Below are 52,400 nucleotides of genomic sequence, written 5' to 3'. Positions count from 1 at the left end.
AATTTCCATAGGGTAACTCACTCTCGTTGCCAAAGAAAAAACACCTCCAGGTTACTTCCATATCTTACGACATGGTTGCATTCTCTTGAAGGTGTTTTGATTTGTCTCACGTTATGGGGTCAGTCCCCCCTTTGGATCGAAGGTTCTTTTTTCATACTCGCAGTGAGAGGCTACGGTAGCTTTATAAATTTTTTCCACCCGCTTGTCACCGATTCTCCACCCTTTATGTGAGCCGCATCACATCGAATAGAACGGCTGATTTTTATAATCAACTCATAAAGAGTAAAAGAGAAAAGGAGAGATCGTGATGTTCTGTTACCAATGCGAACAAACCCCGAGCGGTGGGTGTAAGGTGATCGGTGTCTGTGGGAAAACAGAGGAATTGGCTAGCATTCAAGACACGATCGTTTTTGCGTTAAAAGGGATTGCAGCGTATGCAACCCATGCTCGCCAACTGGGTTATATCGACTCTGAAGTGGATGGCATCACTCAGGAAGCGCTATATTTTACTTTGACTAACGTTAACTTTAATCTGGATGATCATCTAAAAATGGCGATGAAGGTAGGTCAAGCCGCGATCAAGGTGATGGAGCTACTGGACAAAGCACATACCGAGCACTTCGGCATTCCGCAGCCTGTGACCGTATCGCAAAATAAAATTGAAGGCAAATGCATTGTGGTTACTGGACATAATCTATTTGCACTAGAGGAATTGTTGAAACAGACAGAGGGAAAGGGCATAAACATCTTCACTCATTCCGAGATGCTACCTGCTCACGGATATCCTGCCTTGAAAAAATACCCGCATTTAAAAGGAAACATCGGCAAAGCATGGTACGACCAACGACGGCTGTTTGAAGAGTTTCCAGGGGCGATTCTTGCGACTACAAACTGCGTTATGCCGATAAAAGGCAGTTACGCTGACCGGTTTTATTCCTACGATGTCGCTGGATTGGAGGGAGTGACTAAGATTGAAAACGACGATTTTGCTCCACTGATCGAAAAAGCACTCTCCCTGCCAGAAGCAAATATCCAATCAGATCACACTTTAACTACTGGATACCATCATGAAACGGTATTAGGGATTGCACCAGAGATTATTGATGCTGTGAAAGCAGGCAAGATCAAACGCTTCTTCGTAATCGCAGGTTGTGACGCACCGGGGAAAGGCGGCGAGTACTACCGGGAATTGGCCACTTCTTTACCAAAGGAAACAGTTATTCTTACCACGTCCTGTGGAAAGTTCCGTTTTAATGATGTGGACTATGGAACAGTGCCAGGAACCGATATTCCTCGCTACATTGATTTAGGGCAGTGCAATAACTCTGTATCTACAATTAAGATTGCAGCCGCTTTAGCAGACGCATTTGGTTGCGAGGTCAACGATTTGCCGGTTAGTATTGTGCTTTCCTGGTTTGAACAAAAAGCAGTGGCTATCCTGCTCGGGTTGTTCAGCTTGGGAATCCAGGATATTCGAATTGGTCCAAAGCTGCCTGAATTTATTCAGCCAGGCGTGCTAACCGTTTTGCAGGATTTGTTTAATGTTAAACTGATCGGACATGCGCAGGAGGACATGAAACAAATGATGGGGATGACACAATAAAAAGCTTTTTCTATAACTGTAAAGACAGTTCGAAACTTACTTTAAAAAGTTTTGGACTGTCTTTGTTGTTTGATAAAAGGCTAATTATATGACTATCATTGGATATTAGTACCTGATTTTTATAAGAACAGCTAGGATTATCTATAACTTAATCCAATTCTATCTCGATCTTTCAAAAATTCCTTCCAAAGCACTAAATAAGACAAAATAAATCAATCTATCTATTATTAATTCTTCAAGAATTTTTGTGATTTTTGCGATTGATAAATGATTACTTCGCTGTTTGTGAGAAATTTTTATATTAAAAGAAATGTCATTTTCTTCTTTTAATCATTTATAAATGGAATTCTTATTCTTTATGGTTATTCTAGTGGAGAGAGTCTTACTATAAATCGTGAAGTTGAATTAGAAAAGATTGCTCCAGCGGCTGCAACCTTAACATTTACCCATGTAGCACCTGCGGGTTCTGTTATCAGTAGACTAAGACTAAATGTTGAAAATGATAGATATTATTCATCGGCTAGTTTGTTTAGTGCGGTTTCATTATTACTTATTTGCTCACATCCATTTAGCAATATTATTGAAAGGGATAATAAGCATAAAAATAAGATAATTTTTAGTCTCTTCATGTTAGAACCACCTAACTATCGTTTTTTCCATATTATTACTGATGACATTACGATATCACTATTGAAGAATAAGATAAATATATATATTTTAAAAAAGCAATATTTTCTTATTAATGAGTATTCTTTAAGGGTTATTTGCTTATTTGTTACTCTCATTTTCTTCCTTGTACTGTAAACGAAAAAAAGCTTACGTGTATTGGTCATGCAAAATAATAAGCCGCCATTTCTCACCTTAAAAAGAAATGGCGGCTTACTACGTTTTCTCTTACAAAATTAAAAATCAAAGTTGTCCGGATCGGGACCGACTCGATGATTTTGATTCAAAGCATCAATGCGCTCCATCTCTTCTTGTGTTAACTCGAAATCAAACACGGATGCATTTTCAACAATTCGATGCTCTTTAGTGGACTTCGGAATGGTGACAACACCATGCTGGAGGTCCCAACGAAGGATGACCTGAGCAACTGTTTTACCGTGCTTATCAGCAAGTTCTTGTAATACCGGGTTATCTAACAATTGGCCCTGCATTAATGGGGACCATGCTTCCATTTGAATATCATGCGCCCGGCAGAAGGTAATCAATTCCTTTTGCGTCAGATATGGATGAAATTCCACTTGGTTTATCATGGGTTTTATTTCAGCTTCCCCCATCAGGTCTTCAAGATGATGGATTTGAAAATTACTGACCCCGATTGCTTTTACACGTCCATCTTTATAGAGCTTCTCTAACGCTCGCCAAGCTTCCTTATATTTACCTTTCACAGGCCAATGAATGAGATACAAATCGAGGTATTCTAAGCCGAGTTTAGTTAGACTTGTTTCGAAGGCAGCCAGGGTGGCTTCGTATCCCAGATCGGCATTCCAAACCTTTGAGGTCACAAAGAGGTCTTCTCTGGAGATGTTTGCTTCTTGAATGCCTTCGTGGATCGCCTGTCCCACACTTGTTTCATTTCCATATATAGCAGCCGTATCAATACTACGGTAACCATGCTTAATAGCTGATTTGACGGCTGCTACTAGTTCAGAGCCTTCTTCTACTTTAAATACGCCAATTCCAAACCAAGGCATTTTAATACCGTTGTGTAGTGCTGTTGTATCTTGTAAATTTTTTGCCATATGAATAGCCTCCTATGTCATTTTTTACATAATGATGTACTGGAAAAACGCGGTACAAATGATCAGTAACAAAAATATCGCCAAGAGAGTCCCTTCCTTTTAATCAAAAGCGATCATGAAAACATAGACTTTTACAGGCGAGCAAGCTCATTCTTGTTGGTAGTCTTATCTTTTCTTTCCAAGGCGCGAGCCAAACCTGTTAAAAGTACGGCTCCTAAAACCATCAATGCTCCTACCCAGGGGGTATGAATCAGTCCAAGCTTGTCAGTAACGAGTCCGCCTAGGTATGCTCCGATTGCGATACCTGCGTTGAAAGCGGCGATATTCATAGCCGAAGCTACATCTACTGCTTTCGGTGCATAACGTTCAGCTAACATGACGACATAGACCTGCAATCCGGGCACGTTCATAAAAGCTAACAAGCCCATGAGCAGGATTGTTAGTAATCCGACAGCTTTAAACGGGGCGGTGAACGTTAAGACGAAGAGTATGATGGATTGTATAGTAAACATATAAAATAAGGCGGAAATAGGTTTGCGGTTGGCTGCCTTTCCACCAATGATGTTTCCAATCGCAATAGCAATTCCATAGCCAAGAAGAATAATGGCAACGGTCGTTTCCTTAAAGCCAGTTATTTCATGAAGTAATGGTGATAAATACGTAAAGACGACAAAAGTGCCACCATATCCAATAGCGGTAATGAGAAAGGCAAGAAGCAATCTTCCATTAGTAATCAGTGTAAGCTGTTCTCGCAGTGGTGTTTTGGTCCCTTTACGCAAATCGGAAGGAATTAAAATGATATTGGCTAGGAAAGCTAAGATGCCAACTGCGACGATTCCAATAAAAGCAGCACGCCAACCTAATTGCTGTCCGATAAATGTGCCTAAAGGAACTCCAGTGACGGTCGCTACTGTAAGTCCTGAAAACATAAAGGCGATTGCACTAGCCCTGCGATTTTCTGGTACCAGATCAGCAGCGATAGTGGAGCCGATTGACATAAATACACCATGGGACAACGCGGAAATCATTCTTGCTATCAGCAATACGACAATTCCATTCGCAGTGGCGGCAAGAGTATTTCCTACAATAAACACGAGCATGATCCACAATAATAAGGCTTTGCGTGGGACGCCAGAGGTTAGAGAGGTTAAAATCGGTGCTCCAAAGGTAACTCCTAATGCATATAAAGTAACGGTTAAAGCGGATGTTGAGACAGATATATTTAAATCATCAGCGATAAGCGGAAGTAGTCCCACACTGATGAATTCTGTTGTTCCAATTGCAAATGCACTAATCGCTAACGCAAGGAGCGCCAACGTGCTTCTTTTTTGATCTAATAACATTCACTCCACTCCTACAGTATGGTATGACCGGCCGGTACATGCTATTATGATGTAAGATAATGAAAATGAATAGTACGCACTATAAAGTAATATACAAACAATAAAGTTACATACTTACTAAAAAGTAATATAGGTACCAAAAAGTTCCCATGGGTGTGTTTAGGAGGAATAAGCTGTGATTAAGAAAAAATATAATATCACTGTCGAAGCTACCTTAGAGGTTATAGGTGGAAAATGGAAATGTGTAATCCTTTGTCATTTAACACATGGGAAAAAACGCACAAGCGAATTAAAACGGGTTATGCCTGGCATTACACAAAAAATGTTAACGCAACAGCTTAGAGAATTAGAGCAGGATGGTATTGTAAATCGAATTATTTATAATCAGGTTCCTCCAAAGGTGGAGTATGAACTAAGTGAGTACGGGTGGAGCTTAAAGCCGATATTAGATTCCTTATGTGTGTGGGGAGAGAAGCATATTATCAAGGAATATGGAGATAAGTTCGCTGTGCTGGAGGATAACATTTTAAATCAAAAGGATAAAGAAATGTAAGGCGTATCTATGATAAACGCACGGCAAAAAGTCTACGAGTGAGTCCTCGTAGACTTTTTTAATAACCTTAGATTACGATTCAACGGTCTTCATTTTTCTCCCGAGCGCTTCATTTTTAGAATCTCTAAATGACTCTACCTTCACAAATATCTAATTTAGCAAAGAAAAGTCTTTTGACTAGTACAAGTTGCGAACGACAACATAGTATATAGTAAGTCAGACGAAGGAGGTGAGACACATGAGTAGATGTCATCATCATCATCATCACCATCACCATCCTAAGAAGAAGAAGAAGGTAGAGTTGGTTTGTAAATGCTTTGTTAAGAAAAAAAGAAGAAGACCAGTTAGAAAACCACATCATCCTAGCTGTTGGTAATTAGTATGTAAGGGCAACAAGAACGTAGTTTTGGGTGTAAAATCTGATAGGTATTTGTGCGCTTCCAAATGAGAATCATGTGTTAAGTAACGTCTCACGTTTTAAACTACTGATTGATTCAGGATGAGCAGGGTGTTTACCTTGACGAAGTGAGTTGAGGTAAACACCACATCACAATCTAGTAGGTCTTCATGGATATCTAACCAATTACAAAGCCTGTGATCTCTAGAATAGATAGGGATCATGGGTTTTTTTTCTGGAATAATGAGGCTAGATGAGCCATTAGTCGTTACCACTAGCAAATCGTAATATAGGCACGAAATAGCCAGTTATTCATCTGGCTATTTTTTTTACCAAAAACGCTTGTATGTACCCTAAAGCTAAATAAATCTACCTATGTTCAATACGTGAGATCAACCCAATAAATTCTAATTTTACCTTTAAAATACGAATGATAAAGCTGATTTTTTATTTAAAATATATCAAAACACGAACTATTTAAAGTTTTGGTTTGATATTGATCGTCTTTTATGATATTTTACAGGTGTGACATTCATTTCATATAACAGAAGGAGAAAGTCAGAAATGGAATGGAAAGATATTATCGCGGCACTTAGCGTCGTACTCAACGGATTACCGCAGGGTCTACTAGCACTATCTCTGGGTTTTGCTTCCGTACCTACAGCTTTGGCGTTCTTAATTGGTGCGATTGGAAACACCATTACTGGCTCCGTAGCGGTTGTATCTTATCAGGTCGAGACGATTGCATTAGCTGGAACTTTGGGAAAAACGATGAGGGATAGGTTATCTATGATTTTTGTTGGCGGAGCAATTATGGCCACGATCGGTCTATTCGGCTTCTTAGAGAAAATCGTAAGCTTCATCGGACCTGTCATTACAAGTGGAATGATGGCTGGCGTTGGTATTATGCTAGCGCGTGTTTCTTGGGATATGGCTCGCAATAATATGCCTGTTGGAATCGTTTCGATGAGTACAGGGTTACTCACCTATTTTGTAACAAGAGATCTGGTCTATACCGTTACGATTTCCGTTCTTATTTCTAGTCTTATTTCGCTGCTTCTTAAACAGGGTAATACCATCAAACCGCTGGAAAATGACCGCTTTGCTTTTCAAAAACCAAGGTTTTCAGCAGGTATTTTACGAGGCGCTATGGCGATGGTTTGTCTCAATATTGGCGCAAATATTGCTTTTGGCCAAATTAATGGTGAAATTGCCAAGACGGATGTGAACATTGACACGCTTAGCGTAATTAGCAGTGTAGCGGACATGGTGTCTGCTCTATTTGGCGGGGCTCCTGTCGAAGCGATCATTTCTGCTACAGCGGGCGCTCCACATCCTGTTGCCTCAGGTGTCCTGATGATGGTAGTAATGGCGGGAATTCTTCTAGCTGGCTTGTTGCCGAAAATCGGTCGTTATATTCCTAGTGAATCTATCTCTGGATTTCTGTTTGTATTAGGTGCAATTGTAACTGTACCCACCAACGCTATATCTGCATTGACTGGCGGCGAGGCTTCCTCTAGCCTAATTGGTGGTGTAACCATGGTGGTTACCTCGATTTCTGATCCATTCTTTGGGATGCTAGCAGGCTTATTAATGAGAGCATTAATCAGCTTATTTGGGATGTAGGAGGGAGTTTCATGGAAAAGACTTATATGTTAGAGGTAGCAGGGATTACTCGGCATTTACCAATTATTCCGATAACAGAAAAACTCAGCATTGCCAGCTTTGTCATTCTTGGGGATACAGAGCTGGTAACAGCAGTAGCCCCACTTCTTGCGGCAAAGCTTCCTGAAGTAGATGTAGTTATTACAGCAGAAGCCAAGGGGATTCCTCTCATTCATGAGGTATCGCGCGTGCTTAAAATGAAGAAGTACTATGTTGCTCGAAAAAGCACAAAGCCTTATATGCAAACGCCCTTAATTAATGAAGTAGAATCAATCACTACTCAGAAAAAGCAAGTTCTTTGCTTAGACGGAGCGGACGCCAGTGAAATCGCAGGAAAACGTGTTGCCATCATTGATGATGTAATTAGTACCGGTAAGTCGTTGCAGGCTATTGAGGATTTGGTCATTCAAGCTGGCGGCATTGTGGTAGCTAGAGCGGCAATTCTTGCTGAGGGAGAGGCAGCCGAGCGGAGTGATATTGTATTTTTACAAGAGCTTCCGTTGTTTTCTCATGAAATAGAGTAGCAACAACATCAGGTGCATGTTTAAGCAAGTATCCCCTTCTATCGCTGGACAGAGGGGTTTTTTACATGAGGTAGGAAGAATCATCGGTAAAAGCTAAATTATATAGTATATTGTAGGTAGATAAAAATAAAAGCGAAGTTATCTTATTATTTATGTGAATATTCAAAATAGGTAGGTGGATCAGAAGAAACGCAAACAAAGAAACCTGTTAGTAGGACTGATAGTAGGCAGTTTACTTATCACAGGCACGGCATATTCTAAAACCATTACTCAAAATATTGCTGTACGCTTTGCTCAGATTCAATTATTTGCAAATGGAGAACCAGTAAAAACAGCCGCGGAGCCATTTATTTATAAAAACAATGTGTATGCACCTATGGAAACCGTGGCAAAAGCAATGGGTATCCAGTATGAGTGGGATAACAGAACACCTGCGCTTCGTTTTAGTAATCATTTACAGGTTCCAAAGAAATTGTGGGAAGAAGCCCCTAGAGACAATTATCCAGTTACGTACGATCCAACTGACCCAAAAAGTATTCCACCTAAGCTTCAATTATTAAACGATACCTATATTAATTTATCGGGTAAAAGCAAAACCGAGTTTTTAGTCATGTATTCGTATACCAGTTTTGAAGACGTAACCTCTGCTACATATGTTTCTTTATTTCAAAACGATAAAGGGAAGGCAAGGAGAATTAGCACCCTTAAATTGTTTGATGCAAAAGACATAAAAGAGCTTTGGCGTGAGCAGGATGTTGTCTACAATGACAAGACGCAAAAGGAAGGCGAATCAATTATAATTTTACATAAATTGGTAAAGAATAAATGAGGAGCCTGCTACTACACGTCATTACACTCCCTGCAAAAATAGCTGAATAATTGGATAACTGATAGGGATAGTAGCTACGATGAGAGGGTATTAACTCAACATTTGTTCCATTTTTATTCAGATATTGATACATAGCAGCTTGCTAGAAGAAATTATCTTCGCAAATCTGTGCCTTTTACAGTGATCTCGATCACACAAGGTGACATTTCTCACTCTATATACTGAGGTCATACCACGCAAAATGAAAGTGAGGTAATCAAGATGCTAAGTGAAAAGACTATTCAAACCATTAAATCTACGGTACCCGTATTAGAAAAACATGGAGTCGATATTACAAAACGTTTTTATCAATTATTGTTTACAAAACATCCAGAGCTATTAAATATTTTTAATCATGCTAATCAGAAGCAAGGGAGACAACAGACGGCATTAGCCAATGCAGTGTATGCTGCCGCCCAATATATAGACAAATTAGAAACGATTATTCCTGTTGTAAAGCAGATTGGTCATAAGCATCGTAGTCTTGGAGTTAAGGCAGAGCACTACCCGATTGTTGGAGAAAATCTGCTTGCTGCGATTAAGGATGTACTTGGAGATCTGGCGACAGACGAGATTTTGCAGGCATGGGCAGAGGCCTATGGTGTAATTGCAGAGGCCTTTATTGGTGTAGAAGCTGAGTTTTATAAGCAAGCTGAACAACAGCAGGGTGGCTGGGAAGGTTTTAGAGCATTTAAGTTGGACAGAAAGGTAAAAGAGAGTGATGTTATTACCTCCTTCTATCTTGTTCCACAGGATGAAAAAGCTATCGCTGGATTTGAACCAGGCCAATACATTAGTGTGAAAGTGGACATTCCTGGTGAAAAAAATACCCATATTCGTCAATATAGCTTATCTGATGCGCCAGGCAAGTCTTACTATCGCATCTCTGTTAAACGAGAGGATGGCAATCAGGATCAGCCTCCAGGTAAGGTATCTGTCTATCTACATGAACAGGTTAACCCAGGAGATATTTTATTTCTTTCGGCACCAGCAGGGGATTTTGTTTTGGATCAAAAAGATGCTCGTCCTGTCGTCCTGATCAGCGGTGGGGTTGGATTAACACCTTTAGTTAGTATGCTTAACACACTTGTAGAGACGAATCCGAACCGCCAAGTAACCTTCATTCATGCGGCTCAAAGTGGGCAGGTGCACGCGATGAAAGAGCATGTAGAAGAGCTAGCTCGCCAGCACTCACAACTATCTGTTCATTGGTGTTATGACAAACCAACTGACTATGATAGAGCAACAAACGCTTTTCATAAAGAAGGCTATGTAGATATCTCTACATTAGAGCACATGGTTCCATCTAAAGATGCCAGCTTCTATTTCTGTGGTCCGACTCCCTTCATGAAGGCGGTGAACCATACCCTGAAGGAATACGGAATTGCGGAAGCAGACATTCATTTTGAGTTTTTTGGCCCTGCTGATAGCCTGTAGGACTATGAATCCGGTTTCGAGGCAGATTGAGCACGCAATAATCTGTTTACAGTCTCACGGCGCAGTCCGATAAATTGCCCGATCTCATCCTGTGTAAGCACTTCGGTCAAAGTGGTGGGAGCAATATAGAACTCAAACCAAGCTTGGAGCTTTCGCAATTTATCGGCGGCCGATACTTCTGTTAATTGATCGATCCGATGCTGCATCATACGGAGCTTTTCCTGAAGCTGTAAGGCAATGGTTCGGCATCTGTCCGGGTTGTTCTGTAGCTGTTGATACCACTCCCGCGCATTAAGAACCTCGATCTCACAAGTGATAAGTGCGATAGCCGTACCGAAATAAGGATTTGGACTAATAAGAGAATGGTGTGGGATGATTTCATTAGGCACAATGATATTTACTAGAGTTGTCGTTCCATCCTCATGAATCCGAATTACTTTTAACAGGCCGCTTTTCAGATGGTACAGCGGGCCGGTTTCTCCTTGACGAAATAGAGTTTCACCCCTATGCAATCTCATAGTAACCTCCATAAGAAAAGCGAAAGTCGGAACCCTCTGACTTTCGCTTTATTGTTTATTACTAGAGATTATAGCAGGATTAGCAGGTTTATGAAAAACCAATGTTACAAAAAACGTATTTAACCTTCAATTTTTTTTGCAATACGCTAGATACAGCTACTATTTTACCCGGAAACCACAATGATACATAAGATAAGTACAATAACAGCTCGAAGTGACGTGATTGGTTTATGCTTCGCTCTAATGATATGGGCGTACAGAGCGGCAATCATAATGACAATAAAAATAGAAGCCGAAAACTTCAAGGCCGCCGGTATCCAAAAGGAAGCGATTACTCCAATAAATCCGATTAATTCGCAAGTGGCTGTGACGTACATGAGCCATATTGGATAGCCATAGTCATTCCAATGCTGAACCATTGTCTTTGAACTTGTGAATTTGTTGAAAATCGAAACGGAAAACAAACCAATACATACAATTTGGAAAAGTAAAATAGTGAAATGCATGATGGTGCCCTCCTCTGATAAGATAGGTAAGATGGGATGTCTTTGTAGGAGAGTATACTCAGGTTTTGATGAAAAAGATGTAGTCTAGACTACATTGACAAATTCTGGGGGTATTGTATGGAGAAAATAAAATATTTATCAAGAATACAGTTATTTAGTGAGCTTGAGGTAGAAGAATTAGAAAAAATCGAACCCGTTGCCCCGATTACAATTATGAAAAAAGGAACACTGATTACAACCCCGCATCAATCTCAAAAATTCCTGTATCTAATCAAATCGGGAAAGGTTCGCTTATATCAGATAACGTCAGAAGGCAGTGAACTAACTCTTGATGTATTAGGTGTCGGACATATATTTGGGGAAGTGGGTACGTTTACAACAGGGTCTGAAAATCTATATGCCCAAACATGGGAGGACTCCTTGATCTGTACGATTGATAAAACTGAGTTTGAGAACTTTTTGCAAAAAAAGCCTGATATTGCGTTAAAGTTTATTGAAATTTTGTCCAAACGTTTACAGGAGGTAGAGGAGCTGCTTGAATATATGGCATATGGAAGTGTTCGAAAACGGCTTCTATTTTTATTAAATAAACTATCGGATAAATTCGGGGTTAAAATATATAAGGGAGAGGGCTTGCATCAAGAAGAAGATTGGATTCAGCTTGATATAGCTGTTACGCATCAAGAATTAGCAACAATGATGGGCAGTATTCGTGAGACTGTGACGGGATTATTACAGGATTTCACAGCAGAAGGTATTATTCGGAAAGAAGGGCAGCGTAAACCTTTCCAAATCCATTACTCTCGATTAAAACAGGCAATAGCAAAAGATAGATGAGGCAATTAACTAATAAAGGGTAATTTTCCTTTAATTTTCATTAATAAATTACTTATTTAACAATAATTTATCCACTAATCTTTATTTATATTTACAATAATATACAATTAAACTAGAATTATAGAGGAGTAATGAATGGAACCGAATACCGTTGTCGAATATTGTCCTGAGAAATTATGTCCTAAGGTGGGAATATGATGGAAGGAAATGAAGCAGTACTTTACTCCTCTCTAGGTGAATTAATAAAAAATAAAAGACAACAAGCAAATTTGAGTTTATCAGAATTGGGAAGGCTGTCAGGGGTTAGTAAGGGCGTACTCTCTAAAATTGAATCATGTGAAACCAAGAGACCAGAGCTTCGAACCATTAAGGCAATCACTACTGTACTAGTATTGCCATATGAAGAGATAATAGCGAATTATATCGAAATACAACAGCGTGTAGAAATTTTATATGAGCTTCTTTTAGAAATGATTGAACTATCTAATATAACGCTAATTAGTAAGGTTGCACAAAAAATTCTTGAAAATCCCCAAGAAGATACATATACAGCTTTAGAACGTCTTTATGACCTATGCAATAGCATCACTAGCGACGAGATTAAACTTATTCTCTATAGCGCTATCATTAAGTATGCTAGAGTACATGGAATCCCAAATTATATAGCCAAACCATCCCTACAAAAATACCTAATAGAGAGACAGGATTTCAAAAATTTAGAGGAGTCTTTTAAAATCGGGGAAGAAATTATTCATTATGCAGACTTTTTGTCCGAGGAAGAAAAAATTACTTTCTATTTTAGGATGGGTCTGCACGCATTTGCTATCAAAAAATATCAGCAATGTATTGAATTAACAAAAATGGGGCTTTTGCGAGATCACACCATAAATGAATTAAAGGTTAGAGCCTATCTCGCTATGATTAATGCTCTCTTATTATCAGGCAAATATGAAGAAGTCGAAAAACATCTTTCTACCTATAAAACATTTACATTCCATTTTGTGCATGAATCCGCGGCATTAACTGGTGCAATCGTAAAGGCAAAAAAGAAAGACTATGAAGCAGCCATTCCATTATTGCTGGATTGCTTACAAAATACGAGTGAGGATTCAAGAATTCATGCCGTAAATGAGTTAATTGAGTTGTATCTGCAAATGGAAAAATTCGATGCCATTGCAGAATTAGTGGCCGGGGAAGATACCTTTTTGAAGGTTGAATCGAAAACACCGTATAAATATTATTCAATAGGATTGTACTACCAAAATAAGGCAAACTATCAAATCTTAATTAAATCCTATCAAGAAGGATTGGATAGTTATCTTACTAGCATGGAGATCTATGGCAAGATAAATGCTTATCAAGAAATTAATGACTGTATGAAGAGTATTCTCTCCTTTTATTTCTCTATGGAAAAATCTATAGATTTACAAATGGTACAGAAGCTTCAAGATGTATATAATAGGATTATACAGAATAAAGAAAATTAATTAGCGTAGGAGGGATTGAGATGAAAAAGGCAATTATAACGATTTTCATGACTTTAGCATTGGTAACTTCTATTGGTTCTATTGATTCTTTCTCTCATGTCGCAGAAGCTAGTAAACCTCATGCTATTCAGTATGTATATGATCCAGGATTTTAATTGTATCTCTCCTTAGAACGCTCTTAGGAGCGTTCTTTTTTATGGAAACACATTGGCCTATGAAACCAAACTCATCCATCTAACTATTTTTACACATAAATTACAATATCAATGATATGATTATAGTGATTTATACAACTAGATTAGATTGGATGGTTTTGTCATGCAAAATTATAGAATGATTGTCCTCGATTTAGACGATACATTGCTTCAAGATGATCACACCATTTCAACACGTACAAAAATTGCACTAATGAAGGCCCAAGAAGCTGGAGTAAAGGTAGTTCTTGCATCAGGTCGTCCTACGTACGCCATGACGCATATTGCTGAAGAATTGGAGCTAGCAAAATACGGTAGCTTTATTTTGTCATTCAATGGTGCAAAAATTATAAACTGGAAAACAAAAGAAGAGTTATTTAGTAGCACACTGCCAGTACAAACCGTACATGAGCTATACGATATCAGTAAAAAAGAACAGGTTGGGATTCTCTCCTATGATGGGGATGATATCGTAGCTGAAACAGTTACTGCGTACACCCAAAAAGAGTCTGAGATTACGGGAATGAACATTAAAGAGGTAGAAAGCTTTAAGCAAGCCATCACACGACCAGTAGTAAAAGTGCTAATGGTAGACGATCCTACTAAGCTAGCAATTGTGGAAAAGAAACTGCAAAAACAGCTAGAGGGTCAATTGAGTGTGATGCGGTCGAAGCCGTTTTTCTTGGAGTTTACAGAAGCGGGTGTTGATAAAGGAACCAGCTTACATCAGCTCATTCATAAATTAGGAATTGAACAAGCAGAGGTTATTGCGATTGGTGATAGCTACAATGATCTTGCCATGATTAATTTTGCAGGGCTTGGTGTCGCAATGGGCAATGCACCAGATGACATTAAGGAAATAGCGGACTATGTAACAGATACAAATATGAATCATGGTGTGGCAAAGGTTGTTGAGACCTTTATTTTAAATAAAATCCCACAAGCTTAGAAATCGTACTACTGATTTCTTTCCTATACTTATATGAAAGAAGCGTCAGTGAACATTTTTGTTCCTTTGACGCTTCTTTTTGTTGGTAACGTTTCTGACAAAGTTATTTTTTAGTACAGTGTTGATAGTAATGCATAGCAAACAAAGATTTATGTAAGTAAGCCATTGTCTCCTGACGAAGCAACGACTGTTGAGAAAGGAATTTTTCGAATCATGATGATTCACCTAAGTGTCTGAATCATCAATTACTTTATTAAGAAAAGAATACATAGATTGCATCAATTGTCCAATTACGGTTTAACTCAGTGAAAGTAAGGGAAAAAATTTCTCGCTTTGAAATGAACCAAAATACGAGAACTGGTGAATAAGGAGTGACAGGGAAAACGAGGAGGTTTTTTATGTGGAGGAAAATCATTATTCTCCAATAACTGGAGAAGGAGGTCCAGTGGGTTTTGAAGCACTTGTTCAACCTCACTTACCTACGGCATTTCGAGTCGCTTTTTTAATCGTTCATGATTACCATTTCGCTCAGGATGCTGTTCAAGAAGCACTATGGGAGGCGTATCAATCACTTTATCGCTACGATGAACGAAAAGGGACATCGTTTCGAGCTTGGTTTATGAAAATTGTGACACATCGGGCGCTTAATATGGTGCGTAGAAAGAAAAAAACGGAAGCATACGCAGACTCCATTGATCCTGACCAAAATCCATTGGAGAGTATTCTGCAAAAGGAGCAAGAGCAGCAGATTTGGCGAGCGATCCAGTCAATGACGCCGAAGCATCGCTCTGCTGTTATTCTTTACTATTATGAAGAGTTTAGTGTAGCTGAAATTGCAAAAATCCTTGGTGTGTTTGAGGGAACGGTAAAATCAAGGCTGCATAAGGCCAGAAAGCTAATCGCTGAGAAAATACAGGCTGAAAAAGAAACACAGGTAATGACCGAGATAGGAGTGATCATGCATGACTAATCTAGATAAACAGATTGCACAGACTCTAAAAAAGGTAGCTGGAGAGTTGGATCAGCCTACTTTTGTAATGCCTGACCGGGCTGTGGCCTATAAAAGAAAAAGGTCGCGTCTGCTAGGCCCTTTGGTTTTGCCAGTCTCAATTAGCTGCGCCCTGCTTTTAACGGTCTCGGTGGGTTCATATGTATCGCCCACATTTGCAGCCTATGTGAAATCGTTATTTGAAGGAAGTTCTAATAAAGAGCTGCAAAATGCAGCAGAGGAGGGCTTTTCACAGAAGGTAAACGCCTCTGTAACGGATCAAGGCTATACTCTTGAAATAAAGGAGATATTGGCCGATCCAATGAGAATTGTGGCCGTATATTCGGTCAAGGATCAGCAGAATAACGTTATTCATCCGGATAAGATAGATCTAGGGAATGTAGAAGTAACTGATTTGAAAGGGAATCCATTTAAGAGGGTATCTAGCGAATTATATACATTAGGATATGACGATGATAGTCAATACGGCTATATCACTCTGAAAAATCCAGTGGGGGAAAAACAACAGAAGCTTTTACTGCAAGTCAAGGGTAGTGAGATTGCCTCTGTTAAAGGGGATTGGTCCTTACAGATTCCTTTTGATTTAGAAAAATCAATTACGGCTTCAAAGGTGCTGCCAATGAATGGGACGTATACAACACCGCAGGGATTGCAAATCCATTTGAACAGCGTGATGTATTCACCGACTGCTGCACGTGTCGAATATGAAACAAAATGGACGGAAGAGGCAAAGAAAAGATTAGTGCAGGAAAGCAAACAAGTGAAAGGAAAAATAGCTTCAGCTCCCCCTTATGTTCGCTATGATGATTATAAGCTGAATTTTCATGTTGAAAATGAAAAGGGAGAGAAAATAAAGGACCTAAATAGGGAGATTGCTACTCCTCGCAAGTATCTAGATAAATATGGTCATTCTATCCGGAAGTATGGATTTGCTCCTCTGTCTCCTGATCATCAATATACACTGGTATTGGACTCCTTAGTAAAAACAGAACCGTATAAGCTGGACATATCATTTGAGCCGAAGCAGCTTGGCGATAAACCTGTAAGAGTAGATCAGGATGGCAAAACGCTTGAGATTAAGTCAGTAACCTTTGACAAACCTCAAAATGAAGCATCTCCCAAGGATGAGAAGCATGCTACGATTACACTAGAGGCTTATGTAAAGGATATTGTTCAAATACCAACTACAATTTTAGTGGATGATGATACCGATAAAATTATTAATCACTTTGATTGGACGATAAAAGATGAGAAGGGCAAAACATACAATGTAACAGGTGGAGATTTTAAAATGTTAGGAAAGGACGAACAAGGCAGAAACCATATCCGAATAAAATTGCAAAGTTATGAAATGAAAGAACTTCCGCAAAAGATCAGCCTTACATCCGAACTGGCAGAAAAGAGCTATGACCTGGATTGGAGAGTACCATTGCCAATGCCAAAAGAAGATAAATGAGAAATAATGATTGCCAGAAAAATAATGGAGGCAAGAAAAATAATAGTGAGCTGTGTATAAGCAGGAAAATGGACAGGAAAAATAGCCTGTCCATTTTTTTGATTGAATCTTACAAAGTGATATTTCGATTACACAGAAAGTGGGTAATCCACCTTATCGACGTTTTAAAAAAATGTTACGAATTGAGATGAAGCTCAGTCCGAGAAAAAGCGTATTACCTGTTACCTTAGAATTGGTTATTAAAGGGTAGGAAAATTCTGTATTATTGATATAATGACAGTAAGAATTGAACAATTATGTATTCTCCCTAAGGAAGACATCAAGGTTCAAGATTTTATGATTATGAAATAGGCAATATTATCGCGAAAACCGTTAAGCTTTTAACATGAGTCCTTTTACAGAATGGTTCAACATATTGTGGATTGTGAATATAGGAAGGGAGCAAAGCGCATGGGAACAATGCCACTTTGGTTTTGGATTCTTTATTATCTATTCATTTTAATGACTATCATTCTTACAATTGTTTGCATAATTAAGAAAAAGCATACACTTTTTTCAGCCGTTACGCTTATTTTCTCCGTTCTAGCACCAATTGTATTCTTTTTACATGCATTGACAAGGGGATATGGCAATGAGATTGAATTTTTCTTTAGAAAGCTTTGTTCAGGGGAAATTTGGGCAATCTTTGTAGCAATTGCATTAGTTGAGACTGTTTATTGGTACTTTTTCCTACTTAAAGATTACAGGATAAACCGTAGGCATTCATGAAAATATGCGAACATACCCACAAATGGATAAATACTGACGAGCGCTCTCTAATTTAATGATAACAAGACAGACAATTTAGATAAGAATGATAGATAGTAGGCCTAATAGCAAAAAAGCTATTAGGTTTACATGCATTATGTCTATATATAAATCTCAATCAGTAAGGAAGTGTTGGATAGAATAAATGTTTCGTATAAAAAGTTCGATAATAAAAAGAGAAGGGTTGGGCAGTATTCCAATTTTAATATGGAACAGAGGTGTCTTATTATATGTCTAATCTTAATATTTCGATAAAAAATATATTTATCGACATAATTTGATTTTTTTCGACAAAATCCAACATTTTTTTCAAAATAAGTATCGTTTTCAGCTTGGAGCATTATATAATTAAATTAGAAAATTCTACAAGTAAGGAGACCCCCATGCGGATATTTCAAAACTTAAAAATAAGAACGAAATTATTACTCATCATTCTCACGTCTATCTTATCTTTTGTAGCTTTATCGTCATTAGGGTACAGCGGACTAAAAAAAGGGGACGAAGCTGCCTTAAGCATGTATGAGGATTGTTTACTTCCTATTCAGTGGTTAGGAGATTTAGAATCGAATTTTTTTAGGGTTCATATGAATGTTGTGGAATATATGATTACCACTGATGAAAAAAGGAACAACGAACTTGATAAAATCATCAAGGAATTACGCGTAGAGAATGATGATTTAATCAAAAAATTGGAAAGCACTCGTATTCCAGTGGAAGAAAAGGAATTATACGAAGGATTTAGCACTAGCTTTAACAATCTGCGTGAACTTACAAGCAAAGCGATTTCATTGGCTAGTCAAAATAAAAATGCAGAAGCGTATACGTATTACCTAGCCGAGCTTCAGCCTTCTCGAACAGATGCCATTGTTTCTCTTCAAAAATTACTGACCTACTTGCAAGAAAAAGCAGATAAAATCCAAACTGAAAATTATCAGGAGGCCAATTTTACTATACTTATGTTTGGTATTGTAGCCTTACTAGTTGTTATCTTTATTAGTATGATAGGCTATATTATCAGCAAATCGATTAAGCATCCTATTGATCTACTAGAAGCAGATATGAAACAAGTAGCTCAAGGAGATTTAACCATTCGCACCTCCTATGAATCAAAAGATGAGATGGGAAGCATCGTCTCCTCTTTCAATAAAATGCTAGAAAATCTTCAGCAGTTGATGGGAAAAGTTCAAGCAGCAACAAACACCGTAATGGTTTCAACAGACAATATGCTACACGAAACACAAAATGTTTCTGCTATCTCTAGTAACGCTGTAGTTACCATTGATGAAATGAACCAACAAGTCCAAGGACAAATGTTAAGTATTCAGGAAAGTGCTAAGGCCATGGATGAAATGTCGACCGGAGTACAGCGAGTGGCCGAATCTTCTTCTACAGTTGCTGAATTAGCAATCACTACAGTGGAACAGGCGAGAGAGGGCAGTCAGGTAGTGCAGCAATTCATTACACAAATGGATACGATTCATAATTCTGTAGAGGAAACATCGGCAGTTATAAGCCGTTTGCTGGAAAATACACAGCAAATTGATAAAGCTTTGTTGTCTATTACCGATATTGCTGAACAGACAAATCTATTGGCGCTAAATGCGGCGATTGAGGCGGCCCGTGCCGGTGAATTTGGAAGAGGCTTCTCTGTAGTTGCAGACGAGGTGAGAAAGCTAGCTGAGGAATCCAAGCAATCGGCAAGTGAAATCAATCATTTGATTACCTATATCCAGCAGGATTCGAAGGATGCTGTTCATGTCATGGAGAAAGGACAGCAAGAGGCAAAACAAGGAATTATTACAGCCAATGAGGCAGGAAAAGCCTTCAATACTATTGTGGAAGAAATAAATGAAATCACGTATCAAATTCAAGAGGTATCTGCAACAACCGAAGAAATGTCAGCAGGAACCGAAGAAATAAATGCGTCGTTAGCAGAAATATCTTCTACCGCTACCCAGGTAGCTGGGTCTACAAATGAAACGGTACAATCAATTCAAGACCAATCGGCTTCTACAAATGAAATGGCTAATCATTCTATGAAAATGAATGAGACAGTTAAGGAACTTGAGAAGCTATTATCTCAATTTAAAATTCAAAACTAATAACCTTATCTATAAAGGTAGGAACAAAAAAGGTAGATACAAAAACAAGCTGGCGGAATCTTAGTTCTGCCAGCTTGTTTGTTATTAAGCTTTAATTTGCTTTGTTGTCTATGGGTACTCGCTTACGGTGAAGGGTCAGAACGAACCCACCCGGAATTTCCATTAAATGAGATTTGGTACCAACCGTTTTGATCAGCTATGCCCTCAATCGGGCTACCCTTTTTGATCTGGCCAATTACACCATATTCTTCACCTGGACCCGCATAAACCTTGATGGAATTCTCGGACGCGCCATTTCCCCTCTCGTCATTTTTGGAAGGAGAGGCTGGTTCATTATCGTGTGGGGAGGTTTCTTCTGCTCCCGACGCGGCTTTCTCATCTGTTACCGTATCTGAATCTACATCAGGCTCAGTTTCGGGGGTCGGTGATAGATAATCCCTTATCTTTTCCTCATAGACAAGACCATTATCCTCTAGTTTAAAGGCTGCTATTTCCTTTTCCCCTTTGCCCTCGGCATTTTCTAGAATGACGGAGCCTGTGCCTTCCACTGTAAATCCATCTGCCTCTACCTCAAATAGCTTCACCCAATCTTTTTTGGATAAATCGGGAACAAATCCATAGTATGTAGAGAGACGGTTTTTACCCGTTGTTTCCACAATAAGGATGGGGGTTTCTTTACTAATTAATGTATCTGAGATATTGAGATTTTTGAGCTTTGTGTCCGTATGAAAAGACCCCTCTAAGTACAGAACAGAATGATTATCTGGCATTTTTGCTGCCAAATGAAGATGTTGATCTTCCTCTGAAATACCGGCTGTATAAACGACAGACCCCCAACGCTTCTCTCCTGTGAGGACGAATCCAAACGATTTATCTGGATATTTTTCTTTCAATAGGCGAATTGGATCATGCTTGATCCAGCGGTCTTCTAATTCTGTTACGAGCTGGGATGTATCCTGAAGATCGCTTAGCTTTTGATACAGGTCACGTGCCTTTTCAAACTGGTTTGCTTTTGTGTAACGCTCCGCTTGCTTTAGCTGAGAGGCGAGATGTTGATTAAGAAGGCTGATGGACTCCGAATCAGCAGGCAGCACGTCACTAATCTGACGGTAAGCCTTTGCCTGCATGATAAATGTGTCCAGGTCCTTATTGCGAATCGAGCGTTTGATCTGGGAGCTAGCATATTTTTCTAGTAAAGCAAGTAACCAATCACCTTGTATATCTACTTGCTTATAGGCACGTAAGCTTCTGGAGGCTGATTGGATTACCTGGTCGAAGGTACTTCTGTTTGTTACATCCCTATACTTTTTTTGATCATAGGAACGAAAAAGGGCAATGAGCTCCTGCTTCTTCTGTTTTTCCCCACCAAAAAATTCATCTGGAATAGCGACCAAAGAATGAACAAAGCGTTCATCACGATAATTTTGCTGGGTCAGGTTTTCCTGCATAGATGTAGTATAGGTCTTTTTCATTGCAAGAAAGTAATTTTTTAAAGTAGCTTCGATTTTATGCTCTTCAGAAACTTGTGTGAAAAAATCGACGAATAGCTGTTCTTCTTGCTGGGCGTGCTGTTTAAAGGTGTGGTAGGTTGTATACAGCTCTAGCATATCTCCTACCTGATTCTCTCCTGCGGCAGCATGAATCTGCTCAGAGATGGATTCTAGCTGTTGGCGAATGGAACGCAATGCAGATAATGGCTTATTCCATGCCTCATCACCATAGCTGATAGTAGTAATGGCTTGTGCTTTCGCGAAGCTTTCTTCGGCCGCAAGCAGATTTCTTTCCTGATAGTGATTTTTGGCTTCTTCATATAAATTGATTTTTTTCAGGCTATATCTAATTTTGACACCCATGGCTATTAAAGCCAACAGGAATAAAATTAGTAGGATATTTCGTATCCAAAGTGATCGTTGATAGGCAGGGAGTAGTTTGCTAATAAATTTCTTCATAGCAATCCTTTCAGTTCGGGATCAAACGAGTAGTGCTGATCCACGTGTCTCTTGGTAGCTTCATATAATTTGGCCCACTGATTTTGATGGGCACTAACCATTTTAGCTAAACGAATCAAACGCTCCTTAGGTAAATATTCTATGAACTCAATAATAAAATCCTGATAGTGATCTATATGAGCTCGTACTCGTAAAGATGCCCCTGCCACCTGACCGAGGATTTGCGTACCATTACTTTCCTGAAGAATATACGATTTATTTGAAATAACATAATCTACAACAGTTTGTTTTACTAACCATGGTTGGACTTTTAGTACCTCATGAAGATAGGCAATAAAATGATAATTGTAATCAGATGGGATCAGCGTATCTAACTCCAATTCCATGTCCTTACGAAGTACAAAGTGATTGAGATATTTGACCTTGAGGATTTTTACCAAATCAGAGTCGATAAAGTAGCCAACTTCCCTGATTTTTTCATAGGCATCTTTATATTTTTTTGCCTTAACATCAGCATCAATATCCTCTAGCTGTTGATAGAGAGCATTTTTAATATTTTCCTGCTCTGTTTTGATGAATTGTTCAAAATGAACCTTTTGTTCGTAGGAGCCATACCGCTTCTGTATGAGCCAAAAGAGCAAAAAGAGAAGAACGCCTCCACTACACGCAAGTACCAAATTCATTGTCGTATCAGCAAAAATAGCTGCGAGACAGACAAAGAGACCGATCCAAAGAAAGCGAATTTGAACGTGTCGTCTGGTAGTGGCTGCTGAGACAGCACGGATAGGTAGGAGTGTTACGTTTTTTTCGCAAAAGGGGCATTCCGTATCCCACAGAACAGAATAGGAATGACATTTTGGACAATATTTTAAACGTTCAAAGGCATGAGTTGTTTTGACAGTCTTTCTGAATTGAACACCAGTTTTTGTCTTCATTTTTGCTCACCTTCGTTATTTAACAGCGCATGAAGATACTGATCCATCTCAGCTTCTGTTTTACTTTTTCGTTTAAATAGCCATAGTTGAGTGAAACGATAGCCCAGTAGTACCAAAGAAATAGCTAAAAAGATATAAGTTATCATCTATCATTCTCCAAATATCAATGTCGAAATATGTAACATAATAGTACATACGTCCGTATAACGTTATATGGATGTTACATGGCTTTTCTCTTTTTAATTGTAAAATATAGTGGTAATCTTGTCATATAGTCACATTCTTTGCAATAGTTGTTCAAAAATATGGATATTTTTAACAAAAAAATTAAGTAGCGGAGGTTCAATAGCATGCTTCAATGTAAGAGGTTTTTTCAGCATATATTGTGCGTGGGACTTCTGTTGATTTCTCTAACCACAGGTGCCACGTTTGGTTTTGCACAGACCGGTGGAGATAAAATGGACGCTGTGTTGGTTGTAGACGTCAGCAATTCCATGACCCAAAGTGATAAAAACAAAGTAAGTAACGAAGCAATGAAAATGTTTGTGGATATGACCTCTATTCAGGGGAATAAGATCGGGGTCATCGCATATACGGATAAAATTGAGCGCGAAAAGGCACTGATTGAGGTTAAATCCGATCAAGATAAACAGCAAATCAAAGCTTTTATTGATAGCTTACAAAAAGGTGCTTACACAGATATTTCTGTAGGGGTCGATGAAGCAGTAAAAATTTTAGATGCAGGACATGACCCGACGCATTCTCCTATCGTTGTGCTGTTAGCAGATGGAAACAACTTTTTAAATAAGGACTCCAATCGCACACAGCAGATGTCTGATCAAAAATTGCAGGATGCGGTACAAATGGCCAAAAGCAAAGGGTACCCTATCTATACGATAGGACTTAATGCTGATGGACAATTGAACAGAACAACTTTGCAACAGATCGCGACAGAAACGAATGGCAAGTTCTTTGAAACAAGTACGGCTGACAAGTTACCCCAAATTCTAAGCGAGATTTTTGCTAATCATCTGAAGCTGAAGGTTGTTCCTGTGAAAAGCATGACTTCAAACGGAGCCTTTCAGGACGTAACAATCTCGATACCTAACACCAATGTATTAGAAGCAAATATTTCGATCATGTCGAAGAATGCCGTACAGGTAAAGCTGTTTGATCCATCTGGCAAGGCAGTACCAGTTCCGTCTAATCAGGTTCATTTCTCGAAATCAAATGCATATTCCATGATTAAAATGCTAAAACCCCAGCAGGGAGATTGGAAGCTACAGGTCAAAGGAGCAGCCAAGGATAAGATTGATATCAACATGATCTTTAACTATGACGTGCAGCTCGCAATGGAACCGATCCCTGCTAAGACATATAAAGCTGGCGATGATATCCAAATTAAAGCAGAACTAGTTAGTAATGGACAAAAAATGACTAGCACTGATCTTTACAAAAGCATGAAGGCAAAGCTGCTCGTTAACGATGTAACAGACAACAAAACAAGTGAAATGGAACTAACGAATACAGGTAGTGGATTTACAGGAACCTTTACTATCCCAGCTTCCCATCAATACGAGATTAAGGTGAAAGCGGAGGATAGCAGTTTTTATCGAGAAACACAGCCTGTTCCTGTGAATGCAGCAAATGCAGGGGCAACGGGGTCACAGCAACCTCCAACCGCCCCAACAGGAGAAGAAAAGTCTTTTCCGTGGGTCATGACGATTGGTGGTACTTCGGGTCTGATTTTACTTATTGCGATTGGGTTATATGTACTGTCCATGTGGAAAAAGGTAAACAAAGGATTTATGGGACAAATGGCTATCGAAATTATCAATGAGGATACAGGCGAAAAGTCGAGTCCACAGTATAAAAAACTAAATGCCTTTAAAGGAAAGGTTAAATTGCATCAATTGTTGCAGCTTGCCCCAGAGTTTCAGGAGACAGACAAAATCATTTTTCTACCAGGCAAAAATGACACGCTTATCATTCAAAACAAATCTGATTGTCAGATTGAAAAGGCTGGAAGAGTACTAGATGCAAGTAAAGGAAGGGAATTAAAAAAGAACGATCGAATCAAGGTATCCCTTTCTGGTGTAAACAAATCAGTCTTTATTGACTACATCATCTAGGAGAGGATCGATTATATGAGAGCAGTTGTGAGAGAACATATTCAGCAGTTGGATGTATCTTTAGGCGGGGGAATCGTTAGTGAGAAGATTCGTGTAGATACGATTGATAACCCGATGCTTGTTATTGGTTTAGGTGGAACGGGGATTGATGCGTTGCTCCGTTTAAAATATCAGGTAAACAGACGTTTCAAGCTACCGGTGGATTCTTTATCGAAAAAACGGAAGGAAAAACCGGATAATATTGAGTTTGTCGCCTTTGAAACAAATGAGCATGATCGCAACAAACGTTACAAGGGTATTGGGCTTGATCCTATTTCGGAATTTGTGTTGCTTTCTAATCCGGAGATTGGCGGAGTATTGCAGAATAGAAGCATTTTAGAACCATACATTACGGATTGGCTTTCACCTGAGCTGACGATCACAGATGGAATCAGTGGAGCATCAGGAGTTAGACAGGCGGGGCGGTTGCTGTTATTTACTAAAATTACGCAGGTCGTCCAAACCCTTGAAAAAAAGATTAAGATGCTTACCGAGGGCACCAATAAGAAGCTGATCGTATTTATCTTAACGGGTATCTCAGGCGGAACCGGTAGTGGCTGCTTCATGGATATTGCCTATATTGTTCGCGGTATTTTAGAACGAGAATTTGGCAGTGCAGGAGTCGATAAGGTTAACTCGCTTGGCTATCTGTTTACACCAGATGTTAACTTGTCGAATAAAAGCCTCAGCTCGCATACGCGCGATTACATCATGAAAAATGGTTATGCTGCGTTAAAAGAGCTCGATTATTGGATGAATGCAGACGAACGTATGGATCGCTTTAAGCAGCAATATGGCAACGCCTTACATGTCTCTTCCCCAATGCCTCCATTCAATTTGTGCCACCTTATTTCGGCAACAAATCTTGAGGGTAAAGCATTAGAAAATGCCTACGATTACTGCATGAATGTTACGGCTGAGAATATTACCAACTTCATGGCTAGTGAAGAAAAACGGTCGGGCGAAGAGTTTGCGATTCATGATTATATTAGTAATATTCGTACCAACATTAATCAGATGCCAAAAGCATATGCGGCTAACTACCAATATAACGTCATAGGTGCTTCGTCTGCGGTACTGCCGATTGAAGAGATGACTACATATTTGGCATACCGATTGTTTAAAAAGATGGAGAATATGTTTATCGCCGCTCCTACACAGGAGGATGTAGAAAAATTTGCTCACAAATTAGGCATCGATATCGACTCGATTTCCAAGAGATTTGAGGAGCGTGTTCCAGAACCAATTCCAGGCTACGAAAATAGTGAGCGTCTCAGCTATAGCAATGTCATTAGCCAGCAGGTCGTAAGTATCGATCATGAGCTGGAGCAGGGCTATCTGGCTAAAGCGAGAGAGGAATATATCAAATGTAAAAAACAGCTTCCAGGCGAGCTGACTACTACATTTGGTGAAATGATTACAAGAGTATTTTTACATGCACAGCAAGGGCCGTTTTTTGCTTCGAGTCTGATTCATTCCGATAAGGGCTTTTCCTTGCTTAAAATGATACTCTCTTATATCGAGAGCTTAAAACTAAACCTGGAGAGCTTCCCAAGAGAAATTGAGGGAGCGCGCGAAACAGCTAATGAGAAGCTAGGTGATGCTCGCAGTGCCTTTATCTCAAAGGAAAAGAAGAAAAATAGCTATTTGGAAGCAAAAATCACCGAATACCAGCTTCTTGCAGATCATGAAAAGCTAGAGCAAATGATCGAGTTCTACGAGGAGCTATATCGTCGATTAAGTGATGAAAACAATCGGATTTACAGTGTATTTACGGAGATTTTAAATACGCTCAACCAAATTTTTGAAAAGAACGGTGACATCCTCATCAACGGTGGGGAGGAGATGGATCGTACCGGAAATAAAACGTATTACTGGAATATTGTGAGCGTACCTGATATTGCGAAGGTTATAGCAAACACCATTGATGAAAAGGATACAGATGATTTAATACGTGATTTCACTGCTGAATTGCTGAAGCGCTCCGATCACTGGATCAAGGAAACAGAAGTAGATATCGTCGGTGCTATTTCAGACTTTTTATCCGATAAGTTCAGCCATCTGATTACAACGTCGATGGAAGAGTTTTTGCTGATGAAATACGGGCAGGACGAAACGCTGGATCGTATCGTAGAACGAAAAATAGCTAGTAAATTAGATGAAGAAGCAATTCCAGTTTTCCACCTCAGCAATAATCTGGGTAATATGAATTTCCCTTCATGGGGCTTTGTTTCGGTGCCACTTCAGGCTCCGTCTATTTTGAAGGGGATCAAGAACTTTCAAAATACGTCAATCAGCGGCTCGCGTTTTACAGTGAAGGAGAGCGGAGTAAAAAATCGTATTTTCTGGTTGAATACAAAAAATGGTGTTCCTTTGTTTGCTTATACGCCGCTCAAAGTGTATGAGGAAAGCTATGAACGAACCATTCTTGAAAAAGAAGGTGTTGGTCGTCACTTAGTTCAATCAGACAAGAATAACTGGACGTACCTACCATCTCCTATTCCAGAGAAATCTTGGGGAGAAACGTATCTGAATGTACGTGTGAAAGATTACAATGCTAGGATTCGTGAGCTATTTGACAGAGCTGTTCGTTTCGGATGCATCATCGAAAAAGACAGTGAAAATCAAACAAGCAACCGATACGACTGTATCATTACCAAGCCGTTCGAAATCACTGCCTTCTTGGCTACATACAAGCTGGACAACGATCCATCTAAAGGTAGCCCAGGGGAGATTAAGAGATGTCTTGCTGAATTGAAGGGCTTTATGGAACAGGGATTGGAGCAGGAATATACAAAGGATTTGTTTGGCAGCATCAACGAAGAGATGGCTAAGGAAAATTTAATCCGCTCTCCAGAACTGATTCGTCTCCTTCAGCAGGAAGTGCGTAAATACGAAGACATCGAGAGTAAAATCAATGAGTTAGAACAGATCATCCAATCGATTCAAGGTGAGGAAGAGCTGCTAAATCGTTTCATTGAAGCACTATACACAGGTACTATTTGTAAAAAGGGCGCCTTGTATGTGTATGATAAGGACGAGGAAGAAGAGGCTTGGGAGCCTTTCGTCAATCTGATGAAGGTGAACAAGCATGCAGAGTTTGCGATCTACAATCAATATCGCAATTTGGATGGTAAACAAATGACTGCTCTTCAACGCAAAGCGAGTAAACGAAGCGACCAGATGACATCGTCAGTTGATACGCAGGAATTGTTAACAAAGCTGGAGGAAATCACTGTTGCTTTTCAGGAAGCGAAGAACGAGCTTGAGTACGATCGCGATGACTATGTAAACGGGGAAGACATGTATCGTTTTTATAAAAAAGTGTGGTCGAAAGTAAACGATATGCGCAAAACATTACAATAATTATTAGGGGAGAAAAGCATGAGGGATTTGATTGAACAGTTCGCAACTCACTATGTGTCGGATTTAGAAAAACAACTGGATAGTGAGAACGGACAGCGTAGCATTCAGAACCCTGTGCTTTTTCTCTTTTTAGGTGATAAGAGCTTAGAGGCACTCCAGTCGATTTATGCTACCAATGAACAAAAGTGGCAAAATAGCGAGGGAGTGCTCTATGTTCACGCCTATTCGGAAGAGACTCTACAGCGTGCGAATGTGTATAACTGCCGCTTGCCGCAGCCTTCTGCTGATAAAAAAACGATGCGGGCTTCTCTGCATGACATGTTTTATCAGGATGAATCATTGCTGATCGAACTAAATAAAATGATGAAGATGGTAAGTGTTCGTGTAGCAGAAATGGGTAAGCTATTTACTTATCACCAACAAATGAATATTGCAGTAGTCACCAGAGCAGATGATATTGCTAATGTGCTGTTACCGGAATTTACGCTGCTTGTAAAAAGCTATCTTAGTGAATTATTTAAAAATGTCTCGTTGGATTTGTATGTTTTGATGCAGGAAAAGAACAATGGCCAGGAATTTGGATTTTCTACGTCAATAGGAGTTAGCTTCCTTGATGAATTAAATGAATATCAACAGCCTGATTACCAATTCTGTGCTGATCTTCAGATGACAGAGGATCGAGTGAAGTTGGCTGTGGAGCATACTAGTTCTCCGCTTTATTCACTTGTGTATATCTTAAGTGATAAGAATGAGCAGGGAATGTTCATTGATAACGGTAAGGAAGATAATTATGAGTTGATTAGCGATATCGTGCTACTCAACAATAAACGAGTGGAATCAGAAGTATACGAAGGTAGTGAAAGCTATAATCGCACACAATTTATCCATAATATTACCGGGGTTACTGGACGACCTACATTTGCTTCAGCCGGGCTCTCCAAAGTAAAGCGACCTACTCACGCTATTGCACATACTGTACTTGCAAAGGTGTATGATCACTTTCTAGGACGTTTGCAGCAAAATGGCACGTATGATGTTTCAGAAGTACTAGAAAGACTGGAGATCACAGACTCGCAGATTCTACAAAAAGTGAAGTCAGTTTTACCCGATGAGAGCAAATTAGAAGAGATGACAGGTTTGATGACTTCGGGCGTTAGCTACAAAGAGCTTACGAGCATGACTCTTAAAGAGGCAGAGGTAGCATTGTTCGAGGATAGCAGTCAGACCTTTTTTGCAACGAATTTTGTGCTTGCCGCGCGTTCAAAACGAGATTCTTCTCAACAAAAGCATAAGCTCACTCCGCTTATTAGAGAAGAGATTCTTGAAAATCCCAAATACGGATTATATGCTGCCTACCAATTAACCTCGGGATCTGATGCTAAGAAGAGCCTTGCTCATGTCTTGCGTTCCAGAATCAAAGACACAATTCGACAGCTAGAGTATTGCAAGGATCAGCTAGAGGATCTTTATCGTCAGAGGGTTGACCGACAAGAGATAAAAACGGGTGGTCTTTTTACACGAGATAAAGAGCGTGTACGAAATTTTATACGGCATTTTTTCCCGGTCATTTATGGAAAGAAGTATGAGATTTTAGGATTGGAAATGGAAATAGAGCTTCTTAGCGATTATGAAAGACAATTGGAGGACATTCATCAGAAGCTAAGACAACAGGTTATGCAGCTAGAAGAAATCAAGGTACAAGTCAGTGAGATGGCGCGAAAAAGCATCCGAGAGGCTGTAGACTATCTAGACAAAAACATAGAGGAATATTATGGAGCTGTTGTACAGGAATCGATTGAAATAGTAGAAGCCAAACGAGGAACTGACTTTTACTTTGAGGATAGATACATGGGGAGCATTTCTTTCCTATTAGATAAGGGAGTTACTGAAATGATCCAGCGGCTATGTGACATGTGCCGTAAGGAAATTATGACCAGTGAGCCGTTCTCCCTTTCCTTTGAGGATGAACTCCTAGCAAGAGCGAATGTGACGGCGGCTTACGACAACAGGACTGTTTTGACCCGAGAGCAGCTATACAGAGATTTGGCTTTAGAGCTGGAAAGCAGATCATCTGTCCATATAGAAGTCTTTCAATTTATGCAAAAGTATAGATATGAGGAAAAATACTTTTTTGCTGATTATACGAATGATTTTGTTCAATATGTATTTCGAACCGAGCAGGGAATGCGGACTTATAAACAGGGGTGCATTCATGAAGCAAACAAAAGCGGGATTGAGAAAATCAAGCTCATGGGTGGTTTCGGCATAGAAGACCTCATGTATTACCGCAATAATAGGAAATATTATGAATCCTATCGCGAAAATGGCTTTTTATTTCGCCGACAAGGAGGGGGGCAATTGTCATGAGTCAAAAAAAAATCAGTCTGCTCATGGTTTTCTGTAGCTTGATAGGTGGAATAATCGGCTTTGTAGTAGGCGAAATGATTGTAAACCTTTTGTCTAATGAACTACCCCAGTGGGTGATTATGGGACTTTATTTTGGACAGTATGCTTTATTTGTTGGACTTATGTGTTTAATAGCTGAATTAATTTCACCTCGATTAAACGGGCAGGGCTGGAGACAGCGCTATGTCGGATTCTCATGGAAGATGCTTGTACCGAGTACCTTTATCATGCTAGGTGTAGTTGCTATGCTATTACAATTTTTCTATGGAACAAATTTTCAGAAGGCGTCGGGTTCAAATAACATTGTTATGCTACTAGATATTTCATCGAGCATGCAGGAGTCGGATAAGGATAATCAGCTGTTTAAATCAGCAGCCGATGTGGTTCGTAGAATGGATGCTAATACAAGAGTAGCGGTCATCACCTTTAATCAACAAGCGAGCGTGCTACAGCCCTTGGTGCTTTTAAGCAATCAAAAGGTAAGAGATGATGTTATACAAAAGCTAAATAGTCATGAGGGTCCTTCTGGTGGCACTGATATAGAAGAGGCATTGCAAACCGCTTTAAACCATATAAACAGGGAGACAAACAATTCTGGTAATAACACGGTTATTCTCATGTCAGATGGCTATAGTGATGTGGATTTAGATAAATCTCTTCAGCCATTCAAACAATCTCAAATCATTGTTCATACAGTGGGGATGAGTACGGTTAGCGCAGATGGCACACAGTTGTTGAAGCGCATTGCAGAAGAGACCAATGGTAATTACTACGATATTGAACATACAGATCAAATCACAGGTGTGTTCGGTCAAATTTATGATATGAGTCGTCAGGATCGTGAGCTTGTAAAGGAAAGAGTAGGGGCAACGGAACATAGCCTTTTCTATGCAATACTGCGTGTCGTGAGCTTGCTTGTGATTGGAGCATTGTTAGGCTTGGCAGTAGGACTATTCTTTGATAACAAATATATAGCCAAGGGCTTCACTTTAGGGGGAATCGTGTCTGGTCTTCTTGCTGGATTGATTCTTGAGAAGGGATTGGCATCTGGCATGTATCCGGCTATGGGGGTTCGCCTTGTAGCTGACTTGCTGTTAGCTGCTGTCATGCCTTTGTTTACGATTTTTATCCCTATGCCTAACCAAGCTCTAGCCTCTGAAAAAAGTCGGTTTACCGGTGGTAGATATTTATCGGCAAAAAACAAGGAAGCTAAGCAGATCAGTACTAATAAGTTTGATAGGTAGAGTAGGAGAATGATGTGAAATGAGCAGAACGGAAGAGCTATCCATTGCACTTATTAAGGATGTCACCTCCCACATGCAGGGTAACGAATGCGTGATAAATTGGTACTGGGCAGAATCCGTTCCCTGCGTCTACGTGTACAAATCCCGATTTGAGACCCCATTTCATCCTGACCAAATCAATGAGAAGGATATGAAGCTCTATACACGTGAGGAGTACAAGGTGCATCAGGGATATCGTGAATATATTGATGGATATGGAAGATATACGTATCGAATTTTTCCGTGCCAGCTACAGAATGGTAGACCGGTTATGCTAATTCCGGAGGGTGAGGATCACATCGCTCACGTTAGTTCCGGAAAAGCTAAAATCTATTATTCCTTTAAAAGAGGAAAGAAATGGTTTAGTCAGTATCAAACTTTACAGATTCGCATTTTTTCGGAGATTCTTATTCCCAAGGAAGCTTTATGCTATGTGAAAAAGGAAGGCTCTCCTCCAGCGAATAAGGATGATGGCACGCAGTATGCTTTTATCCGTGATCTTGAACCAGGAGAGAACGTTATGCCTGAAATCGAGATCAAGAAAAAGGATTACATTCGCCTCTTTTTGACAGACGGAAAAAAATACGGGCAGAGCTATGAGCTTATTCCTGAATAGGAGGGAACCAACGTGTTTACATTTTTGAAAAATATGTTTGAGAAAAAACAGCCGGTCAAGGAACGACTTCCTTTTTATGATATTGTCTGTCCCTATTGTTTTGCGAAATATTCCCCCGATCAGGTAGTATTTAGAGCCACGCATCATCGTGATGATGACGAAAATTATGCTTTGCAGGAAGATGAGATTCTAAACCAGTATAGAGATAAATTCGGTCTTGATGCGATCGAGGAGCTGGAAGCAGTAATTGACCCGGCTACGATACCGCAGGAAAATCAGCTTTATGTTGATCAGGTTTTGGTAGGGCTGACTGATCGATACGGTATGGTTACCAAACGCAGACTTTGCCCGAAATGTCATAATGAACTTCCGATTACAGCCGGAAAAGCACCAAGTAATATTATTTCCATCGTGGGTGCCTCACAGGTGGGTAAATCTGTCTATATGACATCGCTGATTCACACCCTGCAAAATACAACGGCAAATCATTTTAATGCTGCCTGCATGCCATTAAACGCACAGATTAGTCGCAAGTTCCGGGAAAATTACGAGGCACCTTTATTTGAGAGAGGCCAATTGCTTGACTCTACACAAAAGGAAAAGCGGCAGGAGCCATTTATTTTTCAGTTTATTTTTAAGGATAGTGAACAACCCCCGCTCATTCTAGTGTTTTTTGATGTGGCGGGTGAGGGAATGGTAGATCGTGAATATTTGGAGCTATATGCATCCCACGTGAAAAATTCCTCAGGCATTCTATTCCTTGTCGATCCGCTGCAAATTAGAACGATACGCGACAAGATCATGTTTAATGTAGGCGATGAGCCAGGGGAGTTTACTGCTAGATATGATGAGCCTCGTGAAGTGCTCATTACCCTATTTGAGAACTTTATCGGATATGAGGAACAGAGCAAAACCAATATACCGACTGCTGTTGTAATGACCAAAAGCGATATGCTACACATGCTGAAGGAAGACGATAGTGAGTATATTAAATCAAACAGCAATGTGTTTCGAAATTTCGTTCATAAACAGTATTTGAACACGAGTGAATTCGAAAATATCAATGGAGAGATAAGGCGCTTCATTGAAAAAGTAGATCGACCTTTTAAGGATGCACTGGAGGTTTATTTTACAAATACGGCTTATTTTGCTGTATCTGCGCTGGGAAGTAACCCGGTTAACCAAAAGGTGACTGGCGTAGTGACGCCTGTTCGTGTAGATGAACCATTTATTTGGCTGTTACATCAATTGGATTATATTGATGGGAGGGAGCAATAGTGGGACGGCAGCATATTCAACAGCAGTACTATACGCGAGGGCGGCAAGGGATTTTCCGCTCAAACGAAGGATACGACACCGTCTCTAAATCTGCTTCTCTGGACAATTCATTTATCAAGAAGACGCTTCATCCGTTTTGTGTCTATAATGCTCCTAAAGAGCTACAGGAAAAGGGAGAAACACAGGTAGAGAAGTATCCAGAGGCACTTTTCTGTTTTCGCGCTGAATCAGGCGAGATGGTCATTGGGAAAAGCGTTTATGTAGGAGCAGACTTTACAGGACAGCGGAACACATTCTTTACCCATAATTATGTGATCCCAAGTGTGCAACGAGATGAATTTTGTAAAACGCCAGCAAAAATTTTCGGAATCAGTTCCTTTGTAAATCATCATGAGGAAACAGACGGGAAAGAGTTGCCGGAGTTAGAGGATTTACCATATCAGAGTCTTAGCACTGGTGATAAAAAGCAGATTCTAGCGCGGTTAGGGATTGATGAGCAAGCCTTTAAACAGCTTCTATTCGCTACCATGAGTTCTCTATCAACCAAGAAAAAGGTATTTATTAGCTTGGATGTTGCTATCAGTGAGACCTCTACAGCTGCTGCTCAATTATTAGAGATTCTATATGGCTGCTTGCCTTATGAGATGCGTAGACAATTTGGGTTTCTTACTTATACAAATGAACCAGAAAGTAAAAAGTATCTCCACGTTATTTTTGTTGAAAAGGGTAGCATTAGGTCTGGTAACGGACATATGAATAAAGATTTTCTGTTTGATTTTGCAAACAAATCGATACTTCATGCTGATATCCAAGGTGAGCATGAGTATCTTAGCTTTGCGTGGACGAACTTAAATGAAGCAGTTGTGCTCAAGTCGTTTTACGAGTTCGCTGACGAAATTCTTGCAGGAGAGAATTCAGCTAAGGGCTTGAGCATTGCCACGTATTATGAATTGTGTACGCTGTTTTTGATAGAAACAGGTAAACTGAGCGTCTATGAACGCAATAAAGCGGCCGTATGGCAGGTACTCCTACAATACCTTCGTAATGAACGCTTAATAAACAAACAAAGAGTATTAGCGTTGTTTGGACTTTTATTTGGGGCGGAAAAAACGGCTGTTACATCCAAGAGCCTGCCCTCCGTCGAACTGATTACCTTGATCTGTGAAGCGTATAACGTTGTTAAGAATCAAGATAACCGCAAAGAGATCGTGATGTACTTGATGGATGTTCTTCTGAAAGGGAAAAGCTCTCAGCAAACAGAGTACGTTGAGCAGGTATACAAGCAACTCTCAGGTAATCATGAATTGTTTACATTTATGATGAATACCATTTTGAGCTATGAAAAGGTTGTGAAGCCTTTATTTGAGGAATATGTAGCTCAACGCTTAGCAAACTGCTCCAAACTAGATGATGCAGTCAAGGAAATGAGCTTTTGGGCTGTTCATGCTTCCCAGGCTCTACAGAATCCTTTTTTCATGAATCGTACGGAGCAAACATTGCTGGACTTATTTAAAGAGGAGAAACGAAAGGTAGAAGCGGCACTGTCGGTTCACCAAACGTTGGGTAAGTGGGAAGTCGGTCGCAGCTATGCGAGCAGGGTGTTAGAAGAGCTAGATAAAAGTTTACTGAAGCATCTTTCTTTGGATGCCTTATCCAAGGAGGATGTTACGAAGATTGTTTCGTTGTTTGAGCATAAACCGCAAAGCTTTTTCACAGCACTAGATTCCCAGAGCGAATATAAGCTGGAGCTACTAATGAACGTCTTTTCTTTAGAAACAGAGACGGGGACGCCTTTGCCCGAAGAATTTTATCGGAATTGGGACGCGGCTGACATCCAAATCCAGCAGAAGCTGATTCGCAAGATGGTAGGCAGTCCATTAGACGAAGGCAGTTTCCCAAAGATAGTGCTTATTTTTTATCGTGGCGATTCCCAGAATTCGCATACCGCGTTTGATTTTGACAGCATGCTTACTTTTGCTCGGCAACATGGGGGAGAAGAAGCTACCTATCTGTTCATTCAATGGGTAGTAAAGCAAAGGATGTTTCTGGTAGATAGAAAGCTTGTCCCTTCTTATCGTCATGTCTTGAAGCAATATCTATTGCATGATAACGCTAAAAGACTACGGGATAAAGAATGGCGAAAACGTTGGTACGCTATTCGTAACCCGGAATTTAGAGAAATACTGCATGAGGCAGAGAGTGAGTCGTCAAATGCTGTATCGAGATTCTTTCGCCAAAACAAGGGCATGGCTGTGATCGGGTTGCTAGCGATGCTTACGGTAGGTACAGTTGGAGGGGTCATGCTTTATTCCAAAAGCCAGGCTCCTATTCCAGCGACCCTTCCTGCTACAGTAACAACACCTGTTACTAGTGAAGAGGAGGATGCTACACCGATATTTGTGGAAAAGGGACAGGCTGAATCAATAGACAACACACCAATCTATATGCTATTGCAGCCAAATGTGAAATCGGTGAACATATCGTCTGTCCCAGCTAAATAGAGCAGGTATACAAAATAGTAGAAGCAGGAGTGGCCAAAGAGCCCTACCTATAAAAAAAGAGGACTAGTCCATTCATTTGGACTGGTCCTCTTTTTTTATAGAAAGCTCAAATTCTCCATTATGATTCGGGATTTAATCCATGGCTGTCGTGTCCCTATTTCAACTACTATTTATGAAGACATGATGAGAAGGGGGATAAGGAGATGAGAGAGGTCTTCGTTACAGAAACGGTGGGAGACAGAGAAATTATGATTTACTTGCCTCCTACTTATGAAGCCGGGGGGAGCTTTCCTGTGGTATACGTACAGGATGGCAGCTATTTGGTGCTAAAATGCATGAATTTGCTGGAGCATCTTTTCATTACCAAGGAGCTACCCGAAATGATTTTCGTATGTATCCCACCGCACAATCGAAATGATGAATACACGCCATGGCCTGCAAAAGCACTGCTTAGCAGCTACCCTGATTTTGGTGGTAAGGGCGCAGAGTACCTTTCTTACGTTGTTCATACGTTAAAGCCTCATCTAGATTCCGTGTATCGAACAAAAGCGGAAGCGGAGCATACAGGAATAATCGGCGGCTCTTTTGGCGGAATGATTTCATTATATGCCGCTTACCTGTATCCTGAAGTATTTGGACGTATAGGCTTGCTATCTGCTTCCTTATGGTTTGAAGGACTGCTAGATTTTATCCGAGACCATCAGATTGGTTATAGTAAGCAACGAATGTACATGTATGTAGGAAGTCTAGAAGGCATCTATAAGAACAACATTCAGGCTAATATGGTTGAGTATACGTATAAGGCTCATGAGTTTTTAATCAGAAATGGATTTCCAAAGGAGCAACTGAAGCTCGTGGTAGAAGAAGGCGGGACGCATGACGGGCTTTTCTTTATTAAGCACTTCCCACAGGCGATGAAATGGCTGTTTACATCATAATGAATGAGATGAGTGATTGGATAGTAAAAGCAACATTATTGAAGATTGATTGTCAAATGAAATAGATTGAGAGAAGATAGGTCATTAATATGCTATCTTCTCTTTTTTATTTCGGTACTCACATGTGCCATTTAAAATAACGAGTTTAGTGTGGAATATCTTGTCTATTTAATATACCAAAAATTGGGGTTCATGAAGGCCGATTTCTGTCAGAGTCTTATTGACACATAGAGCCTATACACACTTATTGGTAAGCTATTAATCTGAAGTATGATTCTCAGAACTAAAAATAAGAATTTTCTGAAAAGTGGTGGATTTCGGCAAAAATTTATAAGGCAATTGAGAACGGTTTTCGAATATAATGATGAAAGGTAGCTAGGAAGGAAAAGTACGATTAGTTACGAGTGAAACGTAACGTATATGTCGCTAACAAAGAGAGGGGTAACAACAATCAAAACCTTTCCATTGTTATAGTGTACTATAGATGGGCATGAATCATCTTCCCCCTTTGATTCGGAATCCATGCGTTACTTACTGTAAAAGAAAGATTCAGAGAGAGGAAGATTACTATTAGCGTGAAGCTGGAAGAACAAGTTAACTGGAGAAAGAAAATCGCCCCCTATGAAAAATCCCAGATCAAGTATAGTGTACGACAGCTAATCAATACGTTGATCCCATTTTGTCTGCTTTGGTATGGTGCATATCTATGTTTATCGGTATCCTATTGGTTGAGTCTAGTATTGATTGTCCCTGCCGGAGGTTTTCTCATTCGCATATTTATAATCTTTCATGATTGTTGCCACTACTCTTTCTTTAAAAATCGAAAGGCAAACGAGATTGTTGGTTTGATTACGGGGATTCTGACGTGTTGCCCCTATGAGCAATGGAAGAGATCTCACTCTATTCATCACGCAACAAGCAGTAATTTAAATAAACGAGGCACGGGAGATGTATGGACACTCACAGTAGATGAGTACGTAGCCTTGTCACCTAGTAAGCGGTTGTTCTATCGGTTGTATCGAAATCCATTCATCATGTTTGGTCTAGGCCCTATCTATATATTTTTGATTAATTACCGATTTAACCGCAAAGGCGTAGGGCAAAAGGAACGCCTCAATACGTATATAACCAATCTAGGCATCGTTTCCCTATCGGGTGTACTATGCTGGACTCTAGGTTGGCAAGCGTTTTTGCTCATTCAGGGACCGATCTTTCTTATCTCAGGTGCCGCAGGTGTATGGTTGTTTTATGTACAGCATCAGTTTGAGGATACGTATTTTGAACAAGAAGAGAATTGGGATTATGTAAAAGCGGCCTTACAGGGAAGCTCCTTTTACAAATTGCCAAAGTTCCTGCATTGGATTACAGGTAATATTGGCTTTCACCATATTCACCATTTAAGTCCGCGTGTACCTAACTATTACTTGGCTTCGGCGTATAAGAATAATGCCTTCTTACGGGACGTGAGAAGCATTACATTGCTATCAAGTCTAAGATCACTTCGCTTCCGTCTGTGGAGTGAGGAAAGCAAGAAATTTGTGGGGTTTAAAGATGTACACCACAGGATCATGAAAAATAGTTTGGAAAAAACCAGTACCATGTAAAGTTATGAAATAGAAACCTAGCACGGATCAATAGGTACAAAACAAGTACCTCCATGACGTGCTAGGTTTTGTTGTAGTTGTTATGAAGTCGTCTGTTCTGTAAACCAATCGTTATCAAGCATGTCCTGTACGCGTTTGGAGATTGTTCCGGCAGAGACATTATATTTGCTTGCTAATGCCGCCTGAGTGATGGGAATATCCATAATCGTCGCAATCGAATATTCAATCGAAGCTTCTATGATTCCAGCTTTTCGGATTACGGGATGGGTAGCTTGAGCGTATTTATGCCATAAATTGATGGCGGCAGCAATGGTGTCAGGCTTGTAATCTGCCTGCATATTCTTCACAATATTGTGGGCTGTAGTTATATAATTCTCGTTATCCCATGTTAAATCTAAATCAATATATTTATGCAACACTTGATTGGTTCCTGTTGATGATGAATGAAGGAACTCGCGTTGCTCATCTTTAGGTAAACAACATTTTTTATATTTTTTGCCACTCCCACATGGGCAGAGTGAGTTTCTGCCAATATCCAAAATAACCACTTCCTTTTTATAACCTGATTGTTAATAATATGTAGTATAACATATAAAAAAGCCATTCCTCGACTGATGACGAAGAATGGTCTTTGTTTTTGTTACACCTGTAAGGTCCATATTCCTGCGCACTCTGGTACCTGAAGGAGCGATTGGCTAGCCACTTTTTCTGCTACCTCCTCTCCAAAGAAAAACCTTGTCAGGTCTGTCGCTTCTTCTACACTCTCAAAATGATAATCCAATCTAATCCAAGAAAAAGAAAAGCCATAATCTTGTTCTAGTGATCTGTAATAATCCTGTAAAAATGCCGGGGGATGCGGATTTTCATATCCGGTCCCCATTGTTTCCACAATAATAGCTGTACCGCCAGGGCGAAGGACGCGCTTTATTTCCTCCATTACCTGCTTGATATTATGCTTCCAAGTAGGATCGGTAGAGTTTGCTAGGTAGCCAATGCTCCAGCCTGAGACTAATAGATCAGCAGAGTCATTAGCTACGGGAAGAGCACGGTTGTCAGCCACCTGTGTTCTCCAATTGTGCAGACCGGCTTGCTTTAATTTGTGTGCTGTTATTTGCAGCATAGCCTCGGATGCATCGAGAGCAACGATGGATTTAGCCTGCTTAGCTAGCACTGTAGTAAGTCTACCTGTACCGGCTCCCAGATCAATAATGTCTGTATTTTCAATCGGTTTTATCTGGTTCATTACAGCATAGAGACTTGGTTGCTTTGAAATTAATCGTTCGTATTTCTCGGCTTGATTCTGATAGATATCGGGATGATTTGGTTGTGCCATGCAAAGCCCTCCTCATATGTTATTGGACTTTAGCATAAGGCTTGACGTTACGAGAAGGTCAATACCAAGGGACACATCTCTATCTGATAGGAACGGCATACATGACATAGAGTAGCTCATGTAGTTTCTGGTGCTTCACAATATACCCATTGCGAGTAAACCAATCGAGAAGCTGTTCGCTATTTGCATAATATTTATCCTGAATAGCTGTATGGATGTCTCTTTTCCCCTGTTTCAGCAAACCATCTAGGTATTGCTTTTTATGTCTTTCATTTTCAAACATCAAATCGGTTATACAAATCCGGCCGCGTGGCTGTAAGACTCGGCGCATTTCGTCCAATGCCATCAGCTTTTGAGCATCTGTAATATGGTGGAAGGCAAAGCTGGTCACAATAAAATCAAACTGATTGTCCAGATAGGGAATGGCTAGGAAATTGCCCAGTTTCGTTTCCATCTGTGGATACTTGCGTTTGCATTGCTTCAGCATTTCTTTTGATTGATCGACACCTGCCATCTGGATGCCTTTCTCTATAAAACGTGCTGCTAAATTCCCCGTACCTGTGCCCATGTCCAATCCTCTTTCTTTAGGAATAGGATCGACCCATTGAAGCGTGATATCAAGTGCTTCCTCGTAGTTTTGGTAGATATGAAAGCTCTGTTCGTTACATAAGACATGCACATCATGGGTTCTAGCCTGATGATCAAAATTCCACTTATCATGCCAGTTTTTGCGTAAGTCTCTTAGACGTTTAGAGCCTTCTGCCAAAGTAAAAATCTGCTCCAACGACAGTTCCTTGTTTTGTACCAAGCGTTCTATCATTTGATCGGTTGTACGAATGTTTTCTTTCAGCTCCAGCCATTGTGCAAACATGACATACCGCTGTAGCTCCAAGTAATATTGAAGCTCGTCATGATTACCCTCATCGATTTGCTTTAGGGCCACTTTAATATCGGGAATAGACATTCCCACTTCCCGTAAGGCAATAATGGTTTGCAGGCGCCAGACGTCTTTCTCTGTAAAATCACGATAGTTGTTCTCCTGATTTTTAGCTGGTGTTAATAATCCCTTTTCTTCATAAAAGCGAATGGCTCGTGGAGAAATAGTAAGTTTATCTGATATTTCCTTGATTTGCATCTGTCAGTCACCTACCCAAGATTATGGAAACAATAACGCAGGGGAAACGTCGAAAGCACGAAAGCTCGCGAAACTACTTCTATGTCAGAATAAAAAATGGTAATCCTCATCGAAAAAATAATCCATAGCGTTAGCTTGTAAACCAAGGAATCTAGCCTAAAGATAGTGCTTTGACCCAGTTGGTTATGAATCCTCCGATTGCTAGAAATTGTTTTCTGCTATCTAGTCTACTAGTTATTTCATATTCATGCATCAGCATTCCATTTGGGGTAGATCGTTGCCTATTTTTTGGTTTTGGGGGAGGCCTTTTTGAACGGGTATTTTACTTTTAGAAATATTTATAAAATTTAAAATTAAATCTGTAACAGTTTATCTATGGATTTTGTTACTGTTTTGTACGATTAAAGTAATGTACAAGAAAAATTCGAATACGGATATCACAGAAAGTGGAGGGATTATTTTGAGTTTTAGGCTTCAGTTTAAATCGATTAAAGCGCAACTGCTTTTTATCATTGGTGGGTTGCTTGTTACCACATGTATTGGGCTTACGTTGTTAGCTTATTTTACCGCTCAAAAACAAATTGAAAATACAGCCGAAACGATGCTTTCACCTCTTGCCCAGCAAACGGCCAATTATTATGAGGATAAGCTAAAAAATGAGGTTACGTTCATTGAGGGAGTAGCATCCCGCAAGGAAATCGAAAACTATCAAACCAACCCACAGGAAGCTCAAGATAGTGTTTCTCGGCTGATAAAAAAACGTGGAGCAAGTAAATGGGGAATTGCTGATCTCTCCGGAAAAGTGGTTTTAGGACCTCAATCGAATACGAGCATCGCACAGCGAGACTATTTTAAGAATGCCCGTGCTGGTCATTCCAATACTTCAGATGTGATTGTTTCTATGGAAAATAATTCGTTAATCATCATTTTCGCAACTCCTATTTACTTAGAAGAAAAAATAAATAGTGTGTTGTACATGGAGTATAAAGTTGATAAGTTATTGGAAATGATTTCAGACCTAACTTTTAGTAAAACAGGACGAGCTTATGCGCTTAATAAACAAGGAACGGTAGTAGCCCATGAAAATATGGAGTTAGTTTTTTCTCAAGAGAACGTCATAAAAGCGGCTGAAACTGATCCAGCGCTTCGTGATTTGGCTGAGCTAGAACAAAAAATGATCAGCGGAATCAATGGTACAGGGTCTTACGAATATAACGGCGTAAAAAAATATGTAGGCTTTGCCCCTATTCCACTTACTGGCGGCGGCCTTGCTATCTATATTGAGCAGGATGACCTGTTGAATGGAACATTTATCATGCGCAACTATTTATTCGCTATTTCCTCCGTCTTCCTGCTTCTTGGAGGTATTGTGGTTTATTACTATTCTTATTCTCTATCACGTTCAATTCAGGGCTTCAAAAATATCTTCTCCTTCATGGCTAAAGGTGAGCTATCTACGGCTATTGATCAGAAGTTACTAAACCGCCGTGATGAAATTGGTGATATGTCACACCTGCTTGAGGATATGAAACAATCCTTTAGTGGCTTAATTGGCGTTATTCAAAAGCAGTCGACTGAAATTGATCGTTCCTCCCATAATCTAAGTAGTATTTCGCAAGAGATGAGTACAGCGACAGAAACGGTTTCCAATTCAATTCAAGAGGTAGCTACTGGAGTAACTTCTCAAACAGAAGAGCTTGTCGAAATCAGTGAAATTCTGACTTCGTATGGCAAAGGCTTAGATGACATGGTAGTCTCTATCGAGGACGTGGACCACAACGGGAAAAACATTCATGCAAGAGCAAGTGAAAGCAATGAAAACATGGACAAATTGATTGTATCGGTAGATCAGGTGAATCAAATTTTCAAAGAATTTATTGATAGAATCGTTGCAGCAAATGAAAATTTAAACGGTGTACATCATATTACGACTGCCATCAATGAGATTGCCGAACAAACAAACCTATTGGCTTTAAATGCAGCTATAGAAGCTGCACGTGCAGGTGAGTCGGGACGAGGCTTCGCTGTAGTAGCAGATGAGGTGCGCAAATTAGCAGAGCAATCTCGCCAGTCAGCTCAAATGATTGCAGATATGATTACCTCTGTCTCCTCTGATTCCGATCAGATGCTAGAAAATGCAAGATCAATGAGCCAAGCTATGTCTGGTCAAAAAGAAGAAATGGATTTGGCAATGAGCTCCTTCCGTGAAATTATTCGCGAAATAGAGAACATTAATCCGAAACTGGAGCAAATTAGCTACTCTGCACAACAAATGCAAAAACAAAAAGAAGAGATTTTAGAAAAAGTAGAAACAAGCTCTAGCATTTCTGAAGAAGTAGCAGCTTCCTCAGAAGAAATCGCTGCAACCTCGGAACAAGCTTCTGCAGCAGCTCAGGAAGTTCATGCAACGGCAAGTTCGCTTGCAGGCATGACAAAGCAAATGCAGGAGGAATTAGAGCGTTTTAAAGTGTAAGGATTACAGCATGAAACCAGACTTGCAGATGACTGCTTCTCTCTTGAAGAGGAGCAGTCTTTTTTTGCTGATCAACACTCCTTCTGGCATTTATATGCGATATGCCTACATTGACAGTCTTGCGCCACCTTATAGATTCGGGTATGATTTTTACTATGATATTGATTATCATTATTATCCAATGAAACTAGGGAGGCTTTTATGAGATTCGGAGGGTTTAAAACAGCTCGCAAGGTTATGCTGACCATTTGTCTAACGGGGGTTTTGAGTGCTTGCGGGAATTCTAATAATGTTACTGAGACAGCAGGCAAAAATGGTGCCAATGCTGGAAGTGAAACGATCTCCTACACAGCGATAAATGGAGAGGTCCACATTCCCAAAGACCCTAAGCGTGTGGTGGTTGCTGAAGAAATTTACGTCGGTGATATTTTGGCCCTTGGTATCAAGCCAGTAGGAATTCCGCAAAAGGCATTTCATAACATTTATCTTAAAGAAAAACTAGATGGGATTCAAAACATCGGGGATGGCACGTCAACTGAAAAGATTATGGAGCTTAAGCCTGACTTAATTATTACCTTCAGTGGGGCAGAGAACATAGACCAATTGCAAAAAATCGCTCCCACAGTAGCAGTTGAGTACGGTAAGAAAGATGTAAGAGAGCAAGTAAGAGAATTTGGTAAGATAACTAATAGAGAGGATAAGGCTAACGAGTGGATTGCGAAGTGGGATAAAAAGGTAGCAGAAGCCAAGCCAAGAGTGAAGGCAGTAGTAGGCGACAAAACGGTTTCCATACTAAATCCCTACTCTAAGGGTATTTATGTATTCGGTAGCAATTTTTCGAGAGGCGGCGAAGTACTCTACAACGAATTGCAGCTAAAAGCACCAGCTATTATCCAGAAGGAAGTCATTGATAGTGGTACTGGATTTGGAAGTTTATCTCTTGAAACGTTACCTTCCTATGCAGGCGATTATATTTTTACAAGCGCATGGTCCGGAGATGATGCCAATCCTGAGGTTGTTTATAATAGTAGTATTTGGAAATCACTACCTGCTGTCAAAAACGATCGCGTATTTACAATGGATAAAAACTCCTCTGTATTTAATGACCCCATTTCGTTAGAGGGACAGCTTGATTTTATTGTCGAGAAGCTAACGAAGTAATTGCATATGATAGATAGACCCCCAACATACCAAACCCCCTCCTGCGCCCTTTTAAATGGGTAAGGAGGGGGTTTTTGCGTACTTCCAATATTCCTTTGCTATTTACCGTAATAGCTTCTTAGCAAATCAGCGATTCCAAGCGGATTCTTACGAAGATCCTTAGCGCTAAAGAATACATCGCCCTTTACCTGAGGGAACTGAGTATTAAACTGCAATTGATTAATAATCTCCTGAGCTGATTGCCAGCCTGCTTCCTTTGTTCCCAGCTTATAAGGAGAATGCCCTACATATAGCTTCACATTGGTTCCATTCACTTCATTAGCCCACCAAGTAACGAGCTTGTCGTACTGGGCAGCAGAGAAGGAGAAGCTCCAGTAGATTTGCGGCATAACATAATCAATCCAGCCTTGCTTAATCCATGTACGAACGTCTGCATGCATATTGTCATAAGCAGTCACGCCGGCTTTTGTGTCCGATCCGGTACTGTCCATCGATTTATTGCGCCACACACCAAATGGACTTATACCATATTGTACTTGTGGCTTAGCGCTATGAATGGCTTCCCCTAGTTGACGAACAAATTGATTAATATTATCGCGGCGCCACTCCGCTTTTGTGGCAAACGAATTGAAGTTATAAGCTTTGAAGGTAGCGTCATCAGGGAATACCCCGTCAGATGGATAGAAGTAATCGTCCAGATGAACGCCATCGATTTGGTATCGGTTTACTACCTCCATAATTTCCTTGATGATTTGTTGACGTGCTTCAGGTATTCCTGGGTTAATGTAGAGCTTGTTTTTCGCATTAATGATCCACTCTGGATGGAGTTTTGCTACATGGTTAGCAGCTAATTGATCGGTGTTTGCATCAACGTTAGCTCTAAAAGGGTTAAACCAAGCATGAAACTCCATACCGCGTTTATGTGTTTCTTCAATCATAAAAGCAAGAGGATCATAGCCAGGGTTTTTTCCTTGTGTTCCTGTCAGGTATTTAGACCATGGAACTAGTGATGATGGATAAAAGGCATCTGCCGAAGGACGAACCTGGACAAATACAGTATTTAAGCCCATTCCCTGTATAGAGTCTAGCAATTGTATGTACTCCTGTTGTTGTTTGTCCATATTGCTATAGGAAGCGGCTGAAGGCCAATCTAAATTATAAACGGTAGATACCCAGACACCTCGCAAAGAACGCTCGGTGGTAGTAGGCACTCCGGGATTAGGAGGGAAACCAGGGTTTGTATTTTCAGGACTGATGACATTGCCAGGATATTCAGGGTATAGTCCGTTTTCCGGACCTACAATATCTGGTGGCGCTTGGTTGCCTGATTGCAGTGTGATGGTTTGTGTAGGCTGATCCCAAGCTACTTGAAGACCTAATTGTTGACTTACAAAGCGTAGCGGAACGATGACACGACCTTGCTTGTTTACTACGGAAGAGTCTAAGTTAACTTTCGATCCGTTTACCGTTGCATAATTTTGCTTTACGGTCATGCTTATGTTGGTGTCTGGCTTACGAATTGTCACGGTTTGCTTAGATTGATCCCAATTAGCCTGGGCACCTAGGCCTTCGCTGATAACACGAAGCGGAACCATGGTGACATTTACTTTTGGAATGATGTACGGTGGGACATCACTATTTATTCTTTGTCCATCCAGGTAGATACTAATCCCCTGGGAAGCCTGAGCTTGCACCGACTGGCCCATCATGGGGACGCATAGTGTGAACAAAAGAAGCAGGGCGAATAACTGGCGAAGCTTCATTCTTACAATCCTCCCGAATCAATAGATTTTTTAAAAAAAATGCTCTATTAGCTTTAGACGTTCTAGTAGGAAACTTTGTTACGTTTATTTACCAAAACAGGTAGAAAAAATTAGGTAGAACATGGACAACAGAGAGGAACAGGCTTACTGCTTTATGTAGCTTGATAGGGAGAGTAGCTTTCATTTTATTTAAAAATTCTAATAAAAAGAAAATTCTTTGTATTTTTCTGTAGAATCGGGTAGGTTCTCTTTACGATACGAAATATAAAACCATAAATAAGGGGGATTCTGGTTGATTAGCTTTCATCAAGTGAACAAACATTACGGAAATTTCCACGTGCTTAAAAACATTAATCTTCACATCAACCAGGGAGAGGTTGTCGTGGTCATCGGACCTTCCGGGTCTGGGAAAAGCACATTAGTTCGCTGTATGAATCGCCTAGAAACGATTTCAAATGGAGAACTGATTGTAGACAACATCAAGGTCAATGACAAAAATACCGATATTAATCGGCTTCGTCGCGATATCGGTATGGTGTTTCAGCATTTTAACCTGTATCCGCACAAGACTGTGTTGCAAAACATCACATTAGCTCCCATTAAGGTATTGGGTATTTCTGAGAAAGAAGCAAAAGAGACGGCGATGTCTTACTTAGAGAAAGTCGGGATACCTGATAAAGCGGATAAGCTACCCTCCCAATTATCCGGAGGTCAGCAGCAACGTGTCGCCATTGCTCGCGGGCTAGCCATGAAGCCCAAAATTATGCTGTTCGATGAGCCTACATCTGCACTTGACCCGGAAACGATCGGAGAGGTTCTTGATGTAATGAAAAAGCTCGCTAAAGAAGGAATGACGATGGTCGTGGTAACACATGAAATGGGCTTCGCGCGTGAGGTGGCTGATCGAATTGTCTTTATGGATCAAGGCCAAATATTGGAGGAAGCGCATCCCGATCAGTTCTTTGCCAATCCGCGTGAGGAGCGGGCCCAGTTATTTTTAAGCCGGATTTTAAATCATTAATCTTTTCTAGATAAAAATAAGGAAAAGGGGTAATCAAATGAAAGCAAATAAAACCTGGAAAAAAGTATTGGGTGTAGGCTTGGCAGTAATGTTGAGCGCAACAGCATTAGCAGCATGCGGGTCTAGTAAAACACAGGATGGGGCTAGCCCATCAGGAAAGGCCGCAGCGACTAGTACAGTAGCCAAGATTAAAGAGCGAGGCAAGTACGTGGTCGGGGTTAAGTATGATTTGAATTTATTTGGGTTAAAAGATCCAGCCACGGGGAATGTCGAAGGCTTTGATATTGATATAGCGAAGGCAATTGCTAAAAAAATTCTAGGCGATGAAAATAAAATTGAATTGAAGGAAGTAACCTCTAAGACTCGTATTCCGATGTTAAAAAACGGAGAGATTGATTCCATTATTGCAACGATGACAATTACTGATGAACGCAAGAAGGAAGTCGATTTCTCTGACGTATACTTCATGGCCGGTCAGTCCTTCCTCGTGAAGAAAGACAGCACTATCAAAGGTCTTGAGGATTTTACAAAGGGGAAAAAAGTAGTGACGGCAAAGGGCTCTACTTCAGCCAAAAACATACGTGAAAATGCTCCAGAGGCAGAGGTTCTTGAATTTGAAAACTATGCAGAAGCCTTTACCGCATTAAAGGCAGGTCAAGGTGATGCGTTAACTACAGATAATGCTTTGTTATACGGAATGGCTAAACAAGATCCGAATTTCCGTGTCGTAGAGGGAACATTTACGGAAGAACCCTATGGAATTGCTTTGCCAAAGGGTGATGCGGAATTCGTAGCATTGGTCAACGATCTCCTAAAGGAAATGAAGCAAAATGGTGAATATGACAAGCTTTACGAAAAATGGATTGGTGAAAAGCCAAAAAATTAGACCCGAGTGATTTGAAGACCTGAATGGAATGGGCGTCCTCCCTACCGCTCATTCCTTTATGTCATGAAGATAAAGGGGGATTACAGCAAAGATGATCGATTTTTCTATTCTTTTAGAGCACTCCGATCTATTTATAGAAGGCTTTGAAAATACGCTTAAAGCGAGTGTGCTGGCATTAGCGGGAAGCTTGTTATTAGGGACAATTATTGCCGTTTTTTGTATTGCACCAGTACGCCCACTAAATTGGATAGGGGTAGCATATGTAGAATTTATTCGAAATATTCCTCTCCTTCTGGTTGTGTTTTTATTTTTTGTGGGGTTACCTGCATTGGGAATTGTATTAAAACCGTTTCTGGCTGGTACGCTGGGGCTTACAGTCTACACAGCGGCGTTTATTGCAGAAACGATACGTGCAGGGATCATGGCTATACCTAAGGGGCAGAGTGAGGCAGCGCGTTCGTCAGGCCTTACTTACGTACAAACCATGCGCTACATTATCTTGCCGCAGGCGTTTAAAGTTGTAATTCCACCCATGGGGAATCAATTTATCAATCTAGTGAAAAATTCCTCGATACTTGGGGTGATTGCTGGCCTTGATTTAATGTATTTTGGTGATCTGATATCGGCCGAGACCTTTGTTACATTTGATGTTTATATATTTGTTGCTATTTTTTATCTCATGATAACTCTGCCGCTAAGCTTCCTCGTAGGATATCTGGAGCGACGCTTGGCGAGCCATAAATAAAGGGGAGGGCATATATGGATTTTATCGGAGCATACTCTCCTCAGTATCTTGTCTTTTTGGTAGAAGGCTTTGGGGTTACGCTCAAAGTAGCATTCATTTCGATTGTCTTGAGCTTTACTATTGCGATTATGATTGGAACCATGCGATATGCTCGGATTCCTGTTGTGTCACAGGCGCTTGCTACGGTGGTTGAGCTTATTCGTAATTTGCCGCTTCTGTTAATCATTTTTTTCACGTATTTTGCCTTGCCAGAGGTTGGCTTAAAGCTGGATAAGGTAGCAGCGGCTATTTTAGCACTGGTAATTTTTGAAGCGGCTATGCTGTCTGAAATTGTTCGCAGCGGTTTGCATTCAGTTGATAGGGGGCAAATAGAAGCGGCACGTTCATCCGGTCTATCTTATATGCAAACACTTTGGCATGTGGTGCTTCCGCAAGCTCTGCGTAAAATGGTTCCGCCTATTGTAAGTCAATTTATCTCCTTACTTAAGGATACGTCGCTTGCAGTTGTTATTGCGCTGCCAGAATTAATGAATCATGCCCAAATTATTAACGGCCGAAACGTTAATTATGTGATACCAACCTTTTTGATGGTGGCGATGATGTATTTTGTAGTGAATTACAGCTTGTCACGAGTCTCTAAACGCTTAGAAAATAAACATATATAAAGGAAATGGTTTTGCACATCTCTTTTTCCTAGTAAAATAGGGGAAAGAGATTTTTCTTTTTTTAGAAAAGGAGGTTTTATGCGCGAACGTCTTCTGTTATTGCTGATAATTATGCTAGCAACCGCCTTTTTTGGAGAAATGAAAGTGAATCCATTTGGAGGGACGTTTCGGTTTTCGTTAGGGATTGCTGCCTTCTTCTTCGGGTTATTGTGGTTCCAGTCTGTGCCAGTATTGCTGATTGGATTGTTAACGGGTGCGTTTACTATGTGGTTTCGGGTAGGCTTGGACATTGTGGCATACGGGACAGCTTGGCAAGAAAGCTTGTTCATTCATTTGCCCTCCGTCTTTTATTATTGTAGCTTCACGTTATTGTTTCAGATAGTGAGCGCCCGCCGCTATGTAGAATCTCCGGTACTGTTAGGGCTGATAGGCGCTACGATAGACTGTGCTTCAAATTTAGTAGAGCTGTGGGTACGTGAGATAAGTGGAGTAGCTCCTGCCAGTTGGGGAGAAAGTATATTGGTGCTTTTGTTCTTTGGAGCCCTACGCAGCTTCTTTGCGGTGGGTCTATATAATAGTTTTTCCATTCGCCAAGTACGAGCGGTAGGGGAAGTTAGACAGCAGGAGCTGGAACGTCTACGAATGATTAACACCGGCTTGTATGAGGAAACCTTTTACCTGCGTAAATCCATGACGCAGTTGGAGGAAATTACCAGAGAGAGCTATCAATTATATCGACAGCTTTTATCGTCAGAAAATACTGAATCATCGAGAGCCTTACACATAGCGGAGCATGTGCATGAGGTAAAAAAAGATTCTCAACGCATGCTGGCTGGATTATTAAAAATTATTAATCAAAAGGAATTAGCGCCTCAGCTATCCATATCGGAATTATGTGGATTAGTTATACGCGCAAACCAGAAATATGCCGAAATGATGGGAAAGAGGATACAGTTCACCGGGAAGTGCGATGTTAATCTGTCTACTAGTCAAATCTATGAGCTACTCTCTGTGTTAAATAATCTGGTAGCCAATGCAGTAGAGGCCATTCCTATTGAAGGAAAAATTGAGCTTTCAGTGGGTTTTGATAAGAGAGAAATTATTTTTCATGTTAGGGACAATGGGGCGGGTATTTTGCAGGAAGATCGGGAATGGGTGTTTGAACTAGGCTATACCACAAAGTATGACAGAGAAGGAAAGCCCTCTACAGGCATAGGCCTTACGCATGCAAAAGGCATCATACATAGCTTGGATGGTACACTCAGGATCATGCATGAATCAGAACCAATCACACATTTTGAGGTGAGAATACCAACCGATCAGTTGCTAAGAGAGGAGGGGGGCTTATGCTTCGGTTTTTCCTAATTGAAGATGATGCTGTTGTACGTAGGATGCTGGAGAGACTGATTCATGAAAGCAAGCTAGGGGAAATCATTGGACAAGCAAGCGATGGTATCCATGTTTCGATTGACCAGTTATATGGTGTAGACGTTGTTTTAATTGACTTATTAATGCCAGGGATGGATGGTGTACAGACGATTAAAAAGCTTCAAGGGGAGGGCTTTACCGGTAAATTTATCATGGTATCGCAGGTAGAAAATAAGGAAATGATCGGGGAAGCGTACTTACAAGGAATAGATACCTTTATTCAAAAGCCGATTAATAAGCTTGAGGTGCTTTCTGTATTAAAACGGGTAGCCGACCATCTCTCATTGGAAGCATCCTTACAATCTATTCGCAAATCGCTTCAGATATTGGATATTAAGGGGAAGGAACAGCTTAATCAGGGGTATCAAGGATTTCATGCGCCACGTCTGGGATCGTTTGAACAGAACCATCTGGAACAAAGTGCCCGCCAGCTCTTACTACAGCTAGGAATTGCAGGTGAAGCAGGGGCACGTGATCTTTTTGCCATGATTCAATGGCTGGCTACGGAAGAACGTGGGGGGCATTTATTGCGGGATATGCAGCTAAAGGAGCTGTATGCCCGGGTATTGCAGAGAATGTCTAATAAAATAGATGAGCAGGTACTTGTAAAGGAAGTTCGAGCTATGGAGCAACGGATTCGCCGAATGGTGCTACAAGCCTTTACACATTTATCCTCGTTAGGCTTAACCGATTATGCAAATCCTACATTTGAACATTTTGCTCCTCGCTTATTTGATTTCAAA

Annotated in this window: 41 protein-coding genes (1 of these 41 running past the window's edge); 30 read left to right on the top strand and 11 right to left on the bottom strand. The window is 40.2% G+C overall.

Annotated elements, in window-relative coordinates:
- The first annotated feature begins 307 nt into the window (after positions 1 to 307).
- Positions 308 to 1,603 (top strand): hydroxylamine reductase, encoded by a 1,296-nt coding sequence (hcp, locus tag O0550_RS08580; protein WP_035318981.1) that lies wholly within the window; start codon positions 308 to 310, stop codon positions 1,601 to 1,603.
- Between the two features lie 902 nt (positions 1,604 to 2,505).
- Here hcp and O0550_RS08575 read toward each other — a convergent pair.
- Both O0550_RS08575 and O0550_RS08570 read right to left on the bottom strand, forming a co-directional pair.
- On the bottom strand, positions 2,506 to 3,348 hold the full coding sequence (locus O0550_RS08575) for an aldo/keto reductase (RefSeq protein WP_258426034.1): 843 nt from the start codon (positions 3,346 to 3,348) through the stop codon (positions 2,506 to 2,508).
- A gap of 131 nt (positions 3,349 to 3,479) precedes the next feature.
- Positions 3,480 to 4,691: an MFS transporter gene (locus tag O0550_RS08570; RefSeq protein ID WP_181747420.1), complete on the bottom strand. Its 1,212-nt coding sequence runs from the start codon at positions 4,689 to 4,691 to the stop codon at positions 3,480 to 3,482.
- A gap of 178 nt (positions 4,692 to 4,869) precedes the next feature.
- Here O0550_RS08570 and O0550_RS08565 point away from each other — a divergent pair, with 178 nt between their 5' ends.
- The 5 genes from O0550_RS08565 (at position 4,870) to hmpA (ending at position 10,135) form a co-directional block, all read left to right on the top strand.
- Positions 4,870 to 5,244, top strand: a complete 375-nt coding sequence (locus tag O0550_RS08565) for a winged helix-turn-helix transcriptional regulator (RefSeq protein ID WP_035301640.1) — start codon at positions 4,870 to 4,872, stop codon at positions 5,242 to 5,244.
- 961 nt (positions 5,245 to 6,205) lie between these two features.
- Positions 6,206 to 7,267 carry a SulP family inorganic anion transporter gene (locus O0550_RS08560; RefSeq protein ID WP_022586039.1) on the top strand — a complete coding sequence of 354 codons (1,062 nt, stop codon included), beginning with the start codon at positions 6,206 to 6,208 and terminating at the stop codon, positions 7,265 to 7,267.
- Between the two features lie 11 nt (positions 7,268 to 7,278).
- Entirely contained in the window at positions 7,279 to 7,830 is a 552-nt protein-coding gene (locus tag O0550_RS08555) for a phosphoribosyltransferase family protein (protein ID WP_003342953.1), read from the top strand.
- 175 nt (positions 7,831 to 8,005) lie between these two features.
- Positions 8,006 to 8,659: a stalk domain-containing protein gene (locus O0550_RS08550; protein WP_258426033.1), complete on the top strand. Its 654-nt coding sequence runs from the start codon at positions 8,006 to 8,008 to the stop codon at positions 8,657 to 8,659.
- A gap of 261 nt (positions 8,660 to 8,920) precedes the next feature.
- Positions 8,921 to 10,135 carry an NO-inducible flavohemoprotein gene (gene hmpA, locus O0550_RS08545; protein WP_258426032.1) on the top strand — a complete coding sequence of 405 codons (1,215 nt, stop codon included), beginning with the start codon at positions 8,921 to 8,923 and terminating at the stop codon, positions 10,133 to 10,135.
- Positions 10,136 to 10,137: 2 nt separating this feature from the next.
- Here hmpA and O0550_RS08540 read toward each other — a convergent pair whose 3' ends face one another.
- Both O0550_RS08540 and O0550_RS08535 read right to left on the bottom strand, forming a co-directional pair.
- A complete protein-coding gene (locus O0550_RS08540) occupies positions 10,138 to 10,653 on the bottom strand; it encodes a Crp/Fnr family transcriptional regulator (protein ID WP_003342946.1) in 516 nt (171 codons plus the stop codon).
- Between the two features lie 164 nt (positions 10,654 to 10,817).
- Positions 10,818 to 11,159: a DoxX family protein gene (locus tag O0550_RS08535; RefSeq protein WP_258426031.1), complete on the bottom strand. Its 342-nt coding sequence runs from the start codon at positions 11,157 to 11,159 to the stop codon at positions 10,818 to 10,820.
- Between the two features lie 117 nt (positions 11,160 to 11,276).
- Here O0550_RS08535 and O0550_RS08530 point away from each other — a divergent pair, with 117 nt between their 5' ends.
- From O0550_RS08530 to O0550_RS08500, 7 genes are all read left to right on the top strand, one after another.
- Positions 11,277 to 11,996: a Crp/Fnr family transcriptional regulator gene (locus O0550_RS08530; protein ID WP_003342941.1), complete on the top strand. Its 720-nt coding sequence runs from the start codon at positions 11,277 to 11,279 to the stop codon at positions 11,994 to 11,996.
- Positions 11,997 to 12,190: 194 nt separating this feature from the next.
- Positions 12,191 to 13,483: a helix-turn-helix domain-containing protein gene (locus tag O0550_RS08525; protein WP_181747426.1), complete on the top strand. Its 1,293-nt coding sequence runs from the start codon at positions 12,191 to 12,193 to the stop codon at positions 13,481 to 13,483.
- A 20-nt stretch (positions 13,484 to 13,503) separates the two neighbouring features.
- Positions 13,504 to 13,638, top strand: coding sequence for a hypothetical protein (locus O0550_RS08520; RefSeq protein WP_003334051.1), 135 nt, complete (start codon positions 13,504 to 13,506; stop codon positions 13,636 to 13,638).
- 163 nt (positions 13,639 to 13,801) lie between these two features.
- Entirely contained in the window at positions 13,802 to 14,626 is an 825-nt protein-coding gene (locus tag O0550_RS08515; protein ID WP_022586045.1) for a Cof-type HAD-IIB family hydrolase, read from the top strand.
- 400 nt (positions 14,627 to 15,026) lie between these two features.
- Positions 15,027 to 15,596 carry an RNA polymerase sigma factor gene (locus O0550_RS08510; RefSeq protein WP_003342933.1) on the top strand — a complete coding sequence of 190 codons (570 nt, stop codon included), beginning with the start codon at positions 15,027 to 15,029 and terminating at the stop codon, positions 15,594 to 15,596.
- Positions 15,589 to 17,091 (top strand): DUF4179 domain-containing protein, encoded by a 1,503-nt coding sequence (locus tag O0550_RS08505; RefSeq protein WP_258426030.1) that lies wholly within the window; start codon positions 15,589 to 15,591, stop codon positions 17,089 to 17,091. Before O0550_RS08510 ends, O0550_RS08505 begins: the two co-directional genes overlap by 8 nt.
- 1,190 nt (positions 17,092 to 18,281) lie before the next feature.
- On the top strand, positions 18,282 to 20,000 hold the full coding sequence (locus O0550_RS08500; protein ID WP_035318730.1) for a methyl-accepting chemotaxis protein: 1,719 nt from the start codon (positions 18,282 to 18,284) through the stop codon (positions 19,998 to 20,000).
- 122 nt (positions 20,001 to 20,122) lie between these two features.
- Here O0550_RS08500 and O0550_RS08495 read toward each other — a convergent pair whose 3' ends face one another.
- The 3 genes from O0550_RS08495 to O0550_RS08485 are packed head-to-tail and all read right to left on the bottom strand — an operon-like array spanning position 20,123 to position 23,030.
- On the bottom strand, positions 20,123 to 21,949 hold the full coding sequence (locus O0550_RS08495; protein WP_258426029.1) for an SH3 domain-containing protein: 1,827 nt from the start codon (positions 21,947 to 21,949) through the stop codon (positions 20,123 to 20,125).
- Positions 21,946 to 22,884: a hypothetical protein gene (locus tag O0550_RS08490; RefSeq protein ID WP_258426028.1), complete on the bottom strand. Its 939-nt coding sequence runs from the start codon at positions 22,882 to 22,884 to the stop codon at positions 21,946 to 21,948. Before O0550_RS08490 ends, O0550_RS08495 begins: the two co-directional genes overlap by 4 nt.
- Positions 22,881 to 23,030: a hypothetical protein gene (locus tag O0550_RS08485; protein ID WP_003342922.1), complete on the bottom strand. Its 150-nt coding sequence runs from the start codon at positions 23,028 to 23,030 to the stop codon at positions 22,881 to 22,883. The genes O0550_RS08490 and O0550_RS08485 overlap by 4 nt, the downstream gene beginning before the upstream one ends.
- Positions 23,031 to 23,234: 204 nt before the next feature.
- Between O0550_RS08485 and O0550_RS08480 the strand changes: the two genes are divergently transcribed.
- From O0550_RS08480 to desA, 9 genes are all read left to right on the top strand, one after another.
- Positions 23,235 to 25,016, top strand: a complete 1,782-nt coding sequence (locus O0550_RS08480) for a vWA domain-containing protein (RefSeq protein ID WP_258426027.1) — start codon at positions 23,235 to 23,237, stop codon at positions 25,014 to 25,016.
- A gap of 15 nt (positions 25,017 to 25,031) precedes the next feature.
- Positions 25,032 to 28,421, top strand: a complete 3,390-nt coding sequence (locus O0550_RS08475) for a tubulin-like doman-containing protein (RefSeq protein WP_258426026.1) — start codon at positions 25,032 to 25,034, stop codon at positions 28,419 to 28,421.
- Between the two features lie 18 nt (positions 28,422 to 28,439).
- Entirely contained in the window at positions 28,440 to 30,788 is a 2,349-nt protein-coding gene (locus O0550_RS08470; protein WP_258426025.1) for a hypothetical protein, read from the top strand.
- Positions 30,785 to 32,071 carry a vWA domain-containing protein gene (locus tag O0550_RS08465; protein ID WP_181747442.1) on the top strand — a complete coding sequence of 429 codons (1,287 nt, stop codon included), beginning with the start codon at positions 30,785 to 30,787 and terminating at the stop codon, positions 32,069 to 32,071. The genes O0550_RS08470 and O0550_RS08465 overlap by 4 nt, the downstream gene beginning before the upstream one ends.
- Positions 32,072 to 32,090: 19 nt before the next feature.
- Complete coding sequence (locus O0550_RS08460; RefSeq protein WP_003334067.1) at positions 32,091 to 32,726, top strand: hypothetical protein; 636 nt, start codon at positions 32,091 to 32,093, stop codon at positions 32,724 to 32,726.
- A 12-nt stretch (positions 32,727 to 32,738) separates the two neighbouring features.
- On the top strand, positions 32,739 to 34,004 hold the full coding sequence (locus O0550_RS08455; protein ID WP_003334068.1) for a TRAFAC clade GTPase domain-containing protein: 1,266 nt from the start codon (positions 32,739 to 32,741) through the stop codon (positions 34,002 to 34,004).
- Positions 34,004 to 36,505, top strand: a complete 2,502-nt coding sequence (locus O0550_RS08450) for a GAP1-N2 domain-containing protein (protein ID WP_258426024.1) — start codon at positions 34,004 to 34,006, stop codon at positions 36,503 to 36,505. The genes O0550_RS08455 and O0550_RS08450 overlap by 1 nt, the downstream gene beginning before the upstream one ends.
- A 203-nt stretch (positions 36,506 to 36,708) precedes the next feature.
- The gene (locus tag O0550_RS08445; RefSeq protein ID WP_258426023.1) at positions 36,709 to 37,443 is read left to right on the top strand and encodes an alpha/beta hydrolase; all 735 of its coding nucleotides are present in this window, start codon (positions 36,709 to 36,711) and stop codon (positions 37,441 to 37,443) included.
- A 575-nt stretch (positions 37,444 to 38,018) separates the two neighbouring features.
- Positions 38,019 to 39,047, top strand: a complete 1,029-nt coding sequence (gene desA / locus O0550_RS08440) for a Delta(5) desaturase DesA (RefSeq protein WP_258426022.1) — start codon at positions 38,019 to 38,021, stop codon at positions 39,045 to 39,047.
- Between the two features lie 80 nt (positions 39,048 to 39,127).
- Here the strand turns inward: desA and O0550_RS08435 are convergent, their stop codons facing one another.
- The 3 genes from O0550_RS08435 to O0550_RS08425 form a co-directional block, all read right to left on the bottom strand.
- Positions 39,128 to 39,595 (bottom strand): SEC-C domain-containing protein, encoded by a 468-nt coding sequence (locus O0550_RS08435; protein WP_258426021.1) that lies wholly within the window; start codon positions 39,593 to 39,595, stop codon positions 39,128 to 39,130.
- Between the two features lie 92 nt (positions 39,596 to 39,687).
- Positions 39,688 to 40,380: a class I SAM-dependent methyltransferase gene (locus O0550_RS08430; protein ID WP_121473138.1), complete on the bottom strand. Its 693-nt coding sequence runs from the start codon at positions 40,378 to 40,380 to the stop codon at positions 39,688 to 39,690.
- Positions 40,381 to 40,459: 79 nt separating this feature from the next.
- On the bottom strand, positions 40,460 to 41,515 hold the full coding sequence (locus tag O0550_RS08425; protein WP_003342902.1) for a MerR family transcriptional regulator: 1,056 nt from the start codon (positions 41,513 to 41,515) through the stop codon (positions 40,460 to 40,462).
- A gap of 460 nt (positions 41,516 to 41,975) precedes the next feature.
- Between O0550_RS08425 and O0550_RS08420 the strand changes: the two genes are divergently transcribed.
- Both O0550_RS08420 and O0550_RS08415 read left to right on the top strand, forming a co-directional pair.
- Positions 41,976 to 43,988, top strand: coding sequence for a methyl-accepting chemotaxis protein (locus O0550_RS08420; RefSeq protein WP_003342901.1), 2,013 nt, complete (start codon positions 41,976 to 41,978; stop codon positions 43,986 to 43,988).
- A 201-nt stretch (positions 43,989 to 44,189) separates the two neighbouring features.
- Entirely contained in the window at positions 44,190 to 45,149 is a 960-nt protein-coding gene (locus O0550_RS08415) for an iron-hydroxamate ABC transporter substrate-binding protein (protein WP_068792241.1), read from the top strand.
- 98 nt (positions 45,150 to 45,247) lie between these two features.
- Here O0550_RS08415 and O0550_RS08410 read toward each other — a convergent pair whose 3' ends face one another.
- A complete protein-coding gene (locus O0550_RS08410) occupies positions 45,248 to 46,912 on the bottom strand; it encodes a family 10 glycosylhydrolase (RefSeq protein WP_258426020.1) in 1,665 nt (554 codons plus the stop codon).
- A gap of 292 nt (positions 46,913 to 47,204) precedes the next feature.
- Here O0550_RS08410 and O0550_RS08405 point away from each other — a divergent pair, with 292 nt between their 5' ends.
- The 6 genes from O0550_RS08405 to O0550_RS08380 form a co-directional block, all read left to right on the top strand.
- Positions 47,205 to 47,933 (top strand): amino acid ABC transporter ATP-binding protein, encoded by a 729-nt coding sequence (locus tag O0550_RS08405; RefSeq protein ID WP_003342894.1) that lies wholly within the window; start codon positions 47,205 to 47,207, stop codon positions 47,931 to 47,933.
- Between the two features lie 37 nt (positions 47,934 to 47,970).
- Positions 47,971 to 48,819, top strand: a complete 849-nt coding sequence (locus O0550_RS08400; RefSeq protein WP_003342892.1) for a glutamate ABC transporter substrate-binding protein — start codon at positions 47,971 to 47,973, stop codon at positions 48,817 to 48,819.
- 91 nt (positions 48,820 to 48,910) lie between these two features.
- Positions 48,911 to 49,564, top strand: coding sequence for an amino acid ABC transporter permease (locus tag O0550_RS08395; protein ID WP_003342891.1), 654 nt, complete (start codon positions 48,911 to 48,913; stop codon positions 49,562 to 49,564).
- A gap of 14 nt (positions 49,565 to 49,578) precedes the next feature.
- Entirely contained in the window at positions 49,579 to 50,229 is a 651-nt protein-coding gene (locus tag O0550_RS08390) for an amino acid ABC transporter permease (RefSeq protein ID WP_003342889.1), read from the top strand.
- Between the two features lie 78 nt (positions 50,230 to 50,307).
- Complete coding sequence (locus O0550_RS08385) at positions 50,308 to 51,594, top strand: ATP-binding protein (RefSeq protein WP_003342887.1); 1,287 nt, start codon at positions 50,308 to 50,310, stop codon at positions 51,592 to 51,594.
- Positions 51,576 to 52,400, top strand: partial view of a response regulator gene (locus O0550_RS08380; RefSeq protein ID WP_258426018.1) — the 5' portion only. Its footprint extends 108 nt past the window's final position; 825 of the gene's 933 nt are visible here — the first part of the coding sequence; it begins with the start codon at positions 51,576 to 51,578; the stop codon falls past the right edge of the window. The genes O0550_RS08385 and O0550_RS08380 overlap by 19 nt, the downstream gene beginning before the upstream one ends.

This window comes from Brevibacillus halotolerans (assembly GCF_026891775.1).
Classification (GTDB): domain Bacteria; phylum Bacillota; class Bacilli; order Brevibacillales; family Brevibacillaceae; genus Brevibacillus_B; species Brevibacillus_B halotolerans.
The sequence above is the reverse complement of the archived record's forward strand: the minus strand, read 5'-3'. Positions and strand labels throughout refer to the sequence as shown.

What these genes read in the sequence shown, in the direction of transcription:
- O0550_RS08475 (WP_258426026.1), top strand. Translation starts at nt 25,032, where the DNA reads ATGAGAGCAGTTGTGAGAGAACATATTCAGCAGTTGGATGTATCTTTA.
- O0550_RS08500 (WP_035318730.1), top strand. Translation starts at nt 18,282, where the DNA reads ATGCGGATATTTCAAAACTTAAAAATAAGAACGAAATTATTACTCATC.
- O0550_RS08480 (WP_258426027.1), top strand. Translation starts at nt 23,235, where the DNA reads ATGCTTCAATGTAAGAGGTTTTTTCAGCATATATTGTGCGTGGGACTT.
- O0550_RS08400 (WP_003342892.1), top strand. Translation starts at nt 47,971, where the DNA reads ATGAAAGCAAATAAAACCTGGAAAAAAGTATTGGGTGTAGGCTTGGCA.
- O0550_RS08560 (WP_022586039.1), top strand. Translation starts at nt 6,206, where the DNA reads ATGGAATGGAAAGATATTATCGCGGCACTTAGCGTCGTACTCAACGGA.
- O0550_RS08395 (WP_003342891.1), top strand. Translation starts at nt 48,911, where the DNA reads ATGATCGATTTTTCTATTCTTTTAGAGCACTCCGATCTATTTATAGAA.
- O0550_RS08555 (WP_003342953.1), top strand. Translation starts at nt 7,279, where the DNA reads ATGGAAAAGACTTATATGTTAGAGGTAGCAGGGATTACTCGGCATTTA.
- O0550_RS08390 (WP_003342889.1), top strand. Translation starts at nt 49,579, where the DNA reads ATGGATTTTATCGGAGCATACTCTCCTCAGTATCTTGTCTTTTTGGTA.
- O0550_RS08415 (WP_068792241.1), top strand. Translation starts at nt 44,190, where the DNA reads ATGAGATTCGGAGGGTTTAAAACAGCTCGCAAGGTTATGCTGACCATT.
- O0550_RS08530 (WP_003342941.1), top strand. Translation starts at nt 11,277, where the DNA reads ATGGAGAAAATAAAATATTTATCAAGAATACAGTTATTTAGTGAGCTT.
- O0550_RS08575 (WP_258426034.1), bottom strand. Translation starts at nt 3,348, where the DNA reads ATGGCAAAAAATTTACAAGATACAACAGCACTACACAACGGTATTAAA.
- O0550_RS08385 (WP_003342887.1), top strand. Translation starts at nt 50,308, where the DNA reads ATGCGCGAACGTCTTCTGTTATTGCTGATAATTATGCTAGCAACCGCC.
- O0550_RS08540 (WP_003342946.1), bottom strand. Translation starts at nt 10,653, where the DNA reads ATGAGATTGCATAGGGGTGAAACTCTATTTCGTCAAGGAGAAACCGGC.
- O0550_RS08515 (WP_022586045.1), top strand. Translation starts at nt 13,802, where the DNA reads ATGCAAAATTATAGAATGATTGTCCTCGATTTAGACGATACATTGCTT.
- O0550_RS08470 (WP_258426025.1), top strand. Translation starts at nt 28,440, where the DNA reads ATGAGGGATTTGATTGAACAGTTCGCAACTCACTATGTGTCGGATTTA.
- O0550_RS08485 (WP_003342922.1), bottom strand. Translation starts at nt 23,030, where the DNA reads ATGATAACTTATATCTTTTTAGCTATTTCTTTGGTACTACTGGGCTAT.
- O0550_RS08520 (WP_003334051.1), top strand. Translation starts at nt 13,504, where the DNA reads ATGAAAAAGGCAATTATAACGATTTTCATGACTTTAGCATTGGTAACT.
- hcp (WP_035318981.1), top strand. Translation starts at nt 308, where the DNA reads ATGTTCTGTTACCAATGCGAACAAACCCCGAGCGGTGGGTGTAAGGTG.
- O0550_RS08525 (WP_181747426.1), top strand. Translation starts at nt 12,191, where the DNA reads ATGATGGAAGGAAATGAAGCAGTACTTTACTCCTCTCTAGGTGAATTA.
- O0550_RS08535 (WP_258426031.1), bottom strand. Translation starts at nt 11,159, where the DNA reads ATGCATTTCACTATTTTACTTTTCCAAATTGTATGTATTGGTTTGTTT.
- O0550_RS08495 (WP_258426029.1), bottom strand. Translation starts at nt 21,949, where the DNA reads ATGAAGAAATTTATTAGCAAACTACTCCCTGCCTATCAACGATCACTT.
- O0550_RS08490 (WP_258426028.1), bottom strand. Translation starts at nt 22,884, where the DNA reads ATGAAGACAAAAACTGGTGTTCAATTCAGAAAGACTGTCAAAACAACT.
- hmpA (WP_258426032.1), top strand. Translation starts at nt 8,921, where the DNA reads ATGCTAAGTGAAAAGACTATTCAAACCATTAAATCTACGGTACCCGTA.
- O0550_RS08425 (WP_003342902.1), bottom strand. Translation starts at nt 41,515, where the DNA reads ATGCAAATCAAGGAAATATCAGATAAACTTACTATTTCTCCACGAGCC.
- O0550_RS08505 (WP_258426030.1), top strand. Translation starts at nt 15,589, where the DNA reads ATGACTAATCTAGATAAACAGATTGCACAGACTCTAAAAAAGGTAGCT.
- O0550_RS08410 (WP_258426020.1), bottom strand. Translation starts at nt 46,912, where the DNA reads ATGAAGCTTCGCCAGTTATTCGCCCTGCTTCTTTTGTTCACACTATGC.
- O0550_RS08430 (WP_121473138.1), bottom strand. Translation starts at nt 40,380, where the DNA reads ATGGCACAACCAAATCATCCCGATATCTATCAGAATCAAGCCGAGAAA.
- O0550_RS08460 (WP_003334067.1), top strand. Translation starts at nt 32,091, where the DNA reads ATGAGCAGAACGGAAGAGCTATCCATTGCACTTATTAAGGATGTCACC.
- O0550_RS08570 (WP_181747420.1), bottom strand. Translation starts at nt 4,691, where the DNA reads ATGTTATTAGATCAAAAAAGAAGCACGTTGGCGCTCCTTGCGTTAGCG.
- O0550_RS08445 (WP_258426023.1), top strand. Translation starts at nt 36,709, where the DNA reads ATGAGAGAGGTCTTCGTTACAGAAACGGTGGGAGACAGAGAAATTATG.
- O0550_RS08465 (WP_181747442.1), top strand. Translation starts at nt 30,785, where the DNA reads ATGAGTCAAAAAAAAATCAGTCTGCTCATGGTTTTCTGTAGCTTGATA.